Source organism: Planococcus sp. ISL-109, from assembly GCF_018613655.1.
Taxonomy (GTDB): domain Bacteria; phylum Bacillota; class Bacilli; order Bacillales_A; family Planococcaceae; genus Planococcus.
In genome coordinates this window covers 25,780-82,615 of sequence record NZ_JAGGPW010000003.1, presented here as the reverse complement: position 1 = coordinate 82,615, position 56,836 = coordinate 25,780, and the positions used below count along the sequence as shown (strand labels likewise).

Genomic DNA, 56,836 nt, shown 5'->3' with positions numbered 1-56,836 from the left:
CGGCAGAAAAGCTGGCCGATGAACTGGTAAGGGAGCAAGCCGATGGCAAAAGTACTTATTGATGCAGACGGTTGTCCTGTTGTCGATTTGACGATTGAGCTGGCAAATCGTTTCGGTTGGCCGGTGCTGCTCGTGTGCGACACTTCCCATGAGATGCACCGGGAAGGGGCAGAAACGCTGACGGTATCTAAGGGAGCAGACGCTGTCGATTTTGTCTTGGTGAACCGTGTAGCTCCGGACGATATCGTCGTGACACAGGATTACGGACTCGCCGCCATGGTGCTCGCCAAACGTGGGGTGCCGATCGACCAGAACGGCCGCGTCTACCATGAAGGCAATATCGAGCAATTATTGCATGGGCGCCATGTCTCCAAAAAAATCCGGCAGAGCGGCGGCCGCATGAAAGGTCCGAAAAAACGCCAGCAAGCGGATAATGAGAAATTCGGTGAAAGTTTGTCCAGATTGTTGAACCGGTAAAGACCCGCATACTTGTGGGTCTTTTATTGTTTGCCGCTGTTGTAAAACAGAGTATTCCACTCTTCAAGTGAATAATTTTCCATCAATAGGGAATAACAGACCATACGCATGAACGCATGAGGAGGATACGGGCGATGAAAAAAATACTGATTGTCGTAACAAACCATAAAGACCTCGGGAGCCGCGGAAAAAAGACGGGGCTATGGCTGCGCGAACTGACGGATTTTTATCATGAAGTGAAAGATGATTTTCAAGTGGATATCATCAGCACAAGCTCGAACAAAGTGCCGATAGATCCGAGAAGCCTGCCGGCAGCCGTAATTAACGGCCGGACGCGGCATTATTACTTGGACGAAGCGATACAGCGGCAACTGGACAATCCCCTGACGCCGGAACAAATTAATGCGGATGACTACGCCGGCATCTATTTCACCGGCGGGCACGGGACGATGTGGGATTTTCCCGATAATGAAGAATTGCAGCAGATCACAGCCCGCATCTACGAACAGGGCGGTATTATAGCGGCGGTTTGCCACGGTCCGAGCGGGTTATTGAATGTACATTTATCGGACGGCAGCCCGCTATTAGCGGGCCACTTGGCAACTGGGTTTTCGGATTTCGAAGAGAAATTGCTCGGCCTGTACAAAGACATTCCGTTTTCCTTGCAGCATGAAATGAAAGAGCGCGGTGCACTCGTCCAAATTGCGCGGTTGCCGCTCGAAGAATGTGTCATTGAGTCAGGGCGGCTGATCACCGGCCAAAACCCGGCTTCCGCTTCTACGGTCGGCCAAAAGATGCGTGAGCAGTTGAAGTATGCAGAACGTTATTCAAAGTAAGTACTCAAGCTGTCATCCTGGCGGGTGGCGTTTTTAAAGCGAAAAATTAGGAGGAACGTCTATGCCCATGATCCGTACCGTCGTTACCGAAAATGCTCCATACCGCGTCAATCAGCGCGACCTTGTAGGCGTTGTGCGAAATTTATTCGGCGGTGAATATGAAGACATCGAAAGGCTATTGAAAGTATTCGGCAACGGCCAGATCGACAGCCGCTATTTTGCCGCACCGTTGGATTGGTTCGAAAAAGATCGGACGCTGGAAGAGAAAAACAACCTGTATATCGAGGAAGCAGTCCGGATGGGCAGTCGTGCCGTCCAAAAATGCCTGGCGGAAGCTGAAGTTGACGCAACAGAAATCGATGCCATCATCTTCATCTCAAGTTCAGGGCTTTCGACACCGACCATTGATGCCCGCATCATGAACGAATTGAACATGCCGCCAAATATCAAACGGATGCCGCTCTGGGGGCTCGGATGTGCGGGTGGTGCCGCCGGTTTGAGCCGCGCGGATGATTATTGCCGCGCCTATCCGGGTGCGAACGTACTCGTTCTTTGTTTGGAGCTATGCAGTTTGACCTTTGTCAGGGGTGATAAATCGAAAAGCAATTTGATCGGCACATCGCTGTTTTCGGACGGCGCAGCCTGTGTGCTCGTCGCTGGCGATAAAGCGGCTGATGATGACGGCTTCCGCATCCACGCCAACCGCTCCGCATTGATGCCGCAGTCGGAAGATGTAATGGGCTGGGATGTCCGGGATGCCGGCTTGCATGTCGTCTTTTCACGGAGCATTCCCAGCATCATTGAAAAATGGCTGAAGCCGAACGTCAATGAATTTCTAGCTGCACTCGGAAAGTCGACGGACGATATCCAGCATTTCATCGCACACCCCGGAGGGAAGAAAGTATTGACCGCTTATGAAAAATCATTGGAGATGCCCGCTTCACAGACGGCGATTTCCAGACAGGTCCTGTCGGAGTACGGAAACATGTCATCGCCGACGGTGCTGTATGTGTTGAAAGAGTTTATGGATCGACCGATGAAAACAGGGGAAGAAGCATTGCTCACAGCGCTCGGGCCTGGATTCAGCTCGGAAATGCTGTGGCTCGAATGGGTGGGTGAAGCGTAATGGTCTTTTTTTATACGCTGTTGCTGATCGTGATCTTGCAGCGCATTCTTGAAATCGTCTATGCGCGCAGAAACGAAAAAAAGATGAAACAAAAAGGCGCAATTGAATTCGGTGCTGACCATTACAAGTGGATCGTACTGCTCCACATTTTGTTTTTCGTGTTCTTCATCGCGGAAACCATTCAACTGGGTGCGGCACTTAGCGCATGGTGGCTGTTGTTTTTGGGATTATTTATTGTGGCGCAAATTATTCGGGTATGGGCGCTTACTTCACTGGGACCGTATTGGAATACGAAAATCATCGTCTTGCCGGGAGCTCAAAAAGTAGCGCGGGGCCCATACCGGTTTTTGCCTCATCCTAATTATTGGGTCGTCGCTGCTGAAATCTTGGCCCTGCCTCTCATTTTTGGAGCCTGGAAAACGGCATTGTTCTTTACCATCGCCAATGCGCTTCTGCTTTTGTTCGTCCGCATTCCAGCGGAAGAACGTGCACTCGAGATGCTTGAAGAGCAATGATGAAAAAACTTTTTTATTTTCTAGTTAAAACCGTTCATAAAGGGTATACAGAAAAGTAGTGATAGAAACATGTATTAATTTGGAGGGATTTAGATGAAGAACTCGACGATGAACACATTAGTAGGCAGTGCACTCGCAGCAGCTGCAGGGATTTTTGTATACAAAGCATATCAAGAGAAAAACACCATTCGTGTAGAGGAAGACCACGATATGCGCAACAGCAATGCCATCGATGAGCGCGAAAGTGTCTACGCCATCGAGGATTCCAGCGAACAAGGCCTCTCGCAATTGGATTCCGCTTACCGCGAAGAATGGCAAGCAAATGCTTTCCCACAAACCCAAAAAGAGTTGCGTGAACTCGAAGAAGATAAGTAAATCGATAATGCAAGCGAAGGCAGAAGCAATTCTGTCTTCGCTTTTTTGGGTGGAATATTATTAATCAGTACTAAAAAACAAAGGAGTGATCAAGTTGTGGATCCGAAAACCATTCTTTGAATACACGGCGGCGGTGTTACTGCTCGCACTCACATTATACGTACTTAGCAAGCTGGACTATATTTGGGAGCCGATCCGCATTGTCATCGCCACGCTTTTCGCGCCGCTCGTTATTGCTGGCGTATTGTATTATTTACTGCGGCCTTTGGTCGGGCTGCTGACACGGCGCATGCCGAAAGTGGCGGGGATAGGCATCCTCTTCGTGGCGATTTCGCTGGTACTGGCAAGCCTTATCTACATATTCGGTCCGACTATAGTCGAACAAGGAAAAAGCTTGGCGGACTTGGCGCCGGAAAAAGTGGAGGAGATGAGTTCCGACTCGACCAACCTCCTTCAAGGATTTGAGTTTGGCGGAGTTTCAGGGCAAGAAATCAGTGACCGGATTTTCGGTTATGCTGAAAGCTTATCGAGCCGGTTGTTCGAAAATGTGCTTGATATTCTGGGGATGTTTGTCAACGCAGCAATCGTTTTGATCGTTGTGCCTTTCGTGTTGTTCTTTCTATTGAAAGACGATGATAAATTTGTTCCGCATCTCGTAAAACGTTTGCCGGAAGACCATAAAGCTGAAGGCCGGAAATTATTGAAAGACTTGAATGGAACCTTATCGACCTTTGTTGTCGGCCAGGCAATCGTAGCGGGAGTGATCGGGGTCCTGATGTATATCGGCTATTTGATCATCGGACTCGAATACGCGTTGACGCTGGCCATTTTTGCTATGTTCCTGGTCGTCGTGCCGTTTCTTGGGCCGATTTTAGGAATCATACCTGCCATATTCATCGCCTTATTGAACGATGGGCTATTTATGGCCATGAAAGTCGTTCTTGTGTTGCTCGTCGTCCAACAACTCGAAGGCAACTTGGTCACTCCGAATGTCATGGGCAACCGCCTGCAAGTTCATCCATTGACCATCATTCTTTTATTGTTGGTGGCAGGGGCACTTTATGGATTTATCGGCATTTTGATTGCGATTCCGGTTTATGCTGTTTTAAAAACGCTGGTCCATAATTTCCGGCTGTTTTATCGCCTGCATAAAAAACGAGCCGTGAGTCAATAAACTAGTCATTAAGACATAAGTAACTGCCTTCTTTCCCAGTTAATTTAAATCAAAAGGTTCAGAAATTGCGAATATTATGATATATTAGTCAGTAGATTGACTATTAAAGATAGAGGGGGATGTTTATTAATGAAGAAATTGACATTATTGGCATTATTGCTAGCCGTTCTCACGGTGCTTGCAGCTTGTGGCGGTTCAGAAGAAGAAACTGGCGGTGAAGCCGGTGGGGATGCAGAAGGGGAAACGTATCGCGTCGGAATTGATACGACTTATCCGCCATTCGAGTTTGAAGAAGGCGGCGAATACAAAGGAATCGATATTGACTTGATCAACGCCATTGCTGAAAACCAAGGCTTTGAAATCGACTTCAACCCGATGGACTTCGGGGGCATCATCCCGGCTCTGCAAGCTGGACAATTGGATATTGCGATTGCCGGTATGAGTATTACGGATGAGCGCAAAGAAGTCGTGGACTTCTCGGATCCATACTTTGACGCAGGATTATCTTTAGTTGTAGCTGAAGACAATAATGACATCACGTCACTCGAAGACTTAGAAGGCAAAACAGTAGCGGTAAAGAGCGGAACAACAGGCGCTCAGTTTGCACGCGATAACCAGGACGAGTATGGCTATGAAGTTGCCCAGTTTGAAGATAGCCCGTCGATGTTCCAGGAAATTTCAAACGGCAATGCGGAAGTTCTTCTTGAAGACTATCCGGTCATCGCTTATGCCATCGCAGAAAGCGGACTGGCTTTGAAAACTGTCGGCGAACGTTTGACAGGTGACCAATACGGAATCGCTGTCCTAAAAGGTGAAAATGCAGAAGTGCTTGAAAAAATCAATGCCGGCTTGCAGGAATTGCGTGACAGCGGCGAATATGATGAAATCTTAAACGAATACATCGCAGAATAAAACTATGTAGCGCGCATTCGCGCGCTGCATTTTTTTATGCAAGGGGGACATAAGGGTGCAAACAATCATCAATGCTTTTCCGTATTTAATGGAAGGCTTGCAAGTTACGCTATATATTTTCGGCATTGCCATTGTTATCGGCTTCTTAATCGGGTTGATTGTCGCTTTGCTGCGCTTGGCGCCGCTCAAAATTCTGAACTGGATCGCCAAAATCTTCGTCGATGCGATTCGTGGAACACCGTTCATCGTTCAGCTGTTCTTCATTTATTTCGGGTTGAACTCGCTCGGGTTCTTTTCGCTCGATAATACGACAGCGGGAATCGTGACAGTCGCAATCAATGCCGGCGCCTACTTTTCGGAAATCATCCGGGCAGGCATCCAGTCGATCGACAAAGGGCAAACGGAAGCGGCTCGGTCGCTCGGACTCAACCCGACACAGACGATGCGCCATATCATTTTGCCGCAGGCGTTCCGCCGCATGCTCCCAACCATTACGAACCAAGCGATCATCTCTTTGAAGGATACCTCGTTGCTTTCAGTTATCGGAGTAGCGGATTTGACGCAGGAAGGGCGCATTCAGGCAAGTGCCACGTTCGATGCGTTTAACGTCTATTTGATTCTCGGCATCATTTACTTTGTCGTCATTTACTTGCTCTCTATGCTGGCGAGCTTTGTGGAAAGGAAGTTTGTATTGCGATGAGTATGATCATAGTGGAAAACCTCAAAAAATCATTTGGAGATTTAGAAGTCATCAAAGACATGAGCACCGTCGTCGAGGAGAAAGAAGTCATTTGCGTCATTGGCCCATCCGGTTCGGGCAAAAGTACGTTTCTGCGTTGCTTGAACCGGCTCGAAGAAATCAGCGGCGGGCATGTTTATATTGAAGGAACGGACATCACCGACCCGAAAGTGGACATCAATAAAGTGCGCCAAAATGTCGGGATGGTGTTCCAGCAATTTAACCTGTTCCCGCATAAAACAGTGCTGCAAAACGTGACCCTTGCACCGACCAAGCTGAAAAAAGGCGACCAGAAAGCGGTAGAAAAGAAAGCCTATGAGCTGCTTGATAAAGTCGGCTTGCGCGAAAAAGCGAAAGCTTATCCGGGCGAATTGTCCGGCGGGCAGAAGCAGCGTGTTGCGATTGCACGTGCGCTTGCGATGGACCCGAAAATCATGCTATTCGATGAGCCAACTTCGGCACTCGACCCGGAAATGGTCGGTGATGTGCTCGATGTTATGAAACAATTGGCGAGAGAAGGCATGACGATGGTCGTCGTGACCCATGAAATGGGCTTTGCGGCAGAGATGGGCGACCGCGTCCTGTTTATAGACGGCGGCTATATCGTGGAAGAGAATGTCCCGAAAGAACTATTCGGGAACCCGCAGCACGAACGGACGAAAGCGTTCCTCAGTAAAGTGTTATAAAAATGATTAGAAAAAGCGTGCCGTCGCGGTGCGCTTTTTTATGTTGGTGAGCTGGAATATATATTCGGAAATGAGACGCCCTTTGTTATTTCTTCAACAAGATATTCGCCGCCACGCTTTGGGTGAGGCGGCTGTTAGATTTCATTGATTTTAGTAACTTAAGTAAAATCTGCTTTTTTAGCATGTATCCACTGTTTGGAGAATCACTTCCCTGGTGAAATTGTGTTTGAGAAATGAGCTGGAATGGATGTGTGGAAATGTGCCGCAGATGTTTCTGGCATCACGAATGGATCCGCCGCCCTGCTTTGGGTAGGCCTCTTGCAATGAGCCAGGAAAACCGCCTGTCTCACTGCATCGGCTCACCCTTCGCGCTGGACGGCTGAAGGATTTCGTTGTGTGTAGACTTTTTAAGCTGTTCTGTTTCTTTATGGGTTGCCGGCTAGCAGGGGAATCGCTTTCCGGGAAGCGGCATCTAGCCATGATCTTCTTAAATTAAAAGCTTGTTGTTCTGTTTAGTGGATTAGAACTAGCGACAATATATTCTTTAAACAGTGTGATGTAACTTCTAAACATGATGCATTTCCACAACTTGCTTATAGTGGACTGAAGAACTTTATCCACCACACAAAAACTAGAGACGGAGTGGAAGGGGCCGACGCCCGCCCCCCGGCAAGCGTGCCCCTGCAACGCAGTCGAATAGCAGAACTTAGTTAAACATCCTGTCGCTTCAGCCGCATGACTGGTCAAGCGTCCGCCTGAAGCGCAGTCTCATAACGCAAGCTATTTAGACAAAAACTCTTTGCCCTTTGGAGTGTAATATCAACTCTAGCTTTTTAAATTAAAGTCACTAAATTTCAAGCAAACAAAAAAGCGTGCCACTGGGGCACGCTTTTTCTTATAAATTATTCAGCGTCAAAGACGTGGACTTTTTCCATTTTATCGTCTTTTTTCATAGCTTTCGCAGTTTCTAAGCCTTTTGTTACTTGGCCGAATACTGTGTGCACGCCGTCAAGGTGAGGCTGTGCATCGTGGACGATGAAGAATTGGCTTGAGCCAGTATCTTTGCCAGCATGCGCCATAGAAAGGCTGCCTGCCTGGTGCTTGTGCGGGTTGCCTTCTGTTTCACATTTGATGGTTTTGCCGCTGCCGCCAGCGCCTGTACCAGTCGGGTCGCCACCTTGGCTGACAAATCCTGGAATGATGCGGTGGAAAACAACGCCGTTATAGAAACCGGAGTTTGCAAGCTCCTCAAAGTTTGCAACTGTGTTTGGTGCTTCATTCGGGAAAAGGTCGAATTCGATTACTTCGCCGTTTTCCATGTGGATGTGGCCTTTTTTCGTCATGTACAACATCTCCTTTTCGATTGGTTCATTCCTCAGTATATCGGCTTTTTTCGGATCTGCCTACTAATAAGGGGCTTATAAAGCTTTCAAGAATCCGCCGTCAACAACGATCGATTGGCCGGTCACATAAGAGTTGGCGGAAGAAGCCAAAAAGACGACAGTGCGGGCAAATTCTGCAGGTTCCCCGAGGCGTCCGCGCGGGATTTGGGCTTCGGTGTTCTTCAGCACCTCATCCGCAGAAATGCCTTGTCTATCAGCTGCTGCTTGGTTCAGTTCGGCAATCCGATCTGTCGAAATCTTGCCGGGGCCGACTGTATTGACCATAATATTATCATTCGCCACTTCGCGGGCGAGGGTTTTTGCAAAACCGACCATGCCGGCGCGCATCGTATTCGACAAGATAAGTCCATCAATCACTTCTTTCGTGGAAGAAGAGGAAATATTGATGATGCGCCCAAATTGCTGTTCTTTCATATATGGAAGAACTTCACGGCACGTGCGGATATAGCTCAATAGGTTTTGGTCGAATGCCGCATACCAGTCGTCATCGCTCATTTTGTCGAAGCCGCCCGCTTTCGGTCCACCGGTGTTGTTGACGAGCACATCGATGCGGCCAAACTTCTCAGTGACTTGCCCGAACAATGTGCTAATGTCTTCCGCTTTTGACATATCACAAGCAAAAGCATGGACTTGGTCATTGCCGCTTTGTTTTCGCAATTCAGCAGCGGTTGCGTCGACGGCTTCCTGTCGGCGGCTGGAGATGATAACGATGGCTCCCTCTTTGGCGAACTCTAATGCTGAAGCTTTGCCAAGCCCTTTGCTGGAGGCCATGACAACGGCCACCTTTTCTTTTAATCCGAGATCCACATTTATCATCCTTTCCATTTGGTTCCTTGTTTCAGTTTACGATAGAATAGAATGGATGGATATGCTAGTTTCAAATTTCCGCCATAAGTCCAATAGCGGCGAACCTATATAGATATGATAGGATATAGATATTGATTAGATTAGGAGTGTTAGAGATGGAAGAACGTGAAATTTTCGATATTACAATCATCGGCGGCGGGCCAACAGGCTTGTTCGCATCATTTTACGGCGGTATGCGTAAAATGAAAGTAAAAATCCTCGATAGCTTGCCTCAGCTCGGCGGACAATTGATGGAATTGTATCCGGATAAATTCATTTACGATATCGGTGGTTTTTCAAAAGTATTGGCAAAAGACTTGGTGGATAATCTTGTCGAACAAGCCAAATACGGCGACCCTGAAATTTGCCTGGAAGAAACTGTGGCGTCTGTCGAACGCGAAGAGGAATATTTCGTCATCGGCACCGACAAAGGCATGCATTATTCGAAAGCGATTCTATTGACGGCAGGCGTTGGTGCATTCCAGCCGCGTAAACTGGCAGTCGACGGCACTGACGCATTCGAAGGTAAGTCTTTGCATTATGGCGTCAAAGACCTCACGTTGTTCAGCGATAAAAAAGTGGTTGTCCTCGGCGGCGGCGATTCTGCGGTCGATTGGGCGATGATGCTTGAGAACGTAGCTTCACAAGTGACGTTGAGCCACCGCCGCGAGAAAATGACGGCGCATGAAGCGAACATCGATACGGTGCTGCAATCGTCGGTCGAAGTGAAAAAGCCTTATAACGTCAAGGAACTTGTTGGTGAAGACGGCCAAGTCCGTGAGCTAGTTCTCGAAGACAAAGAAGGCAATGAAGAACGCTTAGAAGTTGATCATGTAATCGTCAACTACGGCAACATTACATCTCTTGGGCCGATTAAAGAATGGGGCCTCGAGATGGAGAAAAACTCGGTCATCGTCAATTCCAAGATGGAAACGAACGTGCCAGGGATTTATGCCGCAGGGGATATTGCCACTTATGATGGCAAAGTGAAATTGATTGCGGTCGGGTTCGGCGAAGCGCCGACGGCCATCAACAATGCGAAATCCTATTTGGATCCAAAATCCAGAGTTCAGCCTTTGCATAGCACAAGTGTATTCAAATAATAGAAAGAGAAATGCCCGTGAAGCTGATTCAGCTTCACGGGCATTTCTCTTTGTCATTAAAGGCGCGGCTTTCTCTGTTTGATGACAACCGGAACTTGGTTAGCGGCCTTCAAGTGACCTCCATAAGCAGGACGAGAACTGAGAATGGCAAGGCCGCGATGATCAAGGAGTTCTGCAACCCTTGCGTACCGCCGCTGTAGATGACGATTGCTGCAACGGCGCACTGAATCAATCCCCAGGCGACAAGAGCTAAGAAAATCGTAATGGAAATCCAAAAAACAATCGTGACATTTTTCAAATGAGTTCCTCCTAAACAAAAAGAAGTTATCAAAATGGCAGAATAGTCAATGCTGTTGTAGCTTCTCATTCCCGACTGGGCTAATCCATCCTCATATTATTAAGCCGGAAAAATGCGAAATACAGCAAAAAAATATATTTTTCAACAAAAAGAAAATGGAATGTTCTGATTTATTACAGTCTGTCATATTCAAAAGTCTGTCGTAATGTAATTGTTAAGTTTTAATGGTCGTCCTGTCATGTTCCTGAAATGCGCAAGTGTTAAGCTATGTCTTGTGTTAGTGAAAAGGAGGAATTTCATTTATGAAAAAGCAAATCGTTACACTAACTGCAATCGCAGCTTTAAGTGTAGGCGCAGCATCACAAGCAAGCGCTAATTCATCGTATACAGTCCAATCAGGGGACACGCTCTGGGAAATCTCACAAGAAAAGAACGTTTCGGTACAAAACCTAAAAAGCTGGAATGATTTATCTTCTGATTTGATCTTCCCAAGTGATACGCTTTCCATTGAAGGGAAAGAACAGGCATCTAAGAAATCATCATCTTCATCTTATACAGTTAAAAGCGGTGACACATTATTCGAAATCGCTACTGCTCACGGAATCTCATTAGATCAATTGATGAGCTGGAACAATCTTTCCGGCCACACAATTTTCCCGGGACAAGAGTTTGCAGTAAAAGGCGCAGCAGCTAAAGCAGCGGCACAACCGGCAGCTAAAGAAGCAGCACCAGCACCAGCACCAGCAGCTAAACCAGCAGCTAAAGCGCCGGCTAAAGAAGCGCCAAAATCAACACCAGCAGCTCCAACACCAGCAAGTGCACCTGCAGCAGCGGCACCGGCAGCGGCATCTACTCAATCAGGTAAAGAAATGACTGTATCAGCAACAGCTTATACTGCTTATTGCGTTGGATGTTCAGGAGTCACTCGCACAGGAATCGACTTGCGTTCGAACCCGAACCAAAAAGTTATCGCAGTTGACCCGTCTGTTATCCCACTTGGCTCAAAAGTATGGGTTGAAGGATACGGAACTGCAATCGCTGGCGATACTGGCGGAGCAATCAAAGGCAACAAAATTGACGTCTTCATCCCAACTCAAGGCGAAGCTTTGAACTGGGGCCGTAAAAACGTAAAAATTAAAGTTCTAGACTAATATTTTTAAGCTACAAAGCCGAGGTGACCATTCCCTTGGCCTTTTTTTTCCCGCTTTAACGGTCCGATTGGATCAACTAACAATCAGTGCAGAATGAAGAACCCCACATTGATTGAATTTTCTCTTTATTTAAGCCCTTGCAAATGTGCAAGGGCTTTTTTTTGCTTAATTTTCTGAAAATAACCAGAAAATCATTGAAATCAAAGTTAAGAGGCATATAATATGGGGTATAGTTACTGAGTATTCACAATATTTATACAACTAAGGAGGCGCATGACATGGCAGAGAAGAAAAATGTTTCCAGGCGCGATTTTCTGAAGACTTCAGGTATTGCGGCAGGCGCTCTCGTCGGTGGAGGAATCATTGGTGGATTGATCGGTGCCAATACTCGCCAGGATGGTGCAGTGCCGAGTGGCGGGGAAGCGGGTCACAGCGGCAACGGAGAAGCAGCAGTCGGGGCACGCGGTTTGCAGTTTTTTAAAAATTCAGCAGAATTTGCAGTTCTTGAACAGGCAACAGAGCGCATCTTTCCAGAAGACGAGCTTGGTCCAGGGGCCATCGGGCTGGGCGTTCCTTTCTTTATCGACCATCAGCTTGCCGGAAGCTACGGCGAAAATTCCAGGGAATATATGCAACCCCCTTTTGAAGTGGGTGAAGCAACCCAAGGTTATCAAAGCCGATTAAAACGCAATGAACTTTTCCGGCAAGGGCTGCAACGGATGCAGCAAGAAGCGCAAAGCCGCTTCGACACCAATTTCGTTGATTTGGAAGGCGAACAGATGGATGAAATCCTGACAGCTTTTCAGGAAGATGAAATAGACATGCAGGCGGCGACTTCGCAGTTCTTTTTCCGTCTTCTCCGACAAGCGACATTAAACGGTGCGTATGCCGATCCGATTTATGGAGGCAACCAGAATATGGAAGGATGGCGCATGAAAGGCTTCCCGGGACACCGACCAGCTTATATTAATGAAATTGAAAGTGAAGACTTCGTACAGATGGATCCGCATTCGGTGGGAGATATGCTGAACTAATTAAGGGGGGATAGGTATGGTCACGACACTTGATAAGGTAGATGTAGTCACAGTTGGAGTTGGCTGGACTGGAGGCATTATTGCAGTTGAATGCGCCAAAGAAGGCTTGAAAGTTATCGGCCTCGAACGTGGGCGAACCCGGTCGACAGAGGATTTCTCGATGGTCCATGATGAATACCGCTACGCCATCCGCTATGAATTAATGCAGGATTTATCAAAAGAAACGATAACATTCCGTAATAGCCGCGGCCAGCGTGCATTGCCGATGCGGCAAATGGGTTCATTTCTGCTAGGCGAGGGGCTAGGAGGATCGGGGACGCATTGGAATGGCCAAAACTGGCGGTTTTTGCCGTATGATTTTGAAATCAAATCGATGACGGATGCGAAGTATGGTGCCAACAAATTGCCGGCGGAATATACTATGCAGGACTGGGGAATCACGTACGATGAGCTGGAGCCTTATTTCGATAAATTCGAAAAAACAGCAGGCATTTCGGGGGAAGACAAAAATCCTTTCTGGGGCCAACGTTCAGCGGACTTTCCGACACCTCCGATGAAAAAGACGCCATTGCTGGCGAAGTTCGAAACCGCAACGAGCAACTTGGGGTATACACCGTTCATGATGCCTTCTGCGAATCTTTCGGAAGCTTATGAAAATCCGGATGGCCAGCAAATCAATGCCTGCCAATATTGCGGATTTTGTGAGCGCTTTGGCTGTGAATACGGGGCGAAGACTTCGCCGGAAATCACGGTTGTCCCGGCAGCGCGTGAAACAGGGAACTACGATATCCGCTTTAATGCCAATGTCGTTGAAGTAATGAAAGAAGGCGACCGGGTTACGGGTGTGCGATATATCGATACAGTCACCTTCGAAGAATTCATCCAACCAGCGGAAGTCGTCGTTTTGACGAGCTATGTGTTGAACAATGCCAAACTATTGATGGTTTCAGAAATCGGGGAGCTTTACGATCCGGAAACGGGGCAAGGGACACTCGGAAAAAACTATGCTTACCAAATTCTTCCTGGTGCTTCTGGGTTCTTTGATGACCAAATGAACGTCTTTATGGGCGCCGGAGCGCTCGGCATGACCATCGATGATTTCAATGGCGATGCTTTCGACCACGGCAATCTTGACTTTATCCATGGCGCGAGTCTATCTATGACGCAAACAGGAAGCCGTCCGATCGCTTCTAACCCACTGCCGCCGGATACGCCGGCATGGGGAGCGGAATTCAAAAAGGCATCCATTGAAAACTACACGCGGACGCTCTCGGTCGTCGGGCAAGGTGCATCGATTCCGCATCGCGACAATTACATGACATTGGACGGAACATATAAGGATGCTTATGGAATACCGCTCCTGCAGCTGACGTATAACTTTACAGACCAAGATCGTGCGTTGCATCAATATGTTACTGAAAGAGCTACAGAAATCATGCAGGAAATGGGTGCAAAAACAGTTATCGGCAGCAACCCGATCTCGGATTACGACATTGTTCCGTATCAGACGACGCACAATACCGGTGGCACGATTATGGGTGCAGATCCTGAGACGAGTGTTGTTAATAATTTTTTGCAGCATTGGGATATGGAGAACTTGTTTGTTGTTGGGGCGGGGAATTTTGCCCATAATGGCGGATACAACCCGACCGGTACGGTTGGGGCGCTAGCGTATCGCTGTGCAGAAGGCGTCATCAGATATAGCCGCGAAGGCGGATCATTAGTGTAATTTGTGAGGAGGAAAAGATATGGGTGGACTAGCTTCTATCGGCGTACCGGGTTTAATCATCATTTTGGTCATCGTGCTGATTATTTTCGGTCCCAAAAAACTGCCGGAAATCGGCGGGGCAGTCGGTAAGACTTTCTCAGAATTCAAGCGGTCAACGAAAGGGCTAATGGATGACGATGAAGACGAAAAAGACACAAAAGAAGTGAAAGAAACGAAGAAAACCGATAGTTTGTGAAGGTGGTTAAATGGATCCGTACGGAGAAAGCAAACTGATCAGTCCGTTGCATAAGAAAAAGGTGAGCGAAGATCCGGTGGCACTAGACAAACAGAAAGCGGATTCCGAAACGGAGCAGGAAACGGGCGAGGGACCGAAAGATTCGGGAGGTGGACAGAAGCCTCCCGGCGACCCGCAGGACAGAGTGGAGACTTTGGTCGATCATTTGGGAGATTTGCGGAAGCAATTGATCAAAAGTTTATTTGTATTTGTGTTCTTCTTGTTACTCGTTTTCTCGACCTTGAATTTTTGGTTTCCATACATTGTAAAAGGCAATGAACTCATCATACTGGGGCCGCTTGAAGTCATTAAGTTCTACACGTCGATTTCTGCCACGATGGCACTTGGCTTGTCCTTGCCGTTTTTGATCCACTTTCTTTGGCAATTCGTCAAACCGGGCCTCGAGGAGAAGGAAGCCAGGTTTCTCGGTTTGTATTCGCCGGCTATGCTGGTGTTGTTTTTGCTCGGGGTGTCATTCGGTTATTTCATCGTCAACCCGTTGAGCTATCAGTTTCTGATCAGTTTAGGGGCAGCTAATTTTGATGTGATGATTTCAGCAAATGAATACATTCATTTCTTGATTATGACGACGATTCCGTTAGGCTTATTATTCGAAATGCCGATTTTAGCCCTGTTCTTGTCTTCTATCGGAGTGCTAACATCGGTTTCTATGAAAAAAGTGCGGAAGTGGTCGTATCTTGGTTTGGCCATCGTCTCCGCCCTCATCACCCCTCCTGATTTTTTGAGCCAATTATTAGTGTTGGTGCCGATGGTGGGTTTGTATGAAGCGAGTATTTTTATCGTGAAGAAAATGGAAGCGCGAAATGAGCGCATGGAAGATACGGCTGTGTGATGGAAAGAGAAAAGGGCTGTCCAAAACTCAAATGACTTTCGGATAGTCTTTTCTGCTCTTGCCGATTTTGAAGGGGGATTTGACTATGCCAATGGAAATTAAAACCATCGATAATTTACACGATGTCAATGTAGCCGAACTGGTAGAAGAAAGCGAAGCGGAAGGCTATCGTTTTCTGCGAAGGCTTGTGGATCAATACAAGGACGGGAGTAATCGGTTCGACCAGGAAGGCGAAGTGTTATTCGGTGTTTTTGATCCGCGCGGCAAACTGATTGCGATCGGTGGGCTGAACCGGGATCCATACTCTACAAAAGAAGGGATCGGCAGGCTCCGCCGCTTTTATATCGCCAAAGCGGCGAGAAGAGAAGGGCTCGGTACTAAACTGCTTCAAAAGATCATCGATTTTGCAAAAGGTCATTTCGGAGAGCTGGTCGTGCGGACGGATTCTTCAACAGCAGATGCTTTTTACCGGGCAAACGGCTTTATAGGAGATGTGAACTTGCCAGATGTCACGCACCGGGTCGTCTTGAAGAATTAGTGGATTTTGCAATACTTTAAAGCGGGATTCACTGAACCGCAGAAAACAGCAGTCAACAAATCACCTTTTCTTGTAAAATGGCAGTCAGAGGACTACCATTTTAGGAAAGGTGATTTTTTGGTGTGGTCTCAACGATAGAAGGAGCGGGGGCATGCGGAAAGTTCAAGTCATGGCTTCCAATGAAACTTGGCCGGCATCTCTTGAGGCGGCGTTCGGCGAGATCCAATATTCATTAGGGAAGCATTGTTTAGCTGTGCACCATATCGGGAGCACCCTCTAGAAGCGGCAGTTTATGGTGAATTGAAAACGGTATTAAACATTAAATCCACTGGATATCGGGAGATAAATCGAAGGAAAACAGGCGGTCGAGAAAAAGGCGATAGGAGAGATTTGATGGAAATGGCAAATTGGCGGGGCGCTGCAGGCGTCTGCGTAAATGAACAGAATGAAATTTTGATGGTGCTTCAAAAAGCACCGGAAGAAGACAGCAACTGGTCAATACCTGCGAGCGGCATCGAAGCTGGGGAAACGCTGGAGCAATGTTGCGAGCGTGAGTTTCGCGAAGTAACAGGGGTGACTGTGAAAGCGCTCAATGAATTGAAAGTCAGAGGGGGCACGTATGAAAACTCTGCGGTGTCATTTGAATTGCATTATTTTCAAGTCGCAGTGACAGGTGGAGAGCTGGTTGTCCCTGAAGGGGATTTTCTGATTGAAGATGTTGCGTGGAAATCGCTTGAACAATTACAGGAGCTGAAACTTGCCTACCCGGACGATTTGGAGCTGTTCCAATCACTTCTCTCCCGGTAATGTGCAGGGTTCGAAAATTCGAAACGGGGTAAAGAACTAGAAACGCAACTCCGGGAGGGCTCGAAAAATGAACAAGGAACAAAAAGGCCAGGAAGGTGAAAAACTTTTGCCGGAAGTGGAGCCTGGGCGCCATCAGCCGCCGAATAAGGAGATAGATCTGATGCCGGATAGGGAATTGGAGTATAAAGAAAACTCCAACGAAAAATATCGGGACCAAACAGCAGACGAACGACAGGAATGAGCAGAGTATGCGGCCGCTTGCAATCGAGCGGCATTTTTTATGTTGTTTAGGTGAACACCATCTGCTCGATTAGTTGGGAAGAAAGGGGGGCCGGTTATGCCGCGACATCAATTCGCGAAAGCAGTGTGGCAAGAGGAGAATGCCATGGAAGCGGCGGATTTCCGGCAATTATTGCAGGATAATCCGAAGCTTCAACAATGGATTGACCAATCGCAAACATTAACCGTCAACGTTATCCACACAGATACCTCACAAGCCGGGAGCGAAGTATTGTGGGGCTCGTTGATCTATAAGCAAAGCAGCCAGGCGCGGGATGTGCGAGATGTGTTCCACTTCTATGTGTCTCCGGAACTTTTGGTGACAAGCACTGTAGATTTCGAAGAAGACATGGACATGCCTAGGCATTTGATGATTAAGCAAATGGAAAATGCCGACTCTTCAATTGAAGTGATGATGATTTTGCTTGGCGGCATGGTCGGATCTGTTTTGCATAAGATCGATAATTTTGAAGAACGACTTCATGAGCTGTTGTGGAATATTAAAGAGCATAACAACCGCAAAACCCTAGAGAAAATTGAGGGAGTGCGCCACGAAATCCTTTTATGGAAACATCTAATAATGGGGTTTCGGGAAATCAGTATGGTGGTCGAAGAAACATTCGGAGGAAATGTGCGCGAATACCGGGAGTACGAACGGACTTCCCGGCGCATCGACCGCTGCGTTATGCTGGTCGACTCCTATGAAGATGAAATCAATAATATGGTCGATATGGAAAACGTGGTGGCCAATTACCGGGGCAACGAAATCGTCAAGACCTTGACGGTTTTGACGACGCTCTTTACGCCTGTCATGGCATGGGGGGCGCTATGGGGGATGAACTTCCGAATCATGCCGGAACTTGATTTGCGCTATGGATATGTAATGTCCCTTGCTGTCATCCTCCTCTCTACATTCTTGCTGTATTTGTACTTCAAGCAAAAAGGGTGGACCGGCGACATTCTCCGGTCGTTTGATGATAGAAGAGAAGCAAACAAAAAGCAGGACTGATGTTCAGTCCTGCTTTTTGTTATTTCGGTTTGTCTTTTTTCAGTTCTTCCAAAAGCTCTGTGTAGCGGTGCAAGTCGCGGTCATTATATTTGCCGATATAATTGATCAGCATTTCTTCGACTTCCCGGCGCTGGCGTTCAGTGGCAATCAGTTTCTCTTTCATCGATTTCTGTTTATAGAGGATCGTATCTTCCACGTCATCCATTTTGTTCAGCATATCAATTTCTGCCAGTAACACCAATGCGGCATTTTTTTTGTCCTCATACTTTTTCATCGCTTTGTCAATTTTTCGTGTATCATTTTCATACGTCAAATTGGAATACATCGACATCCGTCTGCCCCCTTCTCCACCCTCTTTATTATAACCTTAACAGATATTCGAATATTCTGTCTATACAGAAAGGTAAAAAGTCACGGAAAATCACCTGCTTTTTGGGCTGTCAGGAATTTTCCGCTGGCTCTAGTGGTTCTATCCAATTTTGTGACCATTGTTCGATTTCAGCCATGACCGGTTTTAACGAAGCACCTTTTTGTGTCAGAGAATATTCGATCCGTACTGGAGTTTCCGGATGAACCGTTCGCGCCACCAGTCCGTCGACTTCCAACGCTTTTAAGCGTTCGGACAGGAGGCGGCCGCTAATGCCGATTTCTTCGGTCAACTGGCCGAAACGCTTCGGCCCGTCCATTAATTGATGGATGATCAACCCTGTCCAGCGCTGCCCCAGCAAGGAGATGGCCCCTTCAAAACGCGGACAAATTTCCGTACTTTTCATATGTTCACCGCTCCTTTTTCTTCATAATAGCATATTCCTAAACGGATTAAAAAACAGATGACTTGACGTAACTTGGTTATTAAAATGAAATTAGTTACAAATAGTAAGTGATAGGAGGAACAGCAATGAATTTTCATGAAAAACCGGTGCAGCATATCGAGAGCTTGACCTTGAAAGTAGTGGATCTAGCGGAAATGAGCCGGTTTTACACACCGGTGTTAGGGTTCGAAACGATAGAGGAACAGGCAAACAAAACGATTCTCGGAGTCGCTGGGCAAGAGATTTTGATTCTTGAACACACACCAGAGTTGAAGCTGAAAACGGGGCGCTACGCAGGACTCTTTCATTTCGCCATTTTGCTTCCGAATCGCAAGGAGCTTAGAAAAATGCTAGTGCATCTCCATCAGCAAAGAATTCCGCTGGGCTCTTCCGACCACCAGGTGAGTGAAGCTTTGTATTTTTCGGACCCAGAAGGAAACGGCATCGAAATTTACCGGGACCGCGCAGCGGGCGAGTGGGAATGGCGGGGAGAGCATGTCCATATGACAGTCGCTCCTCTTGATGTAGAAGCCGTCGCACATGCTGCATCAGGGGAGAAATGGAGTGGCATGCCGTCCGGCGCGGTTCTTGGGCATATCCATCTTCATGTCTCTGATCTCCAAGCAGCGCGTGAATTTTACACCGAGGTGCTCGGCTTCGGCCTTGTGGCAAGTCTCGGCAACCAAGCGCTGTTCGTATCCGACGGAAATTACCATCACCATATCGGGTTGAACATTTGGAGCGGTACGGGAATTCCTGCATTGCCGGACACTGCAGCAGGCTGGTCCCATTATGTAATCCGCGTATCCGATGAACAAGCGCAACGAGCGATGCACGACCGCCTGCAAGCTTACGGAGCTGAGCTTCATACAGAAGGCGCGGCAGTGGCAATGGGATTTATCTGGCAACAAAATCGAAATCGTCTATGCATAAGAAAATCCCCCAAACGCTTTTGCGGTTGGGGGATTTTTTCGTTACGGCGCCGGACACGAACGGACAGATGCCGTATAGGCAGTGATGGGCTGTGACGCCTCAGTAGCTCCCGCTTGCCGGACTTTGCCGTGCCGCTGCGGAACCGTGTTTTCCCTTGTTTCTGTATAGGCTTGAAGCCGCTCTTGGTTTTGCCAATTTTCGAATGGTTCGCTGTAAAATGCCAAAATGATCAATCCGCAAAAAACAGCGATCAACGTGATAGTGACTAACGAAAGAAAGCCTTTCATGCTGCAATCCCGCCTTCTCCTAGATGCTGGTATTAAGAACGCAGACGGCCGGGAAAAGGTTCCCGGTTGAAGAAATCCAAAAGACTGGGATACTGATAAGTAACAATATAATAGGGAGGACAAGTCATGATTACATTGAACACAGATATTTGCCGCTTGCTCGAGATCGAGTTTCCGATTATCCAAGCCGGTATGGCAGGTGGGCCGACCACCCCACAACTTGTAGCGCAAGTTTCGGAAGCGGGAGGCTTAGGCACTCTTGGCGCCGCTTATTTGACACCGGAGAAACTGCGTGCAGAAATCTTGAGCATTCGGGAACAAACCGATAAGCCATTCGCTGTAAATTTATTCGCCGATAATCCACAAGATGATTTTTCACGCCTCACAGAAGTGCAAGAAGCGCTGCGCCCCGCCTATGCGGAGTTGAGCATTGAACAACCTGGCTCATCCTTTCAGTCTCCTGACTATGGCGAGGAACAGTTCCGCCTTTGTTTGGAGCTGGATGTGCCGATCATCAGCACGGCGTTCGGCTGTTTGTCGCCTGAACAAATGAAAGCTGCGAAAGGTCACGGTGTGTTGGTCATCACGATGGCTACGACGGTAGCTGAAGCGATAGAAGCGCAAGCGGCAGGGGTTGATGCCATAGTAGCACAAGGCAGTGAAGCAGGAGGCCACCGCGGCAGTTTTTCATATGAGCAGCATCCGATGGGGGCACAAGTTGGCTTGATGGCGCTCGTCCCGCAAATGGTGGATGAGATCACCATTCCCGTTATCGCAGCAGGTGGCATTGTGGACGGCCGAGGACTAGTCGCTTCGCTCGCACTCGGCGCACAGGCGGTGCAAGTCGGCACGCGCTTTGTCGGAGCGAAGGAATCCGGTGCGCATGCCGCATACAAGCAAGCGATTTTCGACAGCAATGAAGAAAGTACCGTTGTCACGAAAAGTTTCTCCGGCCGTCCGGCACGCGGCATCAATAACCGTTTTATCGAACTATTTGAGTCAGCGGGAACCAAAGCCTTGCCATTTCCGTCCCATAATACAGTAACGAAAGAAATCCGCGGCGTTGCCACAAAGACAGGCAACCCGGAATTTATGTCATTATGGGCAGGGCAGGCTACGAGAAAGCTGATCCGCGAAGAAAGAGCGGCGGATATTGTGGATTTGATGATGAAGCAAGCGCAAGCGCTCGTGTAAGGGCGCGGCTCGAGTTTCGGGTGTGCCCGTGCTATACTAGTACAAGTGATTTTGAGACGAGGAGATTATACGCATGGAATGGAAAAATATATACCGCGGTATTTTGATGGGCATCAGTGATTTGATCCCAGGAGTTAGTGGAGGAACAATTGCCTTTATCCTTGGCATCTATGACCGGCTGCTTGAATCGATCAGCGGATTTTTCAGCAGAGAGTGGAAAAAGCAGCTCGGCTTTCTAGTGCCGCTTGGCATGGGGATTGTCATCACCTTATTATTGTTCAGTCGATTTATCGAATATTTACTGTCCAATCATTACGAAGCGACGCAGTTTTTCTTCATGGGCTTGATTCTCGGTGTATTGCCATACATCATGAAGCAAGCGGAAGTGAAGAAGAATTTCACGGCACGCCATTTGGTTATTTTGCTGATCATCGGAGCAGCACTTGCTTCTATGGCATTTATCCAAACAAGCGATAATGTAGCGCCTATTACCGAACTCAGCGTGCCGACGTTCTTCCTGTTGTTTTTCTCGGGCTGGATTGCCAGTATGGCGATGCTGCTGCCGGGAATCAGCGGATCGTTCATCTTGCTGTTGATCGGCGTTTATTCGACGGCGATCAACGCCTTGTCAACGTTAAACTTACCGATTGTCATGGCAATCGGAGCTGGCGTAATGATCGGGTTTGTCGTCAGCAGTAAAGCGATCACCTATTTGCTCGAGCATTTCACGTATGTGACGTATGCGGCAATTATCGGATTGATCCTTGGCTCGCTGTTTGTCGTGTTCCCAGGATTTTCTGCAGATCCGGTCGTCTTGTTCACCAGCCTGGGTACTTTCACGGCAGGCCTCGTGTTTACCTTGTGGTTCAGCTCACCGAAGAAAACAGACATTACGAGCGAACATAACGTAGAAGCGTAATTCGGATGAAAAAATGAAAGCGGGTAGTGAAAAGGATTCCTTTTTCTGTCCGTTTTTTATTATTTATTTTTGAAAGTTGATCAAAAAAATGCTTTTTGCTTTTCGTATTTCGTTTTTGGGATTACACTGAAACGAAGAGAAAGAGGTGATGCGTGTGCGAAAAGTGTTTAGTATCTTGCTTCTAATGGTTTTGGTGTTTTTTGCCCGGCCTTTATGGGAGGAGCCGGTCGGAAATTATGTCGACCTGAGCTTTTTGGATACTGTCGATGAAGCCGTAGGAAAAGTTGCAGACGACACGGATGTTTCCAAAGCGCTCGATGAAGCCAAATACTTTACGACGCGCATTAGCCATCAGTTGCAAGCGATCGTGACAGAAAGTTCGGCCGTGCTGCCGGAAGTAGTCGCGAAACCGGAGCTTGCACAGACAGATTCTTTAGTAGCGGTCCATAACGTCACGCTCGGAATGAGCAAAGACGAAGCCCAGCAAAAATTAGGGCTGCCGCTGCGCTTGATGGAAAATGAATACGGAACCGATTGGCATAGTTATCACCAGGATTATCAGAATTACGTGCTGCTGTCTTACGATGAGCAAGGGAATGTCAATGGCATGTTCACCAACCAAGACCTCATTTCTTCTACAGAAGGCTTCTCGATGGATTCTTCGAAAGCGGAAGTGCAAGGCTTGTTCGGTACGCCGCTCACAAGTTTGCAAAAGGGGCGCGTGCAGTACATTCTTGATTCCCGGGACGAATATGACCTTTTCGAAACAACGGACTCCTATACGACCGTTTTCTATGACGTCCATGAAGAGGATACAGTGACGGCTGTTCAAGTCATCGGCAAGGAACTCGAAGAAAGCCGCGGCGAGATTTATGCAGATCCGGCTGTTGAAATAACGGAAGGCTACGAATTCCTGTTATTTGAATTGACTAACTCCGCCAGAATCCAGCGCCAGTTGCCGCTGTTGAAATGGGACGCCGAAACGATGGGAACTGCTCGCAAGCATAGCCAGGATATGGCCGATGAGCGTTATTTCAGCCATACTAACCAGCAGGGGCAGTCGCCTTTTGATCGGATGAAAGAAGACAATATCAGCTTTTTTGTCGCTGGTGAAAACCTGGCATATGGCCAATACAGTGCGGTGTTCGCGCATGAAGGACTGATGAACTCGATGGGCCACCGTGAAAATATCGTCAAACCCGATTTCGGCTTTCTCGGCGTCGGTGTCGCTTTCAACTCAGACAAACAACCCTATTTCACAGCGAACTTTTTTAATCGCTGATGATAAAAAAATCCCTCTATTGCACAAAGGCGATAGAGGGATTTTCATTAGTTCAATAAGAACCAGGCAAGGACCACGAGTGGCCCAACGATAAAGCAGTAGATTGCGAAATATTTCAGCTGGCCTTTTGCCATTATGTTCATGAACCATTTCAACGAGAAATACGAAGCAACGAGCGAGCCGATAAACGCCATCATATAAGGTATGGCCATCGTGGCTAAGTTATCATCGCTGAGAATATCGGAAAAGCTCAATACCGCGCCACCCAAGCTGATCGGAATGAACAGCAGGAAGGAAAAGCGCAGCGCCGTTTCCTGATTGATGCTGCGTGCCATGGCCGCAACAATCGTGGCACCGCTTCGGCTGATGCCTGGGATCAAGGCGACCGCTTGAGCACCACCGATGATCAAGGCATCTTTCATCGTCATATTGCCGTCTTTTCGCTGGCCGCGCATATTGCGGATCAGCCATAAGGCGATACCGGTGACAATTAATGTCAATCCGACGGTCACAACAGTCGAAAGGTGCGCGTCAATCGTATCCTGAAACAGCAAGCCGATGATGGCGGCCGGGATGGTCGCCACGACCAAATAAACGACAAACATGAAATCCCGGCGCGTTTCCGGGGTTTTTTCTTTGAAAAACTTAAACCCGTTAATGACGAGCCGTTTGATGTCGTCGCGGTAAATAATCAGCACCGCAACCAAAGAGGCGGTATTGACGAGAAGTGCGAAAGTTGACGTGCTGCCTTCTATTTCCACGCCGAGAAAGTATTGGGCGATGAGCAAATGCCCGCTCGAAGAAATCGGAATCGGTTCGGTAAGCCCTTGAAACAGGCCAAGCAGCAAAAACTTAATCGTGAGCCATAATTGTTCCATATGTATAAATCCTCCAAATTCTAGTCATTCACTTGCTATCAACATGAGACGTTCATTTTATGAAAAAGTTCGCTCTACATAAAAACATATAATACCATATAATCGTGATAAATTGGGTATACATACGAAAGAAAGGAAGTGAACTCATTGACAAATAAATTATGGTTCCAGGCGGGCGTCGGAATTATCCTGACATTAGTCATCATTCGTCTATTTATAGAAGTACAGGGGATATTCGATCCGCTCTTCATCATCGCCGGAACCATTTTCGTTCCATTGCTTCTCGGGGGAGTGCTGTTTTACTTGACGCGCCCCTTGCTGCATTTCTTGGAAAATCGAAAATTTCCGAAATGGTCCGGGATTTTAATCATAGTCCTGCTGATCGTTCTCGTCTTCTATCTGCTGTTTGTCATGATCGGTCCAATGGTTACTGATCAAGTTAATTCGCTCGTCGATAATGCACCTGAAATTATTGAGGATATCGAAGGGTATACGGAATACGCACTCGACCAGCGGGAGCGTTTGCCAGCTTCTTTTGAGGAGCAATTGAATGATATGAGCGGCCAGATAGGCGACAGCATCGGCGACGTCGGCGGCTGGATTCTGTCGTTCCTGACGAGCTTTATCTCTGGTGTTATCAGCCTAGTGCTCGTTCCTTTTTTCTTAATCTATTTACTGATCGATTATCACAAGTTTGTGCCGTTTGTGTCCGGATTCTTCAGCGGGCAGCGGAAACTGTGGATCATCAAAACGATGAAAGACATTGACCATACCTTGCGCTCGTATATACAAGGGCAGCTGTTTGTCAGTTTCTTAGTAGGGATTATGCTGTTGATCGGCTATTTGATCATCGGTTTGGATTACGCCTTGCTATTGGCGTTGATCGGCATGGCGACGAACGTCATTCCGTTTCTCGGGCCGTACATCGCCGTCATTCCGGCGATGATCATCGCCTTGGTGCAAGATCCGATCATGGCGGTTTATGTGGCCATCATCATGCTGATAGCCCAGCAAATCGAAAGCAACTTCATTACGCCGAACGTCATGGGCAATGCGCTTGATGTCCATCCGTTAACGGTCATTACCTTGCTTCTTGCTGCAGGGAATATTGCCGGATTGTGGGGAATCATTTTAGCGATTCCGTTTTATGCCGTAGTGAAGACGATTGTGACAAATATCTATGCAAGAAGACGGGAAATCCGTTCTACTGCAACAAAAGAAGTATGATCAAGTCCCGCAGCCCAAGCTGCGGGACTTTTTTGCGAATTGCTTGACGGGAGAAAGTTCAGCCCCTAAACTATTACTATTAGTTGAGGGGGTAAACCATTTATGGATACGCGCATTACAGAGGCAGTGGAGTTGTTTCAGGAAGTGTTGTTTTATGGCACGGAGCGGGTCATCCGTTCCGTCGACAACCCGATATGGGAGGAGTTTTCCCCTGAGCAGATGCAATCGCTGAAACTCATCAGCAAGGAAGGGCAGATCACATCGGCGAGGCTTGCGATTTTACAGGGTGTACATAAAAGTGCGGTATCGAACCGCACGAAAAAGCTTTTGCAAAAAGAACTGATCCAAGTCGTTCAAACAGCGGATCGGCGGGAGAAGTTGCTTGAATTGACCGATGCTGGGTGTGAAGTGCTCGTAGAGTCGGATAGAATTTTAGCGGAGTATCTGGAAAAATTAATGTCGGAGCAAGTCAACGACGAGGAAATCGATCAATTTTTGTCAATCTTCAGGAAACTAAGTGCAATCATGAAAACGGATGGAGTGTAAGGCATGCAGACGATATTAAAATTGAAGTGGCCGATTACAATCGGGCTGGTCATCTTGACGGTCGCCTTGTTTTTATTGGCACCGAATTTAACGGAACAGGCGGAAGAAGCTGGATCATTCCAGTTGTCTGAAGAAGTGGATTCGCAGCGGGCGTCATCCATTTTGGAAGCGGCGGACGTTTCCGGCCAGACGATTTCCCTCGTCATCCAGCTTGATTCGGAGCTAGGTGAAGAAGCGCAACAGCAAATCACCGGGATGAGGGAAGAAATTGAAGCGCTCGGAGATCCGGTGACGACGGTTTTAGATCCGTTTGAAAGCGCGGAGCTGGAAGAGCAACTGGTTTCACAAGACCGGCAGACAGTGCTGCTTCCGGTGTCTGTAGAAGGAAGCGATGAAGAAGTTGAAGCATTAGCAGGTGAGATCCGCGAGACGATTGTGCCGGAAGGTCTGACGGTGTATTTGACGGGTGAAGCGATCATTAATCAGGACGTCAATACGAGTGCGCAGGAAGGCTTGAAGAAAACTGAAATCATTACGGTCATCTTGATTTTCGGCTTGCTGCTCGCGGTATTCCGCTCGTTCGTCACACCAATCATTCCACTTGTCGCGGTCGGCCTCAGCTATTTACTCAGCCAATCGCTCGTTGCGTTCTTTATTGATTGGTTCGGATTCCCGGTATCGAATTACACGCAGATTTTCCTTGTGGCGATTTTGTTTGGCCTTGGAACCGATTATTGTATTTTGTTATTGAGCCGTTATAAAGAAGAACTAACTGAAGGAAAAGAAGTGCAAGAAGCGATTTTGAACACATACCGGACAGCAGGGAAAACCTTATTCATCAGCGGCTTCTCCGGCTTAATCGCATTTGCGGCAATCGGCTTTGCAGAGTTCCCGATTTTCAAATCGGCTGTTGCCGTCGCTGTCGGAATCGGCGTTCTGCTCGTCGTGCTGTTCACGGTCATGCCATTCTTCATGGCGGTATTGAAAGACAAATTGTTCTGGCCGAGCAAAAAATCGGCTTCCCATAAAGACAGCAAACTATGGGTCTGGATCGGGAAATTGTCCGTCAACCGCCCGCTGTGGTCAATGCTCTTGGTTGCATTGATAACCGTGCCGTTGCTGTTTTCGTATAATAACGACCTATCATTCAATACTGTAGATGAAATCAGCTCCGATTATGAATCGGTTAAGGGGCTGGATGCAATTGAAGAAGCATTCGGTGCAGGCAATACGATGCCTGTGCAAGTGGTTATCAAAGCGCAAGAAAGTCTGACTGCGGAAGAAACGATCCCATATTTGGATGCGTTGGCGCAGGATATGGAGAAAGTTGAAGGCGTCGATATGGTGCGCGCCATCACACGGCCGACCGGTTCGGTCATTGAAGAATTTTTCGTCGACCACCAGCTCGGACTCATTGCAGAAGGTCTTGAAGAAGCGAACGTGGGCGTCGATGAAGTCCAGTCGGGCCTCGTGGAAATTGAAACGAACCTGGCCGCAATCAGTGAACAGGCAGGAGGCGACGGGCTGCGTGAGGCAGCTGCAGGGCTTGCGCAAGTGAACGGGCAACTTGCACAAATCTCAGGCGGCCTTCAGCAAACCGGCAATATTGAACAAACCATCGGCGCACTTACTCAAGTGAACGCCGGACTCACAGAAATCGAAGAAGGGCTGGGCAGCGGAGCCACGCAATACGATGAACTGGCGAGCGGACTCGTCACACTGTCTGAAGGAGTTGGAGCTTCAGCGGAAGGTTTGACAGAAATCAATGACGGCTTGACTGAAATCGCCGAAACACTGACCGGCATTAGCGACAGCGAGGCAGTACGCGGAACCGGCATTTACCTGCCACCCGGGACGCTTGAAGAAGAAGAGTTCGAACAGCTGCTCGATCAATTTTCATTTGCGGATGGGGAAGGCATGTTGATGGAAGTCGTGCTCGAAGAAAATCCGTATTCACCTGAAGCGATCAACATTGTCACGGATCTCAAAGAAGCAGCCGCGAGAAGCATTAACGGCACGCCACTCGAAGATGTGGAAATCGCATACGGCGGCGTTCCGAGCATCAACAGTGATTTGAACGATATTTCCGCAAGCGACTTCACGCGCACGGTCAGCATCATGCTGGTCAGTTTGTTCGTCGTCCTAGCGGTGCTTTTGCGCTCGTTCATTATGCCGCTATTTATGATCGCGTCACTCCTATTAACGTATTACAGCTCGATCGCCATTACGGAATTAATCTTCGTCAATGCGCTCGGCTATGATGGCATTACATGGGCCGTGCCATTCTTCGGCTTCGTCATGCTCGTCTCGCTCGGCATCGACTACTCGATCTTCCTGCTCGATCGCTACCGTGAAGAAGCATTGACGGCCGCGGACTTCACGCAAGCGATGCGCCGTTCGATGGCGAAAATGGGGACGGTCATCATCACCGCAGCCATTTTGCTTGCCGGAACATTCGGCGCCATGTTGCCGTCTGGTGTTTTGAGCCTGATGCAGATTGCTACGATCGTCATCACCGGATTGCTGTTATACGGTTTGATCGTCTTGCCGCTCCTTGTGCCGGCCATTACGGTGTCATTTGCCGGCGGCGCTTGGTGGCCATTTGGATTGAAAAAGAAGAAATAGATTGGTGATTTATATCAAAAACCTTTGGAAAAACAGTGAGAGAAATCATGGACTTTCTCTTACTGTTTTTGTTTTTCTTTAGTTATTTGATAAAGTAATAGACGTATATCAGTCAATTGAGTAATTTAAATTTACTACTGGGAATGGAGGTGGCGACTCCAGGGAAAGCGGGTCCAGGTGAGACCCCGCAGGAAATGAATGAGTGAAGCTTAGCTGAGCGCATTCATTTGCGACGCATCTGCTGTGCAGATGTAGGAGCACACGGTTTTCGAAGCGACGAGGAGGCTCACGGACCGCCCGCGGAAAGCGTCCGCCGGAATGGACAGCAGTAGCCCTTTTTCTATTATTTCGCAAACGAGGAAGCGCATGGGAAGCATGCTATAATGGAGACAGAAAATCAAAAGAAGAAATGGGGATGTCCAGTAGTGCTGACATTTGAACAAAAACTTGAAGTGATTGAAAAATTTCCGGAACTGACACGTAAAGAAGTCTCGATGAAACGCGTCAACTTCCATTTTGAAGAAAGCCTCTACGATAAGAAGATTGTCGTCTATCATCTCCACCCGAACGGCAACGGCTTTGTATTCGTTGGCGATTTGCCGCATTACGAAACGGATAATCGCGGATTGGTTAACATACGCGACTATTCAGCCGGCCAATTACGCAGTATCGTCGCCGACTCGATCGATTATTTGTCGCAAGAAGCGGAACCGCCTTACGACAAGCGCTGGATCAACGAAGATGGAGAAAAGCTGGATCTGGTGTTTGAAGAGCCGTTCTGGAATGTCTATACGGGCAAGAACTTGGAAGAAAGCTTCGGCACATTTGATGATGCGGAAGATTACCTGCTCGATCAAGGATTCCGCGAGCGGAAGTAATGAATAGCAAAAGCGAATGCATCCACTGCATTCGCTTTTTTCTTTGTTTACGAAGCTTCTTTTAGGCAAACTCGTACGCAAGCGATGCAAAAAGAGGAAAATTCTGTTCATTTTCGGTATGCTGAAGGGAGAGGTGAGGACATGTTCAAGAAAGTGACATTGCATACAAACCGTTTGAATGAACTGAAAGGTTTTTATGAATACCAGCTTGGCTTCCGGATCGTTGAGGAAGATGAAACAAGTTTTGCACTGGCCATCGGAAATTCCGTCTTGGAGTTCCGCGAATCAGACAAACCGGCTTTTTATCATTATGCCATCAATATCCCAGGCAATCAGTTTACGCTGGCGAAATTCTGGGCACGTGCACGGGTGGAGTTGAACCGCCAGGAAGGCATGGATGAAATCTATTACGCGAATTTCAATTCCGATGCGTTTTATTTCCAAGACCCGGCAGGCAACATCGTGGAGTTTATCGCGAGGCGCCATGTCGACATTATGGATGATTTCACCATTGATTCCCTGCTCGACATCAGTGAAGTGGGCATTTCGACACCACATGTCAAAGAAGTCGGCGAACGGCTGGAAGCGATGGACATCCCGGTCCGCGGCAATAAGGGGATCGATCCGAAAGAGTTGAATTTCCTCGGGAAAGATCCGCATTTCATTGTCCTCGTTCCACCAAAGCGCACATGGTTTTTTTCGAAATTAAAAAGTGAGGCGTATCCGCTGGCGATCGAGCTGACGGATGGCCGGATGATTGAAATCGATGAAGAAGGCTTTGTGAAGCAAAAGAAAGCAGTGAACCCGATTTCGGACCAGATGGATGAGCTGGCGTTTTCCGGCGTCGCCCACTTAAGCGGTAAGGAAAGCTGGGCGCGGGCAAAAGGCTTCGCCAACCGTGCAGACGCACGGCCGAATGCAGTAGACAGCCGCTTTGGAATCGCTTCGGGCAGCAAGGTCTTCACAGCAGTGGCGATTTTGCAGTTAGTGGAGCAAGGCAAGCTCGAGCTTTCATCGACACTTTCTGAGCTTCTGCCGAAAACATTCCCGCATTTCGATGCGACGATCCACCAATTGCTCAGCCACACATCGGGCATTCCGGATTATTACGATGAGGAAACGATGGGAGATTTCGAGCAATTGTGGCAAAGCGTCCCGATGTACCGGATGCAAACGCCGGCAGATTTCGTGCCACTGTTCCGCGACCTCCCACCAGTGGAGGAGCCGGGTGCGCGTTTCCGCTACAATAACGCCGGCTATATTGCGCTCGGGCTCGTTGTGGAGCAGATAAGCGGCCAGGAGTTTGCCGATTATGTGGAAAAAGAAGTGTTGGCGAAAGCGGACATGAAAGAATCCGGCTATTTCCGGTTGGATCAATTGCCGAGAAATAGCGCATATGGCTATATCGATGAAGGGTCTTCTTGGCGTACCAATCAATATGCGATTCCGGTGCGCGGCGGCGCTGATGGCGGCGTATTTGCCACAGCGGGGGACATGGCGAAGTTCTGGGGCCATCTATTGGATGGGACTTTATTGTCGGAGCCGATGCGGGACCGCCTGCTGACCGTGCATGCATCAAGCGGTGACAAAGCATACGGTTACGGCGTATGGATTGACCGCAAGGACGAACAGCCGATCAAGTATCACGTGACGGGGTACGACCCGGGCGTCAGTTTTCATTCGGGCTATTATCCGGAGGACGAAACAGTTTTGACAGTGTTGTCGAATGCAAGTAGAGGCGCATATGATATAGTGAAAGTAATTGAACGCGAGAAAAAACTGAGAGGGTGAGAGGATGGACGGAAAAAAACTGGCCATGAGCGTGTTGGTCGGAACGCTCCTGTTGGTCGCAATCATTTTCGTGGTCTTCCAATTGTATTTTATCCTGAATTGAAAAAAGCCGCCCTCGGGCGGCTTTTTTGGTGGAATTAAAATGGGGTGGTTGAGAAATGGCAGATATTTTGTTAAGAGATGTATAAGAGGATATTAAAAGTAAAAGCTGCAGACTGCACTCCGGGCTAACACTGAGTTTTAATGTCTAATTAGCTTGTTTTTTAAGACTGCGCTGCAGGGGCACGCTTGCCGGGGGGCGGGCGTCGGCCCCTTCCGCTCCGTCTCTATTTTTATAATGGTATTATATTTCGTCATTTCTTACATTTGCAAATGGAGTCATACAGAGCTGCCGTTATATTACATGCTCATTGTTCTTTTCAAAGTTCCTGAAAAGTGAAATGCTATTTTGTTTCCACCACTTACTCCACCACGGAAGCGATTTCCCCAACAGCGGATGAATCCTATAGAAGCACAAATGAATTTCACTCATTTGAATCAAAGAAAGCTAATAGCCGTCTCGCGTAAACGGGTGAGCCGAAGCAATGAGACAGCGGGTTTCTGGCTCATTGCGTAAGGCCAACCCAAAGCGAGGCGGCGAATAGTTTAACGATGCTCAAACAGCGTGCGATACAATTCCACACATCAAGTCCAGCTCATTTCAAGACAATCGAACGAATAGCGGCGTATTTGTGGCCGATGAAAACGAATTGTACCCATTTCACTCAAAAAAAGCCTGATCGTATGTAATTTTAGGCAACAAAAAATGGACTCTTCATAAGAAGAGTCCATTGAAAGTTTAAAGGTTGATTAAGCTTTTGATACGTTAGTAGCTTGAAGACCGCGTTGGCCTTGCTCGATATCAAAAGTAACTTCTTGACCTTCGTCAAGAGTTTTGAAGCCTTCGCTTTGGATAGCTGAGAAGTGAACGAATACGTCGTCGCCGCCTTCGCGCTCGATGAAGCCGAATCCTTTTTCTGAGTTAAACCATTTTACTTTACCTTGTTCCATGTGTATATCCTCCTCGTATGCTATTGCATACATTGTATTACTATCCTTGCTCAAATCCTTCAGATTAAATCTGATACTTAGTGAAAAGCCATCGAACAAAAATAATTCTTCCTTAGAATAGCATGGTCTTCAGAAGAATGCAAGGGTTAAGTTCAGATAGAACTTTTTAGCGCTATTAGTTATTGTTAAAAGAACAGGAAAATGGGGAGAGTTAATGCAGCGGATCATGGTGATGGATGTGTCGGCAGGAGTCGGAAAATCAACGTTTTCAAGGCTTTTAAGAGGATCCTTGCATCTGCTCGTGTATCATTTAGATGCGTATTATTGGAAGCCGGGATAGATTGAGGCTAGCAAAAAAAGAATTTCGGCAGGCGCAGATGGAACTGGTAATGGAGCCGCGCTGGATCATTGAAGGGAATTACAGCAGCAGCATGGATATGCGCTTGTCTGCTTGTGATACACTCATTCAGTTGGAGCTGCCGCTTTGGCGCTGTTTGTGGCGCGTCACGAAAAGAAGGATTCAGTATATGAAAAAGATGCGGCCGGATATGGCGGCGGGCTGTCCGGAAAAATTGGACCGCGCGTTTTGAATTATTATAGTAACAACTTATCATGATCGCAAACGCTCACAACAGAAATTGATGAAAAGTTTTTCCGCACAATACCCGGAGAAGCGTGTCTCTCTTCTTTGCTCACAGCGGGAAATCGACCGCTTTCTGTCGGGTATTGGTAAATAGTTTCAATTTTACAGTCAATTGAAAAAACTTAAAGACGATAGAAATGGAACATGGTATTCTGTAACTATGCAAGAGATGGGGGGAATGGGTTTTGAGAGACCGTCTATATGAAGGTACGCTGACCAATGTGCGTTTGCACAAACAGGTGCCAATGTATATGAAGCGCCTGTACTTGGAAGATTTAGAAGAAATTGAACGGGTCCAACAAACGGTGCTCGACTCGCTGCCAGAAAAAAATACGCTGCAGCCATTATCGACTGAAGAATTTTTGTTTATCTTGAATGATAACGGTCTCGTCGCCGGCGCTTTTGTAGCAGGGGAGCTAGTCGCTTTTCGTGCTTTGCTCGTTCCGGAAATTGATGAAGAGCATCTTGGATTGGATATCGGGCTCAAGGGTGATGAAATCGGTGATATGATTTATCAGGAAATTTCAGCAGTGATTCCGGATTATCGCGGAAACCGGCTTCAGCAAAAACTGGCTGAAGTGGTTATGAAAGAACTGGCGAAGCTGGAGAAAAAATTCCGTTATGTGGCATGTACTGTAGCTCCGATGAATATTCCGAGTTTAAAGGACAAGTTCACTCAGCACATGCATATTGCCGCCTTGAAAACAAAATATGATGGACTTGAACGTTATATTCTCGTAAAAGATTTGGAACAGCCATATGCAGATTACGGCGATCATGTGACAGTCGGAATAGATGATTTGAAGAAACAGAGAGAGCTATTACATGAAGGGTATGTTGGAATCGGCTTTCAGATGGTCAAAGGCTTTCATGCACTGCAATTCGCTAAACCTCTTAGTTGATGTATAATTTCCGAAAAAGCGTACATGATTGTGGAACAATAAAGCGCTTTCCTGTAAAATTATCAACAATCCACATAAATTTATCTTCAAGAGGAGTTACAATATGAAATTGCAGTTTGCACAAATTCCCGGAGTGAGCATTTTAAAATCGTTTGGCCCGGAGCCGACAGAGGTCGGGTCACTCGTATATAATTCCGCAGCAGCACGGGACGGTTCTGCTTTCTTTTGTGTGGTTGGAGAAAACACGGACGGCCATTTATACATAAAGCAAGCGATTGGAAACGGTGCGCAGGCGATTATCGGCTCTAATGAGGAAATCCTTTCAAAACAGGCGGAGCAATATCCGGGCGTCCATTTCCTGCTCGTGGCGGATGTGCGGAATGCATTGGCGCACATTGCGGATTTCTTTCATGGTTCTCCGCAGCACGAATTGTTCAAAGTCGGAGTGACCGGCACGAACGGCAAGACGACGACGGCTACGTATGTGCGAAATTTATTCAATTTGCTGGGTACACCGTGCGGATTCATCGGCACGACCGGCGTCGAGACGGCTGAAGGCAAAGTTCCGTTTGAAAAAAGCACGCCGACTACGCCGATCGCTTCGGATATCCATCAGATTTTCGCCTTGTTGCGGGATGCTGGAACAAAAGCGGTCGCGATGGAAGTGTCTTCAACAGCGCTTGATCAGCAGCGCGTCGAAGGCATTGTCTTTGATGTGGCGATTCACACGAACTTATCCGAAGAGCACCTGGAATACCATAAAACTTTTGAACATTACCGGGAGTCCAAGCTGAAGTTGTTCGAGCGGGCAAAAGCAGCGGTCGTCAATCTCGATGACCCTGGCTTGAGCGAGGCCATTTTAGCGATGGCTGATTATCCGGTATTGACATATAGCCATAACCCGGCGAGCGGTGCCGATCTCATTTGGGGAAACTATAGCGCATCTGCACAAGGAATGCACTTTGAATTGAATTATAAAGGCGATAAGAAAATTGTGGAAGCTCCGCTGTTCGGCGATTACAATGCCGCTAATTTAACGGCAGCGGTCGGGACGGCACTTCACGCGGGCCATTCACTGGACCGGATTATTGCTGTTTTGACTGAAATGCCGCAAGTGGAAGGACGCTTTCAAGTAATCAGAGGCCCTGAAGGTCGGACCATCATTCTGGATTATGCCCACACGCCGGTCGCGATCGATGCCGTACTGACGGAAGCTCGGAAATTGCCGCATCGCCGGCTGATTGCGCTCATCGCAGGCATCGGCATCCGGGATTTCGCAAAGATGCCGAAAATGGCCAAAGCATCTGAAGGCAAAGCCGATGTGCTGGTCGTCACGGTCGACCATCCGGGCTTCCATGATCCTGAAGATGTCATCTCGGAAGTCATCAAGGGCTTCAGCGAGCCGTATCAGCAAAAGGTGCTGAAGGCTCCTACACGCAAGCAGGCAGTGGAAAAAGCGCTTGAGGAAAGCGGCCCGGAAGACATTATCTTATTGTCGAGCGGCTGCATCAACGGCTGCCAGATTGTTAATGGGGAATACATTCCCCATTCGGACGAAGAGATTATCGCAGCGTTCTTTTCCAGCAAAACCGGGAAGTTTTAACTGCAGGAGTCGCTTTTCTCGAATGGAATGTGTTTATATAGAAGAGAAGCTACTTAAAGAATGAGAATTGGAGTGAATGGAATGCAGTATCGTACAGAAAAAGACACGATCGGTGAAATTCAAGTCGAAGCTGACAAAATGTGGGGAGCGCAAACACAGCGCAGCGTCCAAAACTTTGCAATCGGTACAGAACGTATGCCGCACGAAGTTGTCATGGCATTTGCCCAACTGAAAAAAGCGACAGCTAAAGCGAACCATAAGCTAGGTAAAATGTCTGACGCGAAAATGCACGCTATTGAAGCGACAGCAAACGAAGTGATCGAAGGCAAATGGAACGACCACTTTCCGCTCGTCGTTTGGCAAACAGGAAGCGGCACACAATCCAATATGAACATGAACGAAGTATTGGCGCGCCGCGGAAACGAAATTTTGGCTGAACAAGGGTCGGACGAAAAACTTCACCCGAACGATGACGTCAATATGTCCCAAAGCTCGAACGATACATATCCGACTGCGATGCACGTTGCAGGAGTTCTTGCCGTCAACGAACAATTGGTCCCAGCGGTTCAGAAGTTGAAAGCGACACTCGATGAGAAAGCGAAGAAATTCGACGAAGTCATCAAAATCGGCCGTACGCATCTTCAGGATGCTACACCACTCACATTGGGCCAGGAAATCAGCGGCTGGCGCCATATGCTTGAGAAAAGTGAGCGCATGATCAAAGAAAGCGTAGAGCATATGCGTGAACTGGCGATCGGCGGAACTGCCGTCGGTACGGGCATCAACGCAGATCCGAAATTCGGCGGCTACGTTGCGGAATTCATCCAAGAAGCGGTTGGTTCAGAATTCACATCGGCTGAAAACAAATTCCACGCACTGACAAGCCATGATGAAATGGTTTACGTGCACGGCGCAATCAAAGCGCTTGCGGCAGATGCGATGAAGATCGCCAACGACGTGCGCTGGCTCGCAAGCGGCCCGCGCAGCGGCATCGGCGAGATCACGATTCCAGCAAATGAGCCAGGCAGTTCAATCATGCCAGGGAAAGTCAACCCGACACAAAGTGAAGCATTGACGATGGTTTCGGCGCAAGTCATGGGAAATGACGCAGCAATCGGATTTGCAGCAAGCCAAGGGAACTTTGAATTGAACGTCTTCAAGCCAGTCATTGCGTATAATTTCCTGCAATCAGTCCGTCTGTTGACGGATTCGCTTGTTTCTTTCAACGACAATTGCGCAATCGGCATCGAAGCAAACTTGGACGTGATCGAGAATCACGTGAAGAACTCCTTGATGCTCGTCACGTCACTGAACCCGCACATTGGTTACGAAAACGCGGCAGCAATTGCAAAGCAAGCGCACATTGATGGCACGACATTAAAAGAATCAGCGGTAAAGAGCGGCCATTTGACGTCGGAGCAATTCGACGAATGGGTACGCCCAGAAAATATGGTAGGAAAATAATGCAAACAGCCGGGAAATCTCCCGGCTGTTTTTTTGTGCAACAAGGAGTTTGGCAGGGAGAAATAGAAGTAGAGGAAACAAGGAATCAAAAAATGTAAGCCCAAGTAATTTACAGAAGAGGTGCAGCATGCAAAAACCATTTATTACATCCTGGAGCGGCGGAAAAGATTCCGCTTTGGCGTTTTTTAGAGCGGTGAAACAGGGGCACGTGCCGATTGCTTTGTTCACGATGTTTGAAGAAGGCGGAGAGCGCTCGAAATCCCACGGACTGAAAAAACAAATATTCGAAGCGCAAGCGGAACGGATGGGCTTGCCTTTGGTCATCGGCCAATCCGACTGGGCAGGCTATGAGCAAGAATTCATCCACCATTTGAAAAATTTCAAAACCCAAGGCATCGAACTGGGCGTTTACGGTGATATTGATCTGGAAGACCACCGCATGTGGGTGGAGAAAGTCAGTAAAGAAGCGGAGCTCGAGGTTTTGCATCCGCTGTGGCAAGAAGCGCGCCGGTCGCTGCTTACGGAATTGGTCGATGAAGAGTTCAAGGCCGTAATCACGGTAGTGGACACAAGCCGTGTCGGAGAAGAGTTTCTCGGGCGGATCTTCACGCATGAGTTGATTGAAGAGCTGGAGGCACTTGGCATCGATGCCTGCGGCGAAGAAGGGGAATTCCATACGACCTTGGTGGACGGTCCGATCTTTGTTGAACCGCTGCCTGTGGAATTCGGAGATGTTGCGCGAAACGGCCAGTACGCGATGCTCGAAGTGAAACTTCAATCAGAGGAGTGATGGAATATGATCCAGTTCACCAGTGTAGAAGAAAAGCATATTCGGCAAATGTCCGCATTGTTAGCGAAACGCCAAGAGCGTGAGCGAAAGATTTTCCCGTATTTGCCGAATGCATTCGAGGAAATCGATGAAGCGGAAAGCGTTATCCGGAAATTGCTGGAGCGTCCGTATGTCGGTGGAATTGTCGCTGTCCGCGGCATCGACGTTATCGGTTATCTGGTTTACGAATTCAAGGAAGAAGCCCACCGCGGCCGCTACGTCTGGATGGATTATGAGTCGGTCGCCATCAGTGAGCACGAGCATCCGCGGTTATTGCGATTGCTGTATGCCGATGCAGGCGCTGAATGGGTCAAGCACGGCTACTTCCATCATGTATTGATGGCGCCGCTCGGAGATGAGATGGTGTTTGAGCAATGGCAGGACCAGGGGTTTTCATTTGAGCAGAAATACGGTATTCTGTCGCTGGATGATTTTGAACCGAAGAACGGAACTTTGCCGCATCTCGAGTTTCGCCGCGGGACGAAAGCTGATGCGCCGCTGTTGAAGAAGATGGCGGTGTGGAACAGCATTCACCAGGCGGCTGCGCCGTCATGGCATCCGATTACGCGGGAAACGATGGAGTATGTCCAGAAGAGCTACGAAGCGATGACGGAAGACCAGGAAGCGTATTTATGGCTTGCGGACCAAGGCGAGCAAATTGCCGGCTTCCATGTCTATTTCCGCAAAGAAGATCGTTTAAGTTTGGTGACGCCGGACAATTGCGTTGAACTGCCTGCCGCTTCCACCAATCCGGATCTGCGCGGCCGCGGAATCGGACGGGCACTTGCGAACCACTGCTTTAGTGAATTGAAGAAAGAAGGCTTTGATTATATTTTTGCCGATTGGCATACGCCGAATCAATTGGCATCTTATTTCTGGCCGCGGATGGGCTTTCAACCGGTGATGGTTCGCATGTCGCGCCAAATCGATCCGCGCATTTCGTGGGCACACGGCCATGATTAGAAATGAGCATGCGCCGAACGGATGAAAAGCGAAAGATGTTCCAAAAGAATAACTGAAAGCTTCCTGCGCATGGTTTCCATGTGCAGGTTTTTTAAATCGAGCCAGTGATGTTTGGGTAATGCGGGTTTATGTCTTGCCATTAAAATATAGCGCGCCTGAGGGCACTTATTACAAAGAAGAAAGTTTCTTTGGTAAACTTAAGTCAGGAGTAAAATAAGAAAGGGGGAGAGTTTCTGAAATATACAGGTGAACGGGTTATTCCAGAAGAGATGGGCCCAATGAACGGCTTATTGCTGGAGCATATCGCACGCTATCAGTTTGCGATGGATTATGTACAAGGCCGTGTTCTGGATATCGCTACAGGTGTAGGGTACGGGGCACAATTAGTGGCGAAAGCCAAAAAGCATAAAATGGATGAGATGCTTGCAGTCGACCTGGATATCGAAGCGATCAAGTATGCGAAACATAAATATTACCACCCCAAAGTGCGTTATGTGCAAGCTGATGTACTGGACCTCGAACTTCCTCAAAAACTAGGCATGTTTGATGCCATTATCTCGTTTGAAACTTTAGAACATCTTCAGGAAGAAGAGGTTTTCATGCAATCGCTTTATGACATGCTTAATCCCGGGGGGACGCTGATCCTATCGACGCCGTTTGGCAATGGCCGGGGCGAGCCGTGCGGTTCTCCTTTTCACGTCCATCAACTGAACTGGAAAGAATTTCACAATTTGTTCGCAAAATATGAAAATCAAAGATTCTATTATCAACGTGGTGTGCTGATTGAACCAAAACGCAATGACATCCATTATCCGATAGGAATTGCGGTATGTAAAAAATAACAAAGAACTGGAGGACAAGCCATGGCATTACGGATGATTTGCAGTACGTGCAACGGCCAGGGCTACATTTTAAGCTATCGGCTGTTCAAGAGGAATTGCGAGGTCTGTAAAGGAACTGGTTTGTTTGTTGAGCAGAATTTTGGGAAAATCCGGCGCGGGAAAACGCTGAATAAGAAAGTTTGAGTTCCAAAGTCAAACGGAGATAGAAAAAAAGACTGATTTCGATTTTCGAAATCAGTCTTTTAATATGGTCACAGATCATTAGTTCATGATCCATTTTCTAAGTTGAACGTAAGTGTTTTCAGCATCACTGTATCCGAGTTCATGCAGCTGTTCAAGTCTAGCAACATTCCGCTCAGCCCTTCTTACTTTAAAGCTCTGCGATGGGCGTATTACAAAAATTTTATGTTCTTCTTCAAGCTGCTCGATTTCTTCCAGTGTTTCGTTATAGAGCTGCCACCTTCGCTCTAAAGCTTGAGTGAGGCCGGGAAAGTCGCGGTATAGATAACGAGTTGTTTTAGTGAACTGCGAAGGCTTCTTTCGATACCCTTTTTCTTTGGTCAGAATAATAATTGCTTTATCCACAACATCTGCCAGCGCTTTACGGATAGGGATCGGATCGGAGATGCCTCCGTCCATCAAGTACCGATCGCCATGGTACATAGCTTGAGACATGTATGGCAATGAGCTTGAAGCGCGAATAATAGGCAAGATGTCATCAACACACTCACTTTTTTCAAAGTAAACAGAGTCGCCGGTTAAGCAATCAGTCGTGCCGATGAAAAATCGCTCTTTTGCAGCGCGGAACCTTTCAAAATCAAAGGGAACGAGCTCATTTGGTATTTTGTCAAAAATCAGATCCATCCCAAATAATTCGCGTTTACGAAAAAAATTCCATATAGAAATATAGTCAGGGTGACCCACATAATCGATAGTGACAGAACGGTTGCGGCCTCTTTGTCTCGAAAGATAAGAAGCGGCATTACAGGCACCTGCTGATACACCGATTACGTAAGGGAAATATTGATCTTTTTCCATGAAGTATTCGAGGACTCCTGCAGTATAAACCCCGCGCATTCCGCCGCCTTCCAAAATTAATCCGGATGGAAACATTGTACTCTCACTCCTTTTCAAAAATCAGGATGTTGCTGGTTGCTATTCTGTTTCCAGTAATTCGCCAGTTTCTTGATCATAAAACCGGAGCAAATCCCCGATGATCAATGCATCTGAATAACCCAACTCCGCAAAGGCTTCTTCAATATAAGGTGCACAGTTATCTTGTTCGATCTCTTCTCCAGTACCGTTTTCATAGCACATGTTTCCAGCGTAGACGAATTCATCCGTTACAAATCGGCCGTCTCTGAAGATCACAAATTCCTCGTGGTTTTCAGCGAATAAGTCGTTGCCGAACTGCACGTCGGATTTGGTGTCAATCCCTAATAAATTGAGCAAAGTCGGGCGCAGATCGATTTGCCCACCGATTTCTTCATCCGTATAGCCTTGTCCATATCCGGGAATGTGGACAAAGAGTGGGATACGTTGCAGCTGGGCTGACTCATACGGCGTAATGTCACGCCCTAAGTATTGTGCCATTGCCGCATTGTGGTTTTCGGAAATGCCATAATGGTCTCCGTATAGAACAATGATGGAATCCTCGTACAAGCCGTTATCTTTCAATTCCTGGAACAGCTCTTTGAGAGCCTCATCGAGATAACGCGTCGTTTGGAAATAGCGGTTCAGCGTACCGGAATTCGAATCGAATTCCTCGATCAGCTTGTCTTGCGGATCCAATGTAAATGGGTGGTGGTTCGTTAAGGTAATCAATCGGCTATAGAATGGCTGGGGCAACTCTGTCATATGCTGGACAGATTGTTCGAAAAATGGAATATCCTTCATGCCCCAGTTGACCGCTTGCCCTTCGGCGACCTCGTAGCTTTGTATATCCTGAAACGCATCGACACCCAGGGCTTCATACATCATATCGCGGTTCCAAAAGCTTTTATTATTGGCGTGCTGGACAATATTCGTATAATCGTGCTGCCCCAATTTTTCTGCCATCGCGTTATACGTGTTGCCGGCATGGGTGAAAAAGGCTGCACTGCCGCCTAGCGGATATAGGGAGTTTTCCAATAGAAACTCGGCATCGGCTGTTTTTCCAAGCCCGGTTTGATGGTAGAAATTCGGGAAGTAAATCGTATCTTCATCTTCAGTCAATTCGTTCATAAAAGGCGTAATCGTTTCGCCATTCATCTGTTCATTGATCGTGAAGGTTTGCATGGATTCTAATGTTACGACAATCAGGTTTTTCCCTTCAGCGATTCCGGTCATGTCTTCAGAAGGCTGAACTTGATGAGAGCGGACATGGCTGTTCACTTCCACTAATTCGGAACTATCTGCAAAAGCACGCTGCGCCTGGGATTTCGACTGAATGTAAACATCATAAAGATGGTAATTATACATGCCCAAATTTTTGACGAGCATTTCGCGGTCGAAACTTCTCGTCAATAGCTGCGGCCTTTCAGCTTCTGCTAAGCCTAGGTTCAGGAACAGGACAGCTGCCGAAAGGACGAAATAGGATTTGCGCCCAGCAGGAGCTGCAAGTTGAGTATCCGTAACGGATAAAAGCTTAATCGCCAAGAGGATGATGAGGACATCGGCGAAATAAAGAATATCGCTAAAATAAATGCTCGCTGCTGCACTCGATCCAAGATCACCAAAGTTATTGGTTTGCATGAGAACCGGCAACGTGATGAAATCTGAGAAAAATCGATAAAACGCTATGTTCGCATATAAGACAAAAGAGCTGATTGCTGCAACAGCAACTAAGTAAATATGGCGGGCCTTTTGTTTTTTGAAGAACAAGGAACCTCCATAAACAAATAACAGGAAGCTCAGCGGACTGAGAAACAAGATAAACTCTTGCATAGGATTATCAATGGTAATGGAAAAGCCTGTTTTATAGACAATGTATGTTTTCAGCCAAGTGGCTAAAATGGCGATGGCGAGAATATGGTGTGGTGCGTATTTTTTCTTTAACATAAGTGAGCTCCTTTAAATCAAATAGGGGCAGCAATCAGCATTTTTGCAAATAACGATAGATTGTCGTTTTCCCAATGTCGGTTTGTTTTTTAATTTCATCGAATGTGTATTGTTTACTTTTGTACATATCTAAGGCCTGCTCGATTTTTTGGGAAGAAATCTTTGGCCTGCCTACTTTCGCACCTTTTTTGCGTGCTTCTGAAAGGCCGGCTTTTGTGCTCAGGCTGATGGTTTTGCGGTGGAATTCGGCAAGAAGGGCGGCAGTTATAAAGAAAGAGGATTGCTGTTCTTTCGCAGTATTCAAATTTTCCGCAATAGATATCAGGTGAATTTCACGACTGTCCATCTTATTCAGTACATCGATTAATTGCATCAGTGAATCTGCAATGGTCTGCAGGTTGGAAACGATGAGGTAGTCACCTTGCTTCATTTCTTCGAGCAGGCGCCATAGCTCTGGTCGATGTCCAGTAGAAGAAAAATAATCTTTTCGAATATCTCTGCAGTTTCTTTGATGTAACGACTCTATTTGCGTCAATTCCGTTTTATGAGATACAAGCCTCATATATCCTATTTCCATGACCAATCCTCCATTTTGAAGATTCCCTTCATGATAGCATAAAAAAAGATTTTTTCCCATAAAGGTTACATTATGGGGCGAAAGATGATAAGCTAATTCTCGTTGTGAATCAACTGGCTTCTTATTTAATTTCAAGCTATATAAAATAAAATATAAAGGAGAAAAACATGATAGAAAAAATTAAGTTAGAATGGTTTTCAAATATTAAAGGGGATATCCTTGCTGGTATCGTAGTCGCTTTGGCATTGATTCCAGAGGCAATTGCCTTCTCGATTATTGCAGGAGTCGACCCGATGGTCGGGCTTTATGCATCATTCCTCATCGCAGTCATCATCGCCTTTGTGGGCGGACGTCCCGCAATGATTTCTGGGGCGACTGGTGCCATGGCATTGCTTATGGTGCCGCTTGTTAGAGACTACGGCGTTGAATATTTGTTGGCAGCGACTGTACTGACAGGGGTTATCCAAATTCTCTTCGGCGTCTTCAAAGTAGCCAAGGTCATGAAATTCATTCCGCGCGCGGTTATGATCGGCTTTGTCAATGCACTAGCGATTCTCATTTTTATGGCGCAAGTTCCTCATTTCCTCGGAATCAATATGGTGACCTATATTTTCGTCGCTGTGACACTAGCAATTGTTTACATTATTCCGAGATTCTTTAAAGCAATTCCTGCGCCACTTATTGCCTTGGTATTTTTGACAGGTGCAGCGATTTTCGGCGGCTTTGAGCTGCGGACAGTTGGGGATCTCGGCACCATTACCCAGTCGCTCCCATCTTTCCTCATTCCGAGCGTACCGTTTAACTTCGAAACATTCATGATTGTCTTGCCGTTCTCATTCGCACTTGCCATTGTCGGCTTGCTCGAATCGTTGCTGACGGCGAACATAGTAGATGACATGACTGGCACGTCGAGTGACAAGAACAAAGAAGCACGCGGACAGGGCATCGCCAATTTTGTTACCGGGTTTTTCGGCGGCATGGCAGGCTGTGCGATGATCGGACAAGCGATCATCAACGTCAAATCAGGCGGACGCACTCGCTTGTCTTCCTTATTTGCAGGGGTGTTCTTGATGTTCCTGATTATTGTGTTGGGAGAAATGGTTATCCAAATCCCAATGCCGGTATTGGTCGGTATCATGATCATGGTAGCCATCGGTACATTTGACTGGACATCATTTAACTACTTGAAAAAAGCACCAAAAACCGATTCCATCGTTATGGTAGCCACTGTTGCAATCGTCGTCTATACGCACGATTTGTCGCAGGGTGTTATTGCTGGAGTCGTCTTGAGCGCAATTTTCTTCGTAGCCAAAATTTCTAAAATTAAAGTGCAGGAAAAACTGCTTGAAGCAACGCATTACCAAGTGCAAGGACAATTATTCTTTGCCTCTGTTGATGATTTCCTGGACAAATTCGATTTCAACGTGGAAGATAAAGATATCGTAATTGATTTCACAGACGCCCATATCTGGGATGATTCTGGTGTTGGTGCTGTGGACCGTGTTGTTCTGAAGTTCAGGGAAAACGGCAATAAAGTGGAGGTTGTCGGACTCGATACGGGCAGCCAGAAATTAATTGACCAGTTAGCAATCTTCAAGAGCGATAATGCAAAACTACCGACTCATTAAAAGGGAGTGTTGAGACATGTACAAGAAGATTATACTTGCCGTGGATGGTTCCGACCATTCACTCCGTGCGGCTAAAGAAGCCGTGAAATTAGCAAAAGGATCTGAGGGTTCAAAGATTACCATTGTTTTTGTAGCAGATCATGATAGTGCAAAAAACGAAGTGTTGCATAGCAGCAGTTCAGCGGAGTTGGATTTACAGCGCCGTAAAAAACTGCAGCCTGTGGAAGAAGCAATGGCAGCGGCTGGTATCAAATACCGTGTAGAAATTCTTCGTGGCACACCAGGTCCTACCATTGTAGACTTTGCTAATAAAGAAGAATTTGAAGTGCTGGTCATCGGCAGCCGTGGATTGAACTCCGTGCAGGAAATGGTTCTTGGCAGCGTCAGCCATAAAGTAGTCAAACGCGCAAATTGTCCAGTATTGATTGTCAAGTAAAAAAAGGGCTCCCTAGTGGAGCCCTTTTGCTGTAGGAAGTAAAAGAAAGAAAAGGGGAAAGAACGTGGGGAAAAATGCGCCAATTCATACGCCATTTTATTATGGTTGGGTAATCGTCGGAATATCGGCGCTATCGTATTTCTTTTCGGGGCCTGGACAAACGTTTTCGAATGCCATTTTCATTGATTACTACATTGAGGAGTTCGGATGGAGCCGCTCCACTGTTTCGGGGATTTATTCTGCCGCCACATTGCTCGCGGGATTTCTGATCTTTGTGGTCGGAAGGCTGTTCGATAGCCAGGGAGCGCGAAAGATGGCCGTCATCATTTCCATTCTTCTCGGACTTGCCTGTCTATTCAATGGTTTGATCGTCAATACATTCATGTTGTTCATTGGGTTCTTTTTAATCCGTTTGCTCGGGCAAGGATCGATGTCACTGACGCCGAAATCATTAGTGCCCCAATGGTTCATCGCGAAAAGGGGAAGGGCGTTGAGTTTGGCGGCGCTTGGAGGGATGGTGGGTTCTGCTGTCTTTCCTTTGCTGAATGTCTGGCTGATTGAGACTTTCGATTGGCGCATTGCATGGATTTTGCTCGGCGCGTTTGTGCTGGCCATTTTCACGCCGCTCGCCTTCTTGCTGATCCGCAATAAGCCGGAAGACATCGGCCTGCGTCCTGACGGGGAAGTGATACCTGCAGGTGAAACCGAGTACAAGAGCTTGTCGGCAGATATTAGCTGGACCGTTAAAGAAGCGCAGAAAACCCGCGCTTTTTGGCTACTGTTATTTTGTGTCGCAACGCCCGCATTGGTGAATACAGGAATAACCTTCCATCTTGTTTCGATTTTTTCTCAGCAATCGCTGACACCCGAAGCGGCCGCTACGGTACTCAGTTTGATGGCGGTCGTCGGATTTCCGGTAACGTTCCTTGTGGGTTATTTGTTGGATAAAATCGAAGTGCGTTGGATGCTCGTCGCCTTATTTGCAGGGGAAATCATTTTTATTCTGCTGCTTCAGCAAGCGACGGTCCTTTCCTTAGCCATTCTTTTTGGTGTTGTTTGGGGGATCGTATCGGGAATTGAGCGGGTCACATTAAGCATTGTGTGGCCCAATTATTACGGCAGGCAATACATCGGCAGCATAAGTGGGATCGCGATGGCAATCATGGTCATCGGGTCTGCGCTTGGGCCTTTGCCGTTCGGGTTGTTTTATGATTTTCTCGGTGGCTATGATGAGGCATTAAGTTTTCTTCTGATCATGCCGGCTTTAGCGATTCTCGCAGCAGTCCTCGCGAAACCACCAGTAAAAGAAGAATTGAAAACTGGATAATAAAAAAAAGAGCGCTCAGGCGCTCTTTTTTTGGTTCAATTCTCTAGGTAACGATACAAAGTTGATTTGCTGATACCGGTCTGTTCTTTGATTTCCGCCAAGCTATGCGATTTGCTTTTATACATCTCAATCGCCTTTTTGACATTGGCATCGGCTTTCCGCGGTCTGCCTGCATGCATGCCTTTCTGTTTGGCTTCCGATAAACCGGCTTTCGTTTTCTCGCTGATGACATCACTTTGAAAGTCGGCTAAACATTTTGTGATTTCAAGGAAAGAAAACGACTTTCCTTTTGCGGTATCAATATTTTCTTGTTCCGAATGGAGAAAAGCTTCTTTTTCTTCGAGCATCTCCACTAAATCAACCAATTGCCGGGTGGAATCTGCCAGCACATGCAGCTTCAGCACAATGATTTGGTCACCTGTTTTAACTTCTGCCAGCATCTTTTTTAATTCTGACCGCTGTTTAGGAGCGCTATGAGTTTCTATATGAATGACATCACAGCCGAACTTTTCGAAAAGAGCGCGCTGCTTTTGGCAGTCTATATCCTCTGCTATTGCTCTTGCATAACCGATTCGCACGTAAAAAACTCCTCACTTGTACAATGTAAACTAAGTATAACATATTTTTTTTGTAAAAAAGGACCCAAAAAGGTTCCATTTGTGGAGCGGCGGTGCTAAACTATTTTCATTGTGAAAAAATAAGGTTTCCGGGATCACTGGAACTTTCAAATTACTGAAAGAGGAGTACGATAACGTGATACAAACTATTAAAACTGAATGGTTCGGAAATGTCCGCGGTGACGTTTTGGCCGGAATTGTTGTAGCTTTAGCGCTTATCCCTGAAGCTATCGCCTTCTCAATCATCGCGGGGGTCGATCCGATGGTCGGGTTGTATGCTTCCTTCAGCATCGCGGTCATCATCGCCTTTGTCGGCGGACGCCCGGGCATGATTTCAGCAGCAACTGGTGCTATGGCTTTGCTCATGGTTCCGCTAGTCCGTGATCACGGAGTAGAATATTTGCTTGCGGCCACTATTTTGACTGGTGTCATTCAAATTCTGTTCGGAATCTTCAAGGTCGCGAAAGTGATGAAATTCATTCCGCGCGCCGTGATGATCGGCTTTGTCAATGCGCTCGCTATATTGATTTTCATGGCGCAAGTTCCGCATTTTGTTGGCATCAGCACGATGACCTATATATTCGTTGGGGTTACATTAGCGATCGTTTACATTTTGCCGCGCTTTTTCAAAGCCATTCCAGCACCGCTGATTGCGCTTGTCTTGCTGACGGCAGTCGCAATCTATGCTTCCTTTGACTTGCGTACAGTGGGCGATCTTGGGGCGATCAGCCAAACTTTGCCTAGCTTCCTATTGCCGGATATTCCGGTGAATTTGGAGACATTGATGATCATTTTGCCATATTCATTAGCATTAGCGATTGTCGGTTTGCTCGAGTCCTTGTTGACGGCGAATATCGTCGATGATATGACCGGTACGCCAAGTGATAAAAACAAAGAGTCACGTGGTCAAGGGATCGCCAACTTCATCACTGGTTTCTTCGGTGGTATGGCGGGCTGTGCGATGATCGGACAATCGATCATCAATGTCAAGTCGGGCGGCCGTGGCCGTTTGTCTTCACTAGTTGCGGGTGCTTTCCTAATGTTCTTGATCATCGCACTCGGCAACGTTGTCGTGCAGATTCCAATGCCGGTTCTTGTCGGGATTATGATTATGGTAGCGATCGGAACTTTCGATTGGTCTTCATTCAATTACTTGAAGAAAGCGCCAAAAACCGATTCAATCGTTATGATTGCAACTGTTGCAATTGTTGTCTACACACATGATTTATCGATCGGTGTACTTGCCGGTGTCTTGCTCAGCGCGATTTTCTTCGTTTCGAAAATTTCGAAGATCAAAGTGGAGAAGCGTTTGCTTGATGCAACGCAATACCGCGTGGAAGGGCAATTGTTCTTCGCATCTGTCGAAGACTTCCTCGAGAAATTCGATTTCGATGTCGAAGACGAAAAAATCATCATCGATTTCACGGACGCCCATATTTGGGATGATTCCGGCGTCGGTGCCGTCGACCGGGTCGTGCTGAAATTCCGTGAAAACGCCAATGAAGTGGAAGTGACCGGCTTGGATGCAGGAAGCCAGAAACTCATCGATCAATTGGCGATTTTCAAAAGCTCGAACGCGAAACTACCGACTCATTAATATGAATGAATAAAAGCCAGCCCTTCTATAATGAAGGGCTGGCTTTTTGTCTTTTTGGATAAGCAAGAGCAGCCGAAAAAGATAAGCGTATTACAAAGTCATTGGCGCCACTTCGCGGCCTATATATTATTCATCCAGCTTTTAATGGAAGGGGCGGTTAAATTCTGCCCGACATGAGGCTGATCGGTAATGTCGACGAGGAAATAGCTATCCCGGTGATCAAAGCATCCGCTTATGTGCGTTTCCAATAAGTCCACTTGGTCAGTCGTTTTAATTAAGTACAATGAGCCGTGAAGTTGTTTGATGTCATATAAACGGTCCATCCGTTCATTGATGCAGCGCTCTGTCCATTGCTTGTCCGAGCCGCATTCGTATGAGAAAAGAAATATTCGGCTAGCCAAAAAATCGCCTCCTTGTCCGTTGGATTGGAACGGCTCCATTATACCTGAAAGTACAGGGAAACCTCATAAGCGAAGTACAAAAGTTAATGAAGTTATCGAGCTTTGCAGAACGGAAAAGGCCATATGTGATTTGGATTTGTAAATGTTGTGACAAAAAGATGAAAATAATCAAATTGTAAAATTAACGTAAACTAATTTGTTCTTGAACACATAAGGGCATAGTGATATGTTTATGTGGCTGTGTCAAAAATAATAACTAAAATCGTTTGAGATGAAAACTGACTGTAGAAAATCACGAATTTAGCTTGGAGCAGGCAAGTTTAACTTTGAAATTATTAGGCGATAAAACACGCTTGACGATGATTGAGCTTTTACAAGCCAGAGCCTTTTGTGTCTGTGGATTTGTTGGAGTTTTTTTGGGAGTGGCCAGCCGGCTGTCAGCCAGCACATTCGGAAGTTGAAGGACACTGGATTAGTGGAAGAAAACCGCAAAGGCCAATGGGTACTTTATTCATTAAAGCGGGATGATGAAAATGCCGAAATGGTATTCAGTATTTTACAGCTTTTGCCAGAGAAAAATCATTATCTTGTCGAGTTAGAAAAAAAGGGACACAGAATTGATTGCGATAAATAAATGGCAATACCCATACATATGGCTTAGGAGGAAATGGAATGGATGTTCAACAGTTAGTATTTTTATTCATAGGTGGATTAGGGATTTTCCTATTCGGCATTAAAACCTTGGGCGATAACCTTCAAAAAATTGCAGGAGACGGGCTCCGCAATCTATTGGACCGTTTTACGACCAACCCGATCAAAGGGATGATTGCCGGTATCGTCGTAACCATTTTGCTTCAAACAAGTACCGGAACAACGGTACTGACAATCGGTCTGGTCAACGCTGGATTCATGACGCTGCGCCAAGCAATCGGCGTCATCATCGGCGCGAACATCGGGACCACGGCTACCGCGTTTATTATCGGAATCAAGATTTCGGAATATGCGTTTCCGATTATCGCTTTGGGAACTTTACTACTGTTTTTCTTCCATAATGAAAGAATAAAAAACTATGGCCGGGCGATTTTCGGCTTCGGTGCTCTATTCCTCGGCTTGAATTTGATGGGAGACGGCCTGTATCCACTGCGCGATGCACCATTGTTCCAGGAACTGACGATCAGCATGAGTAATAATCCTTTGCTAGGCGTATTGATCGGAACGATTTTCACTGTATCGGTCCAAAGCTCCTCAGCAGCAATCGGTCTGCTGCAGACTTTGTTTGCACAAGGCTCGATGACGTTGGACGCCGCCTTGCCGGTCCTGTTCGGGGATAATATCGGCACTACAATTACGGCAGTTCTGGCAGCGGTTGGCGCATCGGTGACCGCAAAGCGTGCAGCGTTGGTACACGTCATATTCAATGTTGTCGGGACGGTTGTCGTCTTGCTGTTGCTCGTTCCGTTTACAGCGCTTATCGAATATATCCAAGCTGGACTCAATTTGAATCCGGAAATGACGATTGCCTTTGCACACGGCATCTTCAATGTATCCAACGCAGCGATCCAATTGCCGTTTGTCGCTGTGCTCGCCTGGCTCGTCATCAAGGCCATTCCTGGCGATGATAAAGCCATTGCTCACAGGCCGGAACATTTGGATGACCGCTTTATCGAACAATCGCCTTCTATTGCAATCGGCCAAGCGAAAAAAGAAGTATTGCGCATGGCGGAGCTTGCCGGCGAAGGCTTGGAAGAAGTCATTGCGTATTTCAATACGAAAAAAGACAAACACCGCGATTTAGTCATCCAATACGAGAGTGCCATCAACAGTTTGGATGAAAGCATTTCGGAATATATGACTAAAATCTCGACGCATTCCTTAACACAGCACGATTCCAAAACGCATAGCGTCCTGCTCAACACGGTGCGTGATTTGGAGCGCGTAGGCGATCACATGGAAAACATTATGGAACTGGTCGATTATCAGCGCGAAAACAAAGTGGTGTTCTCGGAAGATGCGATTTCCGATATCGATGAGATGTTTACGCTGACGCTATCGACATTGCGTCAGGCGATCCATGCACTCGATACAGATGATATTGAAGAAGCGAAAGAAGTAGCGAAAAAAGAAGATGATATCGACCGGATGGAACGTGTCTTGCGCAAAAAGCATATTTTGCGTGTAACTAACCGCGAATGCACGGGTACGGCTGGGATTATCTTTACCGACATGGTCAGCAACCTCGAACGAGTGGGCGATCACGCGGTCAATATCGCTGAAACCGTACTGGAAATCGAATGATAGAAGTGGCCAATCTGAAATGGCATAATTGATAAAGAAAAAGCTGCCGGAACTCGATCGAATGAGTTCTGGCAGCTTTTTTTGCGCCAGCTGTGTAAAGATACGGTTCGACGTCGAGATGGGTGCCTGAAGACTGCTGGGAAGGAGCGTGCTGTTGCTGAAAGCGTTCGAGCCAATCCAATATAGCTGAATGAGCGATTAATGGCCTTTCGGGGCTACCAGTCCGCCCCGTCCAGTGCATACACTTGGACTCCTGAAGTTTTTGCGGATTTGATAAAGCTTCCATACACAGCAAAAGAGAGCAATCGGTTAATTTGAACATAAGCTTTATTGATGTTTCTCTGTTCCAGAAATTCAATAGTTCCTTGCGGGGCATCCCGAAGGCTTGCAGCATCCCATAGCCACGTCGACCGGGCAGGCGCTTTTAATTGAACAGGGAGTGAAGTCAGGATGAAGGAAATCAATGCGTATATTGATGGATTATTTGCAGGACAAGATGAATTGCTAGAGGGTGTCCTTGGTGTGATCGAGGCGAAAGGCATACGGCCGATTTCTGTGTCGCCGGCGTCGGGTAAACTGCTGACGATGCTTGTCGCGATGTCGGATGCGGAGAATGTATTGGAAATCGGTGCGCTTGGCGGCTATAGCGGCATTTGCCTGGCGCGGGGGCTCGGCATCAACGGGCACTTGACGTCCTTGGAATTGGAACAAGACTATGCTGAACTTGCAAAAGCGCATCTCACAACAGCCGGATTCGGCGAAAAAGTAGACTATATGACAGGCCCGGCGCTGGAAAGCCTCAAAAAACTCAAAAAAGGCGGTCGGACATTCGACTTCTTTTTCATCGACGCCGATAAGGAAAACTATGAAAATTATTTGAATGCCTGCTTGGAACTTGCACAAGACGGGGCACTCATCGTAGCCGATAATGTATTGGTGCGGGGCAGTGTTCGTACATGCGGATGCCCAGCGTCGCCATACTGGCATCATGAAGAAGTTCAATAAAACCGCAGCAAGCCATCTGCAATTGGAGTCGATTATATTGCCGATCGGCGATGGACTGCTCTTATCAACAGTTAAGAAAACAGCAGAAGGACAAACCGCAGAGAATGCGGTTCGTCCTTCTGCTGTTTTCGTGAAAGCTGTCCGGTCCGGTCATTCGAATTTTCGGAAAAAAGCGAGCGTTTCATCGATGATCCGTTGCTGGTCATTATCCAGTGTCGCGACATGATAGCTGTCAGGCATTTCGACGATGTTTTTTTCGCTTGATGAAATGTGGTCATAAATGAACTGTGCGTTATCAGGCGGTACGACATGGTCTTCTGTTGAGACAAAAATGAGGGCCGGGCAATGGATAGCCGATAAGTTTTTACGGACTTCTTCCATGAGATGCAGGATTTCCTTTACTGAGGCGACCGGAGTTTTCTCATAAGCGAGTTCCGTTATTCCTGATTTTTTGATATCAGATCCGATGGCGTCCAAAAAGCGGACGTCCTGCAACTCTTTGACACCATCCATCGATGGTACCTCGACTGCGGCATTTATTAAAGAAACCGCACGGAGTTCAGGATGTTTCGCCGCCATATAGAGCGCAAGCGTAGCGCCCATCGACAAGCCGGCCATGAAAATTGTGTCGCAGCGCTCCTGCAGCCAAGCGTAGGCTTCTTCGACAGAAGCGATCCAGTCTTGATATGTCGTCTGCTCCATTTCTTCGTAATGCGTGCCATGCCCTCTCAGACGAGGCGCGTAAACGCTGTAACCTGCTTTGTGAAACGCTTCTGCAAGTGGCCGCATGCTTTGCGTCGTGCCGGTAAAACCATGGGAAACGAGAATTCCTGTTTTTCCTCCTTCCGCAATAAACGGTTCAGCGCCGGGGAGTATATTAAAATCTTGCGTCATCCAAAAACCTCCTTTAAGATCATTCTATAAAAGTAGTTCGCTTTAATTCAGAAAAACCCTGCCATCTTCTCGCATGGAAGATGGATGATATACTAATGGAAGCATTAACAACCGGAGGGGATTATGTGCAAGAGCTGAAAGAATACACACAATTAATCGAGCAATTTGAGAGCGGGCAGTATTTCCAACTGCTCGGTTTCGAAATCGAAAAAGTCGAATATGGCAAAGCTGTCATGCGGCTGGCGAGAAAGCCGGAAAATGATAATATGCAAAACATGCTGCACGGGGGAGCGATCATGTCAGGGCTGGATATTGTCATGGGGCTGGCTTCGCGTTCACTGGGGAGTGATGCGGTGTCGACCATTCAAATGGAAGTCCGCTTCATTAAGAGTTTGGCGGAAGGAACCGCTACGTTTCATGCAGAAGTGCTGCACCAAACGAATAGCACCGCCATTTTGACAGGGCGCGTGCTCAGCGACCAAGACGAACTGCTGGCATATAGTACCGGCACTTTTAAATTGTGATCTTACAAATGCTTCTTTTCGCGAAATGCGGAAGGGAGCATTTGTGTTTGGGTGTATATGGAATTCGATTTCTTGACCCTTGGATATAGGCTTGATATAATTACTTTTAATTAAAGATATTTTAATTCGAAATAAAGGAGCTAACAATATGGAATTGCTAAATCAAAATTTAAAAGCCGTCACCGTCTTGATTCGGGCAGCCGATGCGGTGCATGATGCCATCAAGCGCGACGTCGCCGACTACGGATTGAATGCGACAGAGTTCTCGGTACTAGAACTGCTGTATCACCAAGGCCGCCAGCCGATCCAGGCTATCGGCAAGAAAGTGCTCATTGCAAGCAGCAGCATCACGTATGTTGTCGATAAATTGATGCATAAGGGGTATGTCGAACGCGAAGCGTGCAAAGAAGACCGCCGCGTGACGTATGCGCTTTTGACAGAAGACGGACACAACGTGATGGACCGTATTTTCCCCGAGCATGAGCTGCAAATGAATAAAGTATTTGCCGGACTCACTGAGGAGGAAGTGGCGGAATTGATCCGGACATTGAAGAAAGTCGGCTACGAAGCGCAGGAAAGCGACGGAGTAGAAAAAGCGAAGAAGAGGAGCGGTATGCATGAATGAGTTGAAAGGAATCCACCACGTAACGGCGATCACCAGCAGCGCTGAGAAGAGTTATGAGTTTTTCACCTATGTTTTGGGCATGCGTTTAGTGAAAAAGACGGTGAACCAAGACGATATCCAAACCTATCATCTGTTTTTTGCAGATGATAAAGGGTCTGCAGGAACGGATATGACGTTTTTTGACTTTCCGGGCATCCCAAAAGGAACCCATGGCACGAACGAAATCTACAAAACGGCTTTTCGTGTACCGACAGATGAAGCGCTTAGTTATTGGGAAAAGCGTTTCGATAAATATGAAGTGCAGCATAGCGTGATAAGTGAGCAGTTCGGCGTCAAAACTCTGTCGTTCTCGGATTTTGACGAGCAGCAATACATGCTCGTCTCGGATGAGAACAATAGGGGAGTCGCAACGGGTACGCCGTGGCAAGACGGGCCGGTTCCGCTCGAATTTGCCATCACAGGGCTTGGTCCGATACATATCCGCATTGGACAGTTCGATTATTTGAAGCAAGTGTTGGAAAAGGCGATGCATATGCGCGAAGTCGCTAGTGAAGGCGATGTGCATTTATTCGAAATGGGCGAAGGCGGAAACGGCGCACAAGTGATTGTCGAGCACAATGCCGTTCTGCCTTCCGGTACACAAGGATTCGGCACGGTTCACCACGCGGCATTCCGCGTCGCTGACCGGGCAGCTTTGAACGAATGGATTGAACATATGGAGCAAGCCGGATTTTCGACTTCCGGATACGTCGACCGTTTCTTTTTCGAATCGTTGTATGCGCGTGTAGCTTCTGGATTGTTGTTCGAATGGGCAACGGATGGTCCAGGCTTTTTAGGCGACGAGCCGTATGAAACGCTCGGTGAGAAATTATCATTGCCGCCGTTTTTGGAGCCGAAGCGTGAGCAGATCGAAAGCATGGTGCGGCCGATCGATACGGTGCGCAGCACACAGAAGATCGACAAAGAATATTTATGAACGAAACTGGCGTTGCTCGAAAACAGAGCGGTGCTCTTTTCTTTTGCAAGCGGGTATAAGTTACAGAAGAACAATCAATGGAAAGGGAGGGGGCAAAATGGATCGTTTTATGGAACGGGCTGTGAGCTTGGCACTCATGAACGTTGAAGAAGGAGGACAGCCTTTTGGGGCGGTGCTTGTGAAAGACGGCGAAATCATTGCCGAAGGGGTCAATGAATTGCACAAAGCACATGATGTCTCAGGGCATGCGGAAATGCTCGCTGTGCGGCGTGCGCAGGAGGAACTTCAGGCGGCGGAGCTTCCGGGCACAATCATGTATGCGAGCAGCGAACCTTGTCCCATGTGCTTGACGGCGATGTATTTTGCAGGCATTGAAAAAATTATATACTGCTGCACGATTGATGAAGCGGTCGCAGCAGGACTCGGGAAATCGCAGGAAATTTATGAAGACCTGCAAAAATCGCCGGGTGACAGGATGCTGCGCCTGCATCATATGCCGCTTACAGGCGAACAGGTAAGTCCGATGCGCATTTTTGCTGAAAGAAGCGGTAACTAAACAAAAATCTCACATTTCGGGTCTGTTTTGGGAACTTATTCCACCTTCATGCGTATGTATAGATAGCTGATAGATTGGGGGGAAGTGCGATGCCAAAGTGCCAAAATTGCGGGGATAAGTGGACATGGGGACAAACTGTGCTCCGGCTGTTTACACTCGGAGATAGTTTGAAATGTCCGTTCTGCCAGCAAGAGCAATTTTTGACGCTGGCAGCCCGTAAAAAGACCAGCTTATTTGTCTTTGCCGCACCCCTCATTATGTTCATTTCGGTCGCTTTTGGCATTGAACCATTCGCTTCTCTCGCATTATTCGGACTGTCATTTTTATTTATTATGGGCATATACCCTTTCTTTATCGAACTGACGGACGAACGCGGCCCGATGTGGTGAACATCACTTAATTTAGATGTTGGAAAGCAACGTGAGATTCTTTTCTGGACAGCTCCGGAGCCTTACGCTAAACTTACAGATAATCATTCATAGCGTTCTTCGGGGTCGGGTGAAATTC

Annotated in this window: 61 protein-coding genes and 2 pseudogenes (1 of these 63 cut by a window edge); 49 read left to right on the top strand and 14 right to left on the bottom strand. The window is 47.3% G+C overall.

From position 1 onward, the window contains the following. The 10 genes from J7E21_RS01105 to J7E21_RS01060 form a co-directional block, all read left to right on the top strand. Positions 1-62: the 3' portion of a DUF1836 domain-containing protein gene (locus tag J7E21_RS01105; RefSeq protein WP_215103948.1), read on the top strand. 520 nt of this gene lie to the left of the window's left edge; only the last 62 of its 582 coding nucleotides appear in the window; its start codon lies beyond the left edge, outside the window; it ends in the stop codon at positions 60-62. After that, positions 43-477, top strand: coding sequence for a YaiI/YqxD family protein (locus J7E21_RS01100; RefSeq protein ID WP_215103946.1), 435 nt, complete (start codon positions 43-45; stop codon positions 475-477). Before J7E21_RS01105 ends, J7E21_RS01100 begins: the two co-directional genes overlap by 20 nt. A gap of 134 nt (positions 478-611) precedes the next feature. Then, positions 612-1,313 (top strand): type 1 glutamine amidotransferase domain-containing protein, encoded by a 702-nt coding sequence (locus J7E21_RS01095; RefSeq protein ID WP_215103944.1) that lies wholly within the window; start codon positions 612-614, stop codon positions 1,311-1,313. Positions 1,314-1,374: 61 nt separating this feature from the next. Beyond that, on the top strand, positions 1,375-2,439 hold the full coding sequence (locus J7E21_RS01090) for a type III polyketide synthase (RefSeq protein ID WP_215103942.1): 1,065 nt from the start codon (positions 1,375-1,377) through the stop codon (positions 2,437-2,439). Next, positions 2,439-2,954 (top strand): isoprenylcysteine carboxyl methyltransferase family protein, encoded by a 516-nt coding sequence (locus tag J7E21_RS01085; RefSeq protein WP_215103940.1) that lies wholly within the window; start codon positions 2,439-2,441, stop codon positions 2,952-2,954. The genes J7E21_RS01090 and J7E21_RS01085 overlap by 1 nt, the downstream gene beginning before the upstream one ends. A 93-nt stretch (positions 2,955-3,047) precedes the next feature. Continuing rightward, positions 3,048-3,329: a hypothetical protein gene (locus J7E21_RS01080; RefSeq protein ID WP_215103938.1), complete on the top strand. Its 282-nt coding sequence runs from the start codon at positions 3,048-3,050 to the stop codon at positions 3,327-3,329. Between the two features lie 94 nt (positions 3,330-3,423). After that, positions 3,424-4,503 carry an AI-2E family transporter gene (locus J7E21_RS01075; RefSeq protein ID WP_215103936.1) on the top strand — a complete coding sequence of 360 codons (1,080 nt, stop codon included), beginning with the start codon at positions 3,424-3,426 and terminating at the stop codon, positions 4,501-4,503. A gap of 129 nt (positions 4,504-4,632) precedes the next feature. Beyond that, complete coding sequence (locus tag J7E21_RS01070; RefSeq protein ID WP_215103934.1) at positions 4,633-5,415, top strand: transporter substrate-binding domain-containing protein; 783 nt, start codon at positions 4,633-4,635, stop codon at positions 5,413-5,415. Between the two features lie 55 nt (positions 5,416-5,470). Further along, positions 5,471-6,115, top strand: coding sequence for an amino acid ABC transporter permease (locus tag J7E21_RS01065; RefSeq protein WP_215103932.1), 645 nt, complete (start codon positions 5,471-5,473; stop codon positions 6,113-6,115). Further along, positions 6,112-6,840, top strand: a complete 729-nt coding sequence (locus J7E21_RS01060) for an amino acid ABC transporter ATP-binding protein (RefSeq protein WP_285228719.1) — start codon at positions 6,112-6,114, stop codon at positions 6,838-6,840. Before J7E21_RS01065 ends, J7E21_RS01060 begins: the two co-directional genes overlap by 4 nt. Positions 6,841-7,742: 902 nt before the next feature. Here J7E21_RS01060 and J7E21_RS01055 read toward each other — a convergent pair. Together J7E21_RS01055 and J7E21_RS01050 are read right to left on the bottom strand one after the other, a co-directional pair. Next, a complete protein-coding gene (locus J7E21_RS01055; RefSeq protein ID WP_215103930.1) occupies positions 7,743-8,183 on the bottom strand; it encodes a peptidylprolyl isomerase in 441 nt (146 codons plus the stop codon). 75 nt (positions 8,184-8,258) lie between these two features. Next, positions 8,259-9,050 (bottom strand): SDR family oxidoreductase, encoded by a 792-nt coding sequence (locus tag J7E21_RS01050; protein ID WP_215103928.1) that lies wholly within the window; start codon positions 9,048-9,050, stop codon positions 8,259-8,261. A 155-nt stretch (positions 9,051-9,205) separates the two neighbouring features. On the opposite strand from J7E21_RS01050, the gene J7E21_RS01045 reads away from it, so the two are divergent. After that, on the top strand, positions 9,206-10,192 hold the full coding sequence (locus J7E21_RS01045; RefSeq protein WP_215103926.1) for an NAD(P)/FAD-dependent oxidoreductase: 987 nt from the start codon (positions 9,206-9,208) through the stop codon (positions 10,190-10,192). Positions 10,193-10,301: 109 nt separating this feature from the next. Here the strand turns inward: J7E21_RS01045 and J7E21_RS16155 are convergent. After that, positions 10,302-10,436 (bottom strand): annotated as a pseudogene (locus tag J7E21_RS16155) (BCCT family transporter); the annotation flags it as partial. Between the two features lie 356 nt (positions 10,437-10,792). Here J7E21_RS16155 and J7E21_RS01035 point away from each other — a divergent pair. The 10 genes from J7E21_RS01035 to J7E21_RS00990 all read left to right on the top strand — a co-directional run bounded on the left by J7E21_RS01035 (position 10,793) and on the right by J7E21_RS00990 (position 18,164). Further along, on the top strand, positions 10,793-11,641 hold the full coding sequence (locus J7E21_RS01035) for a 3D domain-containing protein (RefSeq protein ID WP_215103922.1): 849 nt from the start codon (positions 10,793-10,795) through the stop codon (positions 11,639-11,641). Positions 11,642-11,919: 278 nt separating this feature from the next. Then, positions 11,920-12,675: a gluconate 2-dehydrogenase subunit 3 family protein gene (locus J7E21_RS01030; protein ID WP_215103920.1), complete on the top strand. Its 756-nt coding sequence runs from the start codon at positions 11,920-11,922 to the stop codon at positions 12,673-12,675. A 16-nt stretch (positions 12,676-12,691) separates the two neighbouring features. Further along, positions 12,692-14,404: a GMC family oxidoreductase gene (locus tag J7E21_RS01025; protein ID WP_215103917.1), complete on the top strand. Its 1,713-nt coding sequence runs from the start codon at positions 12,692-12,694 to the stop codon at positions 14,402-14,404. 19 nt (positions 14,405-14,423) lie between these two features. After that, positions 14,424-14,639 carry a twin-arginine translocase TatA/TatE family subunit gene (gene tatA / locus J7E21_RS01020; protein WP_215103915.1) on the top strand — a complete coding sequence of 72 codons (216 nt, stop codon included), beginning with the start codon at positions 14,424-14,426 and terminating at the stop codon, positions 14,637-14,639. A gap of 10 nt (positions 14,640-14,649) precedes the next feature. Next, complete coding sequence (tatC, locus tag J7E21_RS01015) at positions 14,650-15,531, top strand: twin-arginine translocase subunit TatC (protein ID WP_215103913.1); 882 nt, start codon at positions 14,650-14,652, stop codon at positions 15,529-15,531. An 85-nt stretch (positions 15,532-15,616) separates the two neighbouring features. Next, positions 15,617-16,069, top strand: a complete 453-nt coding sequence (locus tag J7E21_RS01010; RefSeq protein WP_215103911.1) for a GNAT family N-acetyltransferase — start codon at positions 15,617-15,619, stop codon at positions 16,067-16,069. A gap of 151 nt (positions 16,070-16,220) precedes the next feature. Beyond that, positions 16,221-16,349 (top strand): GrpB family protein, encoded by a 129-nt coding sequence (locus J7E21_RS01005; RefSeq protein WP_215103909.1) that lies wholly within the window; start codon positions 16,221-16,223, stop codon positions 16,347-16,349. A gap of 113 nt (positions 16,350-16,462) precedes the next feature. Further along, positions 16,463-16,876, top strand: coding sequence for an NUDIX hydrolase (locus J7E21_RS01000; protein WP_215103907.1), 414 nt, complete (start codon positions 16,463-16,465; stop codon positions 16,874-16,876). A gap of 67 nt (positions 16,877-16,943) precedes the next feature. After that, the gene (locus tag J7E21_RS00995; RefSeq protein WP_215103905.1) at positions 16,944-17,117 is read left to right on the top strand and encodes a hypothetical protein; all 174 of its coding nucleotides are present in this window, start codon (positions 16,944-16,946) and stop codon (positions 17,115-17,117) included. A 96-nt stretch (positions 17,118-17,213) separates the two neighbouring features. Further along, on the top strand, positions 17,214-18,164 hold the full coding sequence (locus J7E21_RS00990) for a magnesium transporter CorA family protein (RefSeq protein WP_215103902.1): 951 nt from the start codon (positions 17,214-17,216) through the stop codon (positions 18,162-18,164). Between the two features lie 19 nt (positions 18,165-18,183). Here the strand turns inward: J7E21_RS00990 and J7E21_RS00985 are convergent, their stop codons facing one another. Both J7E21_RS00985 and J7E21_RS00980 read right to left on the bottom strand, forming a co-directional pair. Beyond that, on the bottom strand, positions 18,184-18,495 hold the full coding sequence (locus J7E21_RS00985) for a hypothetical protein (protein WP_215103900.1): 312 nt from the start codon (positions 18,493-18,495) through the stop codon (positions 18,184-18,186). 109 nt (positions 18,496-18,604) lie between these two features. Next, positions 18,605-18,937, bottom strand: a complete 333-nt coding sequence (locus tag J7E21_RS00980; RefSeq protein WP_215103898.1) for a winged helix-turn-helix transcriptional regulator — start codon at positions 18,935-18,937, stop codon at positions 18,605-18,607. Between the two features lie 125 nt (positions 18,938-19,062). Here J7E21_RS00980 and J7E21_RS00975 point away from each other — a divergent pair, with 125 nt between their 5' ends. Then, positions 19,063-20,004 (top strand): VOC family protein, encoded by a 942-nt coding sequence (locus J7E21_RS00975; protein WP_215103896.1) that lies wholly within the window; start codon positions 19,063-19,065, stop codon positions 20,002-20,004. Here J7E21_RS00975 and J7E21_RS00970 read toward each other — a convergent pair. Continuing rightward, positions 19,951-20,196 carry a hypothetical protein gene (locus J7E21_RS00970; RefSeq protein ID WP_215103894.1) on the bottom strand — a complete coding sequence of 82 codons (246 nt, stop codon included), beginning with the start codon at positions 20,194-20,196 and terminating at the stop codon, positions 19,951-19,953. The genes J7E21_RS00975 and J7E21_RS00970 overlap by 54 nt on opposite strands. 126 nt (positions 20,197-20,322) lie before the next feature. Here J7E21_RS00970 and J7E21_RS00965 point away from each other — a divergent pair, with 126 nt between their 5' ends. The 3 genes from J7E21_RS00965 (at position 20,323) to J7E21_RS00955 (ending at position 23,591) form a co-directional block, all read left to right on the top strand. Next, positions 20,323-21,390, top strand: coding sequence for an NAD(P)H-dependent flavin oxidoreductase (locus J7E21_RS00965; protein ID WP_215103892.1), 1,068 nt, complete (start codon positions 20,323-20,325; stop codon positions 21,388-21,390). 73 nt (positions 21,391-21,463) lie between these two features. Next, entirely contained in the window at positions 21,464-22,309 is an 846-nt protein-coding gene (locus J7E21_RS00960; protein ID WP_215103890.1) for a DUF368 domain-containing protein, read from the top strand. A gap of 154 nt (positions 22,310-22,463) precedes the next feature. Beyond that, a complete protein-coding gene (locus J7E21_RS00955) occupies positions 22,464-23,591 on the top strand; it encodes a CAP domain-containing protein (RefSeq protein ID WP_215103888.1) in 1,128 nt (375 codons plus the stop codon). Positions 23,592-23,638: 47 nt separating this feature from the next. Here the strand turns inward: J7E21_RS00955 and J7E21_RS00950 are convergent, their stop codons facing one another. Beyond that, positions 23,639-24,469, bottom strand: coding sequence for an undecaprenyl-diphosphate phosphatase (locus tag J7E21_RS00950; RefSeq protein WP_215103886.1), 831 nt, complete (start codon positions 24,467-24,469; stop codon positions 23,639-23,641). 147 nt (positions 24,470-24,616) lie between these two features. Here J7E21_RS00950 and J7E21_RS00945 point away from each other — a divergent pair, with 147 nt between their 5' ends. The 5 genes from J7E21_RS00945 to J7E21_RS00925 all read left to right on the top strand — a co-directional run bounded on the left by J7E21_RS00945 (position 24,617) and on the right by J7E21_RS00925 (position 31,536). After that, the gene (locus J7E21_RS00945; protein WP_215103884.1) at positions 24,617-25,696 is read left to right on the top strand and encodes an AI-2E family transporter; all 1,080 of its coding nucleotides are present in this window, start codon (positions 24,617-24,619) and stop codon (positions 25,694-25,696) included. A 102-nt stretch (positions 25,697-25,798) separates the two neighbouring features. After that, entirely contained in the window at positions 25,799-26,242 is a 444-nt protein-coding gene (locus J7E21_RS00940) for a MarR family winged helix-turn-helix transcriptional regulator (RefSeq protein WP_215103882.1), read from the top strand. A gap of 3 nt (positions 26,243-26,245) precedes the next feature. After that, positions 26,246-28,867 (top strand): MMPL family transporter, encoded by a 2,622-nt coding sequence (locus tag J7E21_RS00935; protein ID WP_215103880.1) that lies wholly within the window; start codon positions 26,246-26,248, stop codon positions 28,865-28,867. Positions 28,868-29,292: 425 nt separating this feature from the next. Continuing rightward, positions 29,293-29,745: a hypothetical protein gene (locus tag J7E21_RS00930; protein ID WP_215104196.1), complete on the top strand. Its 453-nt coding sequence runs from the start codon at positions 29,293-29,295 to the stop codon at positions 29,743-29,745. A 141-nt stretch (positions 29,746-29,886) separates the two neighbouring features. Next, on the top strand, positions 29,887-31,536 hold the full coding sequence (locus J7E21_RS00925; RefSeq protein ID WP_215103878.1) for a serine hydrolase: 1,650 nt from the start codon (positions 29,887-29,889) through the stop codon (positions 31,534-31,536). Positions 31,537-32,385: 849 nt separating this feature from the next. Here the strand turns inward: J7E21_RS00925 and J7E21_RS00920 are convergent. Next, the gene (locus tag J7E21_RS00920) at positions 32,386-32,586 is read right to left on the bottom strand and encodes a cold-shock protein (RefSeq protein WP_058381906.1); all 201 of its coding nucleotides are present in this window, start codon (positions 32,584-32,586) and stop codon (positions 32,386-32,388) included. Positions 32,587-32,963: 377 nt separating this feature from the next. Between J7E21_RS00920 and J7E21_RS16150 the strand changes: the two genes are divergently transcribed. The 7 genes from J7E21_RS16150 to J7E21_RS00885 all read left to right on the top strand — a co-directional run bounded on the left by J7E21_RS16150 (position 32,964) and on the right by J7E21_RS00885 (position 39,832). After that, entirely contained in the window at positions 32,964-33,176 is a 213-nt protein-coding gene (locus J7E21_RS16150) for a P-loop NTPase family protein (protein WP_251047740.1), read from the top strand. A 298-nt stretch (positions 33,177-33,474) separates the two neighbouring features. Continuing rightward, the gene (locus J7E21_RS00910) at positions 33,475-34,131 is read left to right on the top strand and encodes a hypothetical protein (protein WP_215104194.1); all 657 of its coding nucleotides are present in this window, start codon (positions 33,475-33,477) and stop codon (positions 34,129-34,131) included. A 103-nt stretch (positions 34,132-34,234) separates the two neighbouring features. Continuing rightward, positions 34,235-35,734: a UDP-N-acetylmuramoyl-L-alanyl-D-glutamate--2,6-diaminopimelate ligase gene (locus tag J7E21_RS00905; RefSeq protein ID WP_215103876.1), complete on the top strand. Its 1,500-nt coding sequence runs from the start codon at positions 34,235-34,237 to the stop codon at positions 35,732-35,734. Between the two features lie 81 nt (positions 35,735-35,815). Continuing rightward, positions 35,816-37,198 (top strand): class II fumarate hydratase, encoded by a 1,383-nt coding sequence (fumC, locus tag J7E21_RS00900; protein ID WP_215103874.1) that lies wholly within the window; start codon positions 35,816-35,818, stop codon positions 37,196-37,198. A 127-nt stretch (positions 37,199-37,325) separates the two neighbouring features. Next, entirely contained in the window at positions 37,326-37,988 is a 663-nt protein-coding gene (locus tag J7E21_RS00895; protein ID WP_215103872.1) for a Dph6-related ATP pyrophosphatase, read from the top strand. A gap of 6 nt (positions 37,989-37,994) precedes the next feature. Next, complete coding sequence (locus J7E21_RS00890) at positions 37,995-38,990, top strand: GNAT family N-acetyltransferase (RefSeq protein ID WP_215103870.1); 996 nt, start codon at positions 37,995-37,997, stop codon at positions 38,988-38,990. 278 nt (positions 38,991-39,268) lie between these two features. Next, positions 39,269-39,832: a class I SAM-dependent methyltransferase gene (locus tag J7E21_RS00885; protein WP_251047739.1), complete on the top strand. Its 564-nt coding sequence runs from the start codon at positions 39,269-39,271 to the stop codon at positions 39,830-39,832. Positions 39,833-40,093: 261 nt separating this feature from the next. Here the strand turns inward: J7E21_RS00885 and J7E21_RS00880 are convergent, their stop codons facing one another. The 3 genes from J7E21_RS00880 to J7E21_RS00870 are packed head-to-tail and all read right to left on the bottom strand — an operon-like array spanning position 40,094 to position 43,448. Further along, entirely contained in the window at positions 40,094-40,945 is an 852-nt protein-coding gene (locus J7E21_RS00880; RefSeq protein WP_215103866.1) for a patatin-like phospholipase family protein, read from the bottom strand. Positions 40,946-40,987: 42 nt separating this feature from the next. Further along, the gene (locus J7E21_RS00875) at positions 40,988-42,871 is read right to left on the bottom strand and encodes an LTA synthase family protein (protein WP_215103864.1); all 1,884 of its coding nucleotides are present in this window, start codon (positions 42,869-42,871) and stop codon (positions 40,988-40,990) included. A gap of 34 nt (positions 42,872-42,905) precedes the next feature. Further along, a complete protein-coding gene (locus J7E21_RS00870; protein ID WP_215103862.1) occupies positions 42,906-43,448 on the bottom strand; it encodes a recombinase family protein in 543 nt (180 codons plus the stop codon). 167 nt (positions 43,449-43,615) lie between these two features. On the opposite strand from J7E21_RS00870, the gene J7E21_RS00865 reads away from it, so the two are divergent. The 3 genes from J7E21_RS00865 to J7E21_RS00855 all read left to right on the top strand — a co-directional run bounded on the left by J7E21_RS00865 (position 43,616) and on the right by J7E21_RS00855 (position 46,839). Continuing rightward, entirely contained in the window at positions 43,616-45,076 is a 1,461-nt protein-coding gene (locus J7E21_RS00865; protein ID WP_215103860.1) for a SulP family inorganic anion transporter, read from the top strand. A 16-nt stretch (positions 45,077-45,092) separates the two neighbouring features. After that, positions 45,093-45,512 (top strand): universal stress protein, encoded by a 420-nt coding sequence (locus tag J7E21_RS00860; RefSeq protein WP_215103859.1) that lies wholly within the window; start codon positions 45,093-45,095, stop codon positions 45,510-45,512. Between the two features lie 64 nt (positions 45,513-45,576). After that, positions 45,577-46,839 (top strand): MFS transporter, encoded by a 1,263-nt coding sequence (locus J7E21_RS00855; RefSeq protein WP_215103857.1) that lies wholly within the window; start codon positions 45,577-45,579, stop codon positions 46,837-46,839. Between the two features lie 35 nt (positions 46,840-46,874). Here J7E21_RS00855 and J7E21_RS00850 read toward each other — a convergent pair whose 3' ends face one another. Next, complete coding sequence (locus J7E21_RS00850; RefSeq protein ID WP_215103855.1) at positions 46,875-47,417, bottom strand: recombinase family protein; 543 nt, start codon at positions 47,415-47,417, stop codon at positions 46,875-46,877. 175 nt (positions 47,418-47,592) lie between these two features. Here J7E21_RS00850 and J7E21_RS00845 point away from each other — a divergent pair, with 175 nt between their 5' ends. Further along, positions 47,593-49,053: a SulP family inorganic anion transporter gene (locus J7E21_RS00845; protein WP_215103853.1), complete on the top strand. Its 1,461-nt coding sequence runs from the start codon at positions 47,593-47,595 to the stop codon at positions 49,051-49,053. Positions 49,054-49,172: 119 nt separating this feature from the next. Here J7E21_RS00845 and J7E21_RS00840 read toward each other — a convergent pair whose 3' ends face one another. Continuing rightward, on the bottom strand, positions 49,173-49,454 hold the full coding sequence (locus J7E21_RS00840) for a hypothetical protein (protein WP_215103851.1): 282 nt from the start codon (positions 49,452-49,454) through the stop codon (positions 49,173-49,175). 475 nt (positions 49,455-49,929) lie between these two features. Between J7E21_RS00840 and J7E21_RS16485 the strand changes: the two genes are divergently transcribed. The 3 genes and pseudogenes from J7E21_RS16485 to J7E21_RS00825 all read left to right on the top strand — a co-directional run. Further along, the gene (locus J7E21_RS16485; protein ID WP_353047702.1) at positions 49,930-50,088 is read left to right on the top strand and encodes a hypothetical protein; all 159 of its coding nucleotides are present in this window, start codon (positions 49,930-49,932) and stop codon (positions 50,086-50,088) included. Positions 50,089-50,126: 38 nt separating this feature from the next. Continuing rightward, positions 50,127-51,749, top strand: a complete 1,623-nt coding sequence (locus tag J7E21_RS00830) for a Na/Pi cotransporter family protein (protein WP_215103849.1) — start codon at positions 50,127-50,129, stop codon at positions 51,747-51,749. A gap of 450 nt (positions 51,750-52,199) precedes the next feature. Next, positions 52,200-52,833, top strand: a pseudogene (locus J7E21_RS00825) (O-methyltransferase); the annotation flags it as partial. A 71-nt stretch (positions 52,834-52,904) separates the two neighbouring features. On the opposite strand, the gene J7E21_RS00820 reads toward J7E21_RS00825, so the two are convergent. Next, the gene (locus J7E21_RS00820) at positions 52,905-53,648 is read right to left on the bottom strand and encodes an alpha/beta hydrolase (RefSeq protein WP_215103847.1); all 744 of its coding nucleotides are present in this window, start codon (positions 53,646-53,648) and stop codon (positions 52,905-52,907) included. 95 nt (positions 53,649-53,743) lie between these two features. On the opposite strand from J7E21_RS00820, the gene J7E21_RS00815 reads away from it, so the two are divergent. From J7E21_RS00815 to J7E21_RS00795, 5 genes are all read left to right on the top strand, one after another. Beyond that, positions 53,744-54,172 carry a PaaI family thioesterase gene (locus J7E21_RS00815; RefSeq protein ID WP_215103845.1) on the top strand — a complete coding sequence of 143 codons (429 nt, stop codon included), beginning with the start codon at positions 53,744-53,746 and terminating at the stop codon, positions 54,170-54,172. A 148-nt stretch (positions 54,173-54,320) separates the two neighbouring features. After that, entirely contained in the window at positions 54,321-54,797 is a 477-nt protein-coding gene (locus J7E21_RS00810; RefSeq protein WP_215103843.1) for a MarR family winged helix-turn-helix transcriptional regulator, read from the top strand. Beyond that, a complete protein-coding gene (locus J7E21_RS00805) occupies positions 54,790-55,773 on the top strand; it encodes a ring-cleaving dioxygenase (protein WP_215103841.1) in 984 nt (327 codons plus the stop codon). Before J7E21_RS00810 ends, J7E21_RS00805 begins: the two co-directional genes overlap by 8 nt. 97 nt (positions 55,774-55,870) lie before the next feature. Further along, positions 55,871-56,329: a nucleoside deaminase gene (locus J7E21_RS00800; RefSeq protein ID WP_215103839.1), complete on the top strand. Its 459-nt coding sequence runs from the start codon at positions 55,871-55,873 to the stop codon at positions 56,327-56,329. 89 nt (positions 56,330-56,418) lie between these two features. Then, on the top strand, positions 56,419-56,718 hold the full coding sequence (locus tag J7E21_RS00795) for a TIGR04104 family putative zinc finger protein (RefSeq protein ID WP_215103837.1): 300 nt from the start codon (positions 56,419-56,421) through the stop codon (positions 56,716-56,718). Positions 56,719-56,836: the final 118 nt, after the last annotated feature.

Bases quoted from the DNA above. Each gene is read 5' to 3' on its own strand.
- J7E21_RS01060 (WP_285228719.1), top strand. From the start codon at position 6,112: ATGAGTATGATCATAGTGGAAAACCTCAAAAAATCATTTGGAGATTTA.
- J7E21_RS01080 (WP_215103938.1), top strand. From the start codon at position 3,048: ATGAAGAACTCGACGATGAACACATTAGTAGGCAGTGCACTCGCAGCA.
- tatC (WP_215103913.1), top strand. From the start codon at position 14,650: ATGGATCCGTACGGAGAAAGCAAACTGATCAGTCCGTTGCATAAGAAA.
- J7E21_RS00805 (WP_215103841.1), top strand. From the start codon at position 54,790: ATGAATGAGTTGAAAGGAATCCACCACGTAACGGCGATCACCAGCAGC.
- J7E21_RS00985 (WP_215103900.1), bottom strand. From the start codon at position 18,495: ATGTCGATGTATTCCAATTTGACGTATGAAAATGATACACGAAAAATT.
- J7E21_RS00990 (WP_215103902.1), top strand. From the start codon at position 17,214: ATGCCGCGACATCAATTCGCGAAAGCAGTGTGGCAAGAGGAGAATGCC.
- J7E21_RS01030 (WP_215103920.1), top strand. From the start codon at position 11,920: ATGGCAGAGAAGAAAAATGTTTCCAGGCGCGATTTTCTGAAGACTTCA.
- J7E21_RS01025 (WP_215103917.1), top strand. From the start codon at position 12,692: ATGGTCACGACACTTGATAAGGTAGATGTAGTCACAGTTGGAGTTGGC.
- J7E21_RS00980 (WP_215103898.1), bottom strand. From the start codon at position 18,937: ATGAAAAGTACGGAAATTTGTCCGCGTTTTGAAGGGGCCATCTCCTTG.
- J7E21_RS00960 (WP_215103890.1), top strand. From the start codon at position 21,464: ATGGAATGGAAAAATATATACCGCGGTATTTTGATGGGCATCAGTGAT.
- J7E21_RS01035 (WP_215103922.1), top strand. From the start codon at position 10,793: ATGAAAAAGCAAATCGTTACACTAACTGCAATCGCAGCTTTAAGTGTA.
- J7E21_RS01070 (WP_215103934.1), top strand. From the start codon at position 4,633: ATGAAGAAATTGACATTATTGGCATTATTGCTAGCCGTTCTCACGGTG.
- J7E21_RS00935 (WP_215103880.1), top strand. From the start codon at position 26,246: ATGCAGACGATATTAAAATTGAAGTGGCCGATTACAATCGGGCTGGTC.
- J7E21_RS00920 (WP_058381906.1), bottom strand. From the start codon at position 32,586: ATGGAACAAGGTAAAGTAAAATGGTTTAACTCAGAAAAAGGATTCGGC.
- J7E21_RS00895 (WP_215103872.1), top strand. From the start codon at position 37,326: ATGCAAAAACCATTTATTACATCCTGGAGCGGCGGAAAAGATTCCGCT.
- J7E21_RS00870 (WP_215103862.1), bottom strand. From the start codon at position 43,448: ATGGAAATAGGATATATGAGGCTTGTATCTCATAAAACGGAATTGACG.
- J7E21_RS00820 (WP_215103847.1), bottom strand. From the start codon at position 53,648: ATGACGCAAGATTTTAATATACTCCCCGGCGCTGAACCGTTTATTGCG.
- J7E21_RS01085 (WP_215103940.1), top strand. From the start codon at position 2,439: ATGGTCTTTTTTTATACGCTGTTGCTGATCGTGATCTTGCAGCGCATT.
- J7E21_RS00905 (WP_215103876.1), top strand. From the start codon at position 34,235: ATGAAATTGCAGTTTGCACAAATTCCCGGAGTGAGCATTTTAAAATCG.
- J7E21_RS00815 (WP_215103845.1), top strand. From the start codon at position 53,744: ATGGAAGCATTAACAACCGGAGGGGATTATGTGCAAGAGCTGAAAGAA.
- J7E21_RS01095 (WP_215103944.1), top strand. From the start codon at position 612: ATGAAAAAAATACTGATTGTCGTAACAAACCATAAAGACCTCGGGAGC.
- J7E21_RS01000 (WP_215103907.1), top strand. From the start codon at position 16,463: ATGGAAATGGCAAATTGGCGGGGCGCTGCAGGCGTCTGCGTAAATGAA.
- J7E21_RS16150 (WP_251047740.1), top strand. From the start codon at position 32,964: ATGGAACTGGTAATGGAGCCGCGCTGGATCATTGAAGGGAATTACAGC.
- J7E21_RS00965 (WP_215103892.1), top strand. From the start codon at position 20,323: ATGATTACATTGAACACAGATATTTGCCGCTTGCTCGAGATCGAGTTT.
- J7E21_RS00865 (WP_215103860.1), top strand. From the start codon at position 43,616: ATGATAGAAAAAATTAAGTTAGAATGGTTTTCAAATATTAAAGGGGAT.
- J7E21_RS00880 (WP_215103866.1), bottom strand. From the start codon at position 40,945: ATGTTTCCATCCGGATTAATTTTGGAAGGCGGCGGAATGCGCGGGGTT.
- J7E21_RS00950 (WP_215103886.1), bottom strand. From the start codon at position 24,469: ATGGAACAATTATGGCTCACGATTAAGTTTTTGCTGCTTGGCCTGTTT.
- J7E21_RS00810 (WP_215103843.1), top strand. From the start codon at position 54,321: ATGGAATTGCTAAATCAAAATTTAAAAGCCGTCACCGTCTTGATTCGG.
- J7E21_RS00970 (WP_215103894.1), bottom strand. From the start codon at position 20,196: ATGAAAGGCTTTCTTTCGTTAGTCACTATCACGTTGATCGCTGTTTTT.
- J7E21_RS00860 (WP_215103859.1), top strand. From the start codon at position 45,093: ATGTACAAGAAGATTATACTTGCCGTGGATGGTTCCGACCATTCACTC.
- J7E21_RS00890 (WP_215103870.1), top strand. From the start codon at position 37,995: ATGATCCAGTTCACCAGTGTAGAAGAAAAGCATATTCGGCAAATGTCC.
- J7E21_RS01090 (WP_215103942.1), top strand. From the start codon at position 1,375: ATGCCCATGATCCGTACCGTCGTTACCGAAAATGCTCCATACCGCGTC.
- J7E21_RS00885 (WP_251047739.1), top strand. From the start codon at position 39,269: ATGAACGGCTTATTGCTGGAGCATATCGCACGCTATCAGTTTGCGATG.
- J7E21_RS01100 (WP_215103946.1), top strand. From the start codon at position 43: ATGGCAAAAGTACTTATTGATGCAGACGGTTGTCCTGTTGTCGATTTG.
- J7E21_RS01010 (WP_215103911.1), top strand. From the start codon at position 15,617: ATGCCAATGGAAATTAAAACCATCGATAATTTACACGATGTCAATGTA.
- J7E21_RS00795 (WP_215103837.1), top strand. From the start codon at position 56,419: ATGCCAAAGTGCCAAAATTGCGGGGATAAGTGGACATGGGGACAAACT.
- J7E21_RS01045 (WP_215103926.1), top strand. From the start codon at position 9,206: ATGGAAGAACGTGAAATTTTCGATATTACAATCATCGGCGGCGGGCCA.
- J7E21_RS01055 (WP_215103930.1), bottom strand. From the start codon at position 8,183: ATGACGAAAAAAGGCCACATCCACATGGAAAACGGCGAAGTAATCGAA.
- J7E21_RS00875 (WP_215103864.1), bottom strand. From the start codon at position 42,871: ATGTTAAAGAAAAAATACGCACCACACCATATTCTCGCCATCGCCATT.
- fumC (WP_215103874.1), top strand. From the start codon at position 35,816: ATGCAGTATCGTACAGAAAAAGACACGATCGGTGAAATTCAAGTCGAA.
- J7E21_RS01005 (WP_215103909.1), top strand. From the start codon at position 16,221: ATGCGGAAAGTTCAAGTCATGGCTTCCAATGAAACTTGGCCGGCATCT.
- tatA (WP_215103915.1), top strand. From the start codon at position 14,424: ATGGGTGGACTAGCTTCTATCGGCGTACCGGGTTTAATCATCATTTTG.
- J7E21_RS00910 (WP_215104194.1), top strand. From the start codon at position 33,475: ATGTATATGAAGCGCCTGTACTTGGAAGATTTAGAAGAAATTGAACGG.
- J7E21_RS00925 (WP_215103878.1), top strand. From the start codon at position 29,887: ATGTTCAAGAAAGTGACATTGCATACAAACCGTTTGAATGAACTGAAA.
- J7E21_RS00940 (WP_215103882.1), top strand. From the start codon at position 25,799: ATGGATACGCGCATTACAGAGGCAGTGGAGTTGTTTCAGGAAGTGTTG.
- J7E21_RS00800 (WP_215103839.1), top strand. From the start codon at position 55,871: ATGGATCGTTTTATGGAACGGGCTGTGAGCTTGGCACTCATGAACGTT.
- J7E21_RS00995 (WP_215103905.1), top strand. From the start codon at position 16,944: ATGAACAAGGAACAAAAAGGCCAGGAAGGTGAAAAACTTTTGCCGGAA.
- J7E21_RS00830 (WP_215103849.1), top strand. From the start codon at position 50,127: ATGGATGTTCAACAGTTAGTATTTTTATTCATAGGTGGATTAGGGATT.
- J7E21_RS00975 (WP_215103896.1), top strand. From the start codon at position 19,063: ATGAATTTTCATGAAAAACCGGTGCAGCATATCGAGAGCTTGACCTTG.